The sequence below is a fragment of the Streptomyces sp. NPDC044064 genome (assembly GCF_056434245.1).
On sequence record NZ_JBWKFN010000015.1, the window covers coordinates 195,324 to 239,870 of the forward strand.

53 protein-coding genes, 1 tRNA gene and 1 pseudogene are annotated in these 44,547 nt (G+C 67.0%); 50 read left to right on the forward strand and 5 right to left on the reverse strand.

Annotated elements, in window-relative coordinates; translation table 11 throughout:
- Positions 1–186 precede the first annotated feature (186 nt).
- Positions 187–1,242 carry a UDP-N-acetylmuramate dehydrogenase gene (locus tag AC07DS_RS24820; protein ID WP_479148602.1) on the forward strand — a complete coding sequence of 352 codons (1,056 nt, stop codon included), beginning with the start codon at positions 187–189 and terminating at the stop codon, positions 1,240–1,242.
- Between the two features lie 62 nt (positions 1,243–1,304).
- Here AC07DS_RS24820 and AC07DS_RS24825 read toward each other — a convergent pair whose 3' ends face one another.
- Entirely contained in the window at positions 1,305–1,937 is a 633-nt protein-coding gene (locus AC07DS_RS24825; protein WP_479148604.1) for an NAD(P)-dependent oxidoreductase, read from the reverse strand.
- Between the two features lie 104 nt (positions 1,938–2,041).
- Here AC07DS_RS24825 and AC07DS_RS24830 point away from each other — a divergent pair, with 104 nt between their 5' ends.
- Together AC07DS_RS24830 and AC07DS_RS24835 are read left to right on the forward strand one after the other, a co-directional pair.
- The gene (locus AC07DS_RS24830; RefSeq protein WP_479148606.1) at positions 2,042–2,638 is read left to right on the forward strand and encodes a TetR/AcrR family transcriptional regulator; all 597 of its coding nucleotides are present in this window, start codon (positions 2,042–2,044) and stop codon (positions 2,636–2,638) included.
- A 57-nt stretch (positions 2,639–2,695) separates the two neighbouring features.
- On the forward strand, positions 2,696–3,406 hold the full coding sequence (locus AC07DS_RS24835) for a hypothetical protein (protein WP_479148608.1): 711 nt from the start codon (positions 2,696–2,698) through the stop codon (positions 3,404–3,406).
- Here the strand turns inward: AC07DS_RS24835 and AC07DS_RS24840 are convergent.
- Positions 3,351–4,391 (reverse strand): adenosine deaminase, encoded by a 1,041-nt coding sequence (locus AC07DS_RS24840; RefSeq protein WP_479148610.1) that lies wholly within the window; start codon positions 4,389–4,391, stop codon positions 3,351–3,353. The two genes, AC07DS_RS24835 and AC07DS_RS24840, sit on opposite strands and share 56 nt — an antisense overlap.
- A 123-nt stretch (positions 4,392–4,514) precedes the next feature.
- Positions 4,515–5,741 carry a pyridoxal phosphate-dependent aminotransferase gene (locus tag AC07DS_RS24845; protein ID WP_145886702.1) on the reverse strand — a complete coding sequence of 409 codons (1,227 nt, stop codon included), beginning with the start codon at positions 5,739–5,741 and terminating at the stop codon, positions 4,515–4,517.
- Between the two features lie 261 nt (positions 5,742–6,002).
- Between AC07DS_RS24845 and AC07DS_RS24850 the strand changes: the two genes are divergently transcribed.
- The 11 genes from AC07DS_RS24850 (at position 6,003) to AC07DS_RS24900 (ending at position 20,129) form a co-directional block, all read left to right on the forward strand.
- Positions 6,003–6,075: transfer RNA gene (locus AC07DS_RS24850), tRNA-Trp, on the forward strand.
- Positions 6,076–6,180: 105 nt separating this feature from the next.
- The gene (secE, locus tag AC07DS_RS24855; protein ID WP_479148612.1) at positions 6,181–6,468 is read left to right on the forward strand and encodes a preprotein translocase subunit SecE; all 288 of its coding nucleotides are present in this window, start codon (positions 6,181–6,183) and stop codon (positions 6,466–6,468) included.
- A gap of 80 nt (positions 6,469–6,548) precedes the next feature.
- A complete protein-coding gene (nusG, locus tag AC07DS_RS24860) occupies positions 6,549–7,397 on the forward strand; it encodes a transcription termination/antitermination protein NusG (protein ID WP_479148613.1) in 849 nt (282 codons plus the stop codon).
- 168 nt (positions 7,398–7,565) lie between these two features.
- Positions 7,566–8,000, forward strand: coding sequence for a 50S ribosomal protein L11 (rplK, locus tag AC07DS_RS24865; protein WP_055515278.1), 435 nt, complete (start codon positions 7,566–7,568; stop codon positions 7,998–8,000).
- Positions 8,001–8,081: 81 nt separating this feature from the next.
- On the forward strand, positions 8,082–8,807 hold the full coding sequence (gene rplA, locus AC07DS_RS24870; RefSeq protein WP_145886696.1) for a 50S ribosomal protein L1: 726 nt from the start codon (positions 8,082–8,084) through the stop codon (positions 8,805–8,807).
- A gap of 164 nt (positions 8,808–8,971) precedes the next feature.
- Positions 8,972–9,895, forward strand: a complete 924-nt coding sequence (locus AC07DS_RS24875) for an SCO4651 family lipoprotein (protein WP_479148615.1) — start codon at positions 8,972–8,974, stop codon at positions 9,893–9,895.
- A gap of 314 nt (positions 9,896–10,209) precedes the next feature.
- Complete coding sequence (rplJ, locus tag AC07DS_RS24880; protein WP_386577176.1) at positions 10,210–10,740, forward strand: 50S ribosomal protein L10; 531 nt, start codon at positions 10,210–10,212, stop codon at positions 10,738–10,740.
- 116 nt (positions 10,741–10,856) lie between these two features.
- Positions 10,857–11,240: a 50S ribosomal protein L7/L12 gene (gene rplL / locus AC07DS_RS24885; protein ID WP_053846801.1), complete on the forward strand. Its 384-nt coding sequence runs from the start codon at positions 10,857–10,859 to the stop codon at positions 11,238–11,240.
- Positions 11,241–11,809: 569 nt separating this feature from the next.
- Positions 11,810–15,295, forward strand: coding sequence for a DNA-directed RNA polymerase subunit beta (rpoB, locus tag AC07DS_RS24890; RefSeq protein WP_479148618.1), 3,486 nt, complete (start codon positions 11,810–11,812; stop codon positions 15,293–15,295).
- Positions 15,296–15,392: 97 nt separating this feature from the next.
- Positions 15,393–19,292, forward strand: coding sequence for a DNA-directed RNA polymerase subunit beta' (locus AC07DS_RS24895; protein ID WP_479148619.1), 3,900 nt, complete (start codon positions 15,393–15,395; stop codon positions 19,290–19,292).
- 174 nt (positions 19,293–19,466) lie between these two features.
- A complete protein-coding gene (locus AC07DS_RS24900; RefSeq protein WP_479148621.1) occupies positions 19,467–20,129 on the forward strand; it encodes a hypothetical protein in 663 nt (220 codons plus the stop codon).
- On the opposite strand, the gene AC07DS_RS24905 is transcribed toward AC07DS_RS24900, so the two are convergent.
- On the reverse strand, positions 20,056–21,069 hold the full coding sequence (locus tag AC07DS_RS24905; protein ID WP_479148623.1) for a hypothetical protein: 1,014 nt from the start codon (positions 21,067–21,069) through the stop codon (positions 20,056–20,058). The two genes, AC07DS_RS24900 and AC07DS_RS24905, sit on opposite strands and share 74 nt — an antisense overlap.
- Before the next feature lie 393 nt (positions 21,070–21,462).
- On the opposite strand from AC07DS_RS24905, the gene rpsL reads away from it, so the two are divergent.
- From rpsL to AC07DS_RS24930, 5 genes are all read left to right on the forward strand, one after another.
- Entirely contained in the window at positions 21,463–21,834 is a 372-nt protein-coding gene (gene rpsL / locus AC07DS_RS24910; protein ID WP_003948652.1) for a 30S ribosomal protein S12, read from the forward strand.
- Between the two features lie 2 nt (positions 21,835–21,836).
- The gene (rpsG, locus tag AC07DS_RS24915; protein ID WP_005481264.1) at positions 21,837–22,307 is read left to right on the forward strand and encodes a 30S ribosomal protein S7; all 471 of its coding nucleotides are present in this window, start codon (positions 21,837–21,839) and stop codon (positions 22,305–22,307) included.
- A gap of 39 nt (positions 22,308–22,346) precedes the next feature.
- Positions 22,347–24,473, forward strand: coding sequence for an elongation factor G (fusA, locus tag AC07DS_RS24920; RefSeq protein WP_479148625.1), 2,127 nt, complete (start codon positions 22,347–22,349; stop codon positions 24,471–24,473).
- Positions 24,474–24,627: 154 nt separating this feature from the next.
- On the forward strand, positions 24,628–25,821 hold the full coding sequence (gene tuf, locus AC07DS_RS24925; RefSeq protein WP_479148627.1) for an elongation factor Tu: 1,194 nt from the start codon (positions 24,628–24,630) through the stop codon (positions 25,819–25,821).
- Positions 25,822–25,937: 116 nt separating this feature from the next.
- Positions 25,938–26,372, forward strand: a complete 435-nt coding sequence (locus AC07DS_RS24930) for a hypothetical protein (RefSeq protein WP_479148629.1) — start codon at positions 25,938–25,940, stop codon at positions 26,370–26,372.
- Here the strand turns inward: AC07DS_RS24930 and AC07DS_RS24935 are convergent.
- Positions 26,366–26,515, reverse strand: a complete 150-nt coding sequence (locus tag AC07DS_RS24935) for a hypothetical protein (RefSeq protein WP_479148631.1) — start codon at positions 26,513–26,515, stop codon at positions 26,366–26,368. The two genes, AC07DS_RS24930 and AC07DS_RS24935, sit on opposite strands and share 7 nt — an antisense overlap.
- A 25-nt stretch (positions 26,516–26,540) precedes the next feature.
- Here AC07DS_RS24935 and AC07DS_RS24940 point away from each other — a divergent pair, with 25 nt between their 5' ends.
- From AC07DS_RS24940 to AC07DS_RS25090, 31 genes and pseudogenes are all read left to right on the forward strand, one after another.
- Positions 26,541–28,430, forward strand: coding sequence for a hypothetical protein (locus tag AC07DS_RS24940; RefSeq protein ID WP_479148632.1), 1,890 nt, complete (start codon positions 26,541–26,543; stop codon positions 28,428–28,430).
- Positions 28,427–28,969: a hypothetical protein gene (locus tag AC07DS_RS24945; protein WP_479148633.1), complete on the forward strand. Its 543-nt coding sequence runs from the start codon at positions 28,427–28,429 to the stop codon at positions 28,967–28,969. Before AC07DS_RS24940 ends, AC07DS_RS24945 begins: the two co-directional genes overlap by 4 nt.
- 550 nt (positions 28,970–29,519) lie before the next feature.
- Entirely contained in the window at positions 29,520–29,828 is a 309-nt protein-coding gene (rpsJ, locus tag AC07DS_RS24950; protein ID WP_003948644.1) for a 30S ribosomal protein S10, read from the forward strand.
- A gap of 17 nt (positions 29,829–29,845) precedes the next feature.
- Positions 29,846–30,490, forward strand: coding sequence for a 50S ribosomal protein L3 (gene rplC, locus AC07DS_RS24955; RefSeq protein ID WP_020135811.1), 645 nt, complete (start codon positions 29,846–29,848; stop codon positions 30,488–30,490).
- Between the two features lie 8 nt (positions 30,491–30,498).
- On the forward strand, positions 30,499–31,155 hold the full coding sequence (gene rplD, locus AC07DS_RS24960; protein WP_479148634.1) for a 50S ribosomal protein L4: 657 nt from the start codon (positions 30,499–30,501) through the stop codon (positions 31,153–31,155).
- Positions 31,155–31,574 carry a 50S ribosomal protein L23 gene (rplW, locus tag AC07DS_RS24965; protein ID WP_089099433.1) on the forward strand — a complete coding sequence of 140 codons (420 nt, stop codon included), beginning with the start codon at positions 31,155–31,157 and terminating at the stop codon, positions 31,572–31,574. Before rplD ends, rplW begins: the two co-directional genes overlap by 1 nt.
- A 38-nt stretch (positions 31,575–31,612) precedes the next feature.
- Entirely contained in the window at positions 31,613–32,449 is an 837-nt protein-coding gene (gene rplB / locus AC07DS_RS24970) for a 50S ribosomal protein L2 (protein ID WP_145886669.1), read from the forward strand.
- A 12-nt stretch (positions 32,450–32,461) separates the two neighbouring features.
- Positions 32,462–32,743 carry a 30S ribosomal protein S19 gene (gene rpsS, locus AC07DS_RS24975; protein WP_003992359.1) on the forward strand — a complete coding sequence of 94 codons (282 nt, stop codon included), beginning with the start codon at positions 32,462–32,464 and terminating at the stop codon, positions 32,741–32,743.
- Positions 32,744–32,787: 44 nt separating this feature from the next.
- Positions 32,788–33,135: a 50S ribosomal protein L22 gene (gene rplV, locus AC07DS_RS24980; protein ID WP_019329637.1), complete on the forward strand. Its 348-nt coding sequence runs from the start codon at positions 32,788–32,790 to the stop codon at positions 33,133–33,135.
- Positions 33,135–33,953 carry a 30S ribosomal protein S3 gene (gene rpsC, locus AC07DS_RS24985; RefSeq protein WP_055706471.1) on the forward strand — a complete coding sequence of 273 codons (819 nt, stop codon included), beginning with the start codon at positions 33,135–33,137 and terminating at the stop codon, positions 33,951–33,953. The genes rplV and rpsC overlap by 1 nt, the downstream gene beginning before the upstream one ends.
- A gap of 5 nt (positions 33,954–33,958) precedes the next feature.
- A complete protein-coding gene (gene rplP, locus AC07DS_RS24990) occupies positions 33,959–34,378 on the forward strand; it encodes a 50S ribosomal protein L16 (RefSeq protein WP_007443989.1) in 420 nt (139 codons plus the stop codon).
- Positions 34,378–34,602, forward strand: coding sequence for a 50S ribosomal protein L29 (gene rpmC, locus AC07DS_RS24995; RefSeq protein WP_018564811.1), 225 nt, complete (start codon positions 34,378–34,380; stop codon positions 34,600–34,602). Before rplP ends, rpmC begins: the two co-directional genes overlap by 1 nt.
- Entirely contained in the window at positions 34,602–34,886 is a 285-nt protein-coding gene (rpsQ, locus tag AC07DS_RS25000) for a 30S ribosomal protein S17 (protein ID WP_018543912.1), read from the forward strand. The genes rpmC and rpsQ overlap by 1 nt, the downstream gene beginning before the upstream one ends.
- Before the next feature lie 101 nt (positions 34,887–34,987).
- The gene (rplN, locus tag AC07DS_RS25005; protein ID WP_003998823.1) at positions 34,988–35,356 is read left to right on the forward strand and encodes a 50S ribosomal protein L14; all 369 of its coding nucleotides are present in this window, start codon (positions 34,988–34,990) and stop codon (positions 35,354–35,356) included.
- Between the two features lie 2 nt (positions 35,357–35,358).
- Positions 35,359–35,682: a 50S ribosomal protein L24 gene (rplX, locus tag AC07DS_RS25010; RefSeq protein WP_033272457.1), complete on the forward strand. Its 324-nt coding sequence runs from the start codon at positions 35,359–35,361 to the stop codon at positions 35,680–35,682.
- Complete coding sequence (gene rplE / locus AC07DS_RS25015) at positions 35,682–36,239, forward strand: 50S ribosomal protein L5 (RefSeq protein ID WP_145886667.1); 558 nt, start codon at positions 35,682–35,684, stop codon at positions 36,237–36,239. The genes rplX and rplE overlap by 1 nt, the downstream gene beginning before the upstream one ends.
- A 5-nt stretch (positions 36,240–36,244) precedes the next feature.
- On the forward strand, positions 36,245–36,430 hold the full coding sequence (locus AC07DS_RS25020) for a type Z 30S ribosomal protein S14 (protein WP_003948630.1): 186 nt from the start codon (positions 36,245–36,247) through the stop codon (positions 36,428–36,430).
- A gap of 213 nt (positions 36,431–36,643) precedes the next feature.
- A complete protein-coding gene (gene rpsH / locus AC07DS_RS25025) occupies positions 36,644–37,042 on the forward strand; it encodes a 30S ribosomal protein S8 (protein ID WP_116148541.1) in 399 nt (132 codons plus the stop codon).
- 24 nt (positions 37,043–37,066) lie between these two features.
- Entirely contained in the window at positions 37,067–37,606 is a 540-nt protein-coding gene (gene rplF, locus AC07DS_RS25030) for a 50S ribosomal protein L6 (RefSeq protein ID WP_317444886.1), read from the forward strand.
- A 3-nt stretch (positions 37,607–37,609) separates the two neighbouring features.
- Positions 37,610–37,993, forward strand: coding sequence for a 50S ribosomal protein L18 (rplR, locus tag AC07DS_RS25035; protein ID WP_479148638.1), 384 nt, complete (start codon positions 37,610–37,612; stop codon positions 37,991–37,993).
- A 39-nt stretch (positions 37,994–38,032) separates the two neighbouring features.
- Positions 38,033–38,638, forward strand: a complete 606-nt coding sequence (rpsE, locus tag AC07DS_RS25040) for a 30S ribosomal protein S5 (protein WP_015658456.1) — start codon at positions 38,033–38,035, stop codon at positions 38,636–38,638.
- Entirely contained in the window at positions 38,638–38,817 is a 180-nt protein-coding gene (gene rpmD, locus AC07DS_RS25045; protein WP_107904095.1) for a 50S ribosomal protein L30, read from the forward strand. Before rpsE ends, rpmD begins: the two co-directional genes overlap by 1 nt.
- Before the next feature lie 2 nt (positions 38,818–38,819).
- The gene (rplO, locus tag AC07DS_RS25050) at positions 38,820–39,275 is read left to right on the forward strand and encodes a 50S ribosomal protein L15 (RefSeq protein ID WP_003974249.1); all 456 of its coding nucleotides are present in this window, start codon (positions 38,820–38,822) and stop codon (positions 39,273–39,275) included.
- 188 nt (positions 39,276–39,463) lie between these two features.
- Positions 39,464–40,777 (forward strand): preprotein translocase subunit SecY, encoded by a 1,314-nt coding sequence (gene secY / locus AC07DS_RS25055; RefSeq protein WP_479148639.1) that lies wholly within the window; start codon positions 39,464–39,466, stop codon positions 40,775–40,777.
- Positions 40,777–41,442: an adenylate kinase gene (locus tag AC07DS_RS25060; RefSeq protein ID WP_479148641.1), complete on the forward strand. Its 666-nt coding sequence runs from the start codon at positions 40,777–40,779 to the stop codon at positions 41,440–41,442. Before secY ends, AC07DS_RS25060 begins: the two co-directional genes overlap by 1 nt.
- A gap of 100 nt (positions 41,443–41,542) precedes the next feature.
- Positions 41,543–42,379, forward strand: a complete 837-nt coding sequence (gene map / locus AC07DS_RS25065; protein ID WP_479148652.1) for a type I methionyl aminopeptidase — start codon at positions 41,543–41,545, stop codon at positions 42,377–42,379.
- 341 nt (positions 42,380–42,720) lie between these two features.
- Positions 42,721–42,942 carry a translation initiation factor IF-1 gene (gene infA / locus AC07DS_RS25070; protein ID WP_004927214.1) on the forward strand — a complete coding sequence of 74 codons (222 nt, stop codon included), beginning with the start codon at positions 42,721–42,723 and terminating at the stop codon, positions 42,940–42,942.
- 59 nt (positions 42,943–43,001) lie between these two features.
- The gene (rpmJ, locus tag AC07DS_RS25075; RefSeq protein WP_003998809.1) at positions 43,002–43,115 is read left to right on the forward strand and encodes a 50S ribosomal protein L36; all 114 of its coding nucleotides are present in this window, start codon (positions 43,002–43,004) and stop codon (positions 43,113–43,115) included.
- Between the two features lie 185 nt (positions 43,116–43,300).
- The gene (gene rpsM, locus AC07DS_RS25080; protein ID WP_020135802.1) at positions 43,301–43,681 is read left to right on the forward strand and encodes a 30S ribosomal protein S13; all 381 of its coding nucleotides are present in this window, start codon (positions 43,301–43,303) and stop codon (positions 43,679–43,681) included.
- 65 nt (positions 43,682–43,746) lie between these two features.
- Positions 43,747–44,151 carry a 30S ribosomal protein S11 gene (gene rpsK, locus AC07DS_RS25085; RefSeq protein WP_003956432.1) on the forward strand — a complete coding sequence of 135 codons (405 nt, stop codon included), beginning with the start codon at positions 43,747–43,749 and terminating at the stop codon, positions 44,149–44,151.
- 151 nt (positions 44,152–44,302) lie between these two features.
- A pseudogene (locus AC07DS_RS25090) lies at positions 44,303–44,547 on the forward strand (DNA-directed RNA polymerase subunit alpha); the annotation flags it as partial.

Here is a 44,547-nt window from a genome sequence, read left to right on the forward strand (position 1 = left end):
CAACACCCTGCACTCAGCAACCCGGAGTCGAACCAAGAACCCCCCCCCCCCCCCCCCCCCCCCCCCCCCCCCCCCCCCCTCCCCCCCCCCCCCCCCCCCCGTGACCGGCCGGAGGAACGGCCCCCCGGCCGGGCGTACCCGTGCCACCTCGCGGTGCTGTCCGTGCCGTCTCGTAGTCTTGAGCGCGTGCAGGAACTCCACGACGCCCCCCTCGCCCCGCTGACCACCTTCCGGCTGGGCGGCCCCGCCACCCGGCTGGTCACCGCGACGACCGACGCCGAGGTGATCGCCGCCGTCCGCGAGGCCGACGACACCGGGACGCCACTGCTGCTCATCGGCGGCGGATCCAACCTGGTCATCGGCGACAAGGGCTTCGACGGCACCGCCCTGCGCATCGCCACGACCGGCGTCGAACTGCGTGGCACCACGCTGGAGCTGGCCGCCGGCGAGATCTGGACCGACGCCGTCGCCCGCGCCGTCGAGGCCGGGCTCGCCGGCATCGAGTGCCTGGCCGGGATCCCGGGCTCAGCGGGCGCCACCCCGATCCAGAACGTGGGCGCCTACGGCCAGGAGGTCTCCTCGACGATCACCGAGGTGATCGCGTACGACCGCCGGGCCGGCCGGACCGTCACGCTCACGAACGAGGAGTGCGCCTTCTCGTACCGGCACAGCCGTTTCAAGGCCGACCCCGAGCGCCATGTCGTGCTGCGCGTCCGCTTCGAGCTGGAGGAAGCGGACGGGCTGTCGGCGCCCGTCAGGTACGCCGAGGCGGCCCGGGCACTCGGTGTGGAGCCGGGGGAGCGGGTGCCGCTCGCCGCGGCCCGTGAGACCGTGCTGAAGCTGCGCGCCGGCAAGGGCATGGTCCTCGACCCCGAGGACCACGACACCTGGTCCGCCGGGTCCTTCTTCACCAACCCGATCCTCACCGACGGGCAGTTCGCCGCGTTCCACGCGCGCGTGCGGGAGCGGCTGGGCGAGGGCGCCGAGCCGCCCGCCTACCCGTCGGGTGAGGGCCGTACCAAGACCTCGGCCGCCTGGCTGATCGACAAGGCGGGCTTCACCAAGGGCTACGGCAGCGGACCGGCCCGGATCTCCACCAAGCACACGCTCGCCCTCACCAACCGGGGCGCCGCCACCACCGAGGACCTCCTGGCCCTGGCCCGCGAGGTCGTCGCCGGGGTCCACGAGGCCTTCGGGATCACGCTGGTCAACGAGCCGGTGACCGTCGGCGTGAGCCTGTAGCCGACAAGTCGGGGAAAGCCGCACGCTCAACAGGCCCGCAAGAGCCGTGCTCACATCCAGGTTCAGTACGCGACCCCCACCCCCTGCTTCACCGTTCCCATGTCGTCGATCATCGACAGCATCGCGTGGGCGACGTCCGCGCGCGCGATGAAGCGGCCCTTGGGCGGGAAGCCGCCGACGATCGTGCGGTAGCGGCCGGTGAGTGGCTTGTCCTGCAGGCGCGGTGGCCGTACCGACGTCCAGTCCGTGCCGCTGCGCGCCAGCTCGGCCTCCATCTCGCGCAGGTCGGTGTAGACGTCCTTCAGGATCGCCGAGACCAGTCCGCGCATGCTGCGGTCCAGGAGGCCGTCGTTCTCCGGCTCCGGTCCGACCGGGCCGGCGCTGACCACCAGCAGCCGTCGCACCCCCTCTGCTTCCATGGCCCCGAGCACCGTACGGGTGAGCCGGGCGGCCACCCCCGCGTCCTTGCGGCTGCGTGCGCCGAGGCCCGACAGGACCGCGTCCCGGCCGGCGACGGCGGCGCGCAGCTCCTGCGGGTCGGTGAGGTCCGCGCGGAACACCTCCAGGGTGCTCCCCGCGACGTCCAGCCGGGCCGGATCGCGGACGACGGCGGTCACCCGGTGCCCCGCGCCGAGCGCCTGCCGGACGATCTCCCGGCCGATGCCGCCGGTGGCGCCGAAAACGGTGAGTTTCATGGGGACTCCCGCCCTCCCGTGAGGTGGGTGAGCATTCACTCACCCTGCTTTCTTCTAGAGTGGGTAAGCACTCACTCACTCGTCAAGCCCCGATTGGACGTTTCATGGAGACGAAGCCGGCGCGTGTCCGCATCCTCGACGCCGCTCACGAGCTGATGCTCACCGTCGGACTCGCCCGGGCCACCACCAAGGAGATCGCCAGGGCGGCCGGCTGCTCCGAGGCGGCGCTCTACAAGTACTTCGACAGCAAGGAGGAGCTGTTCGTCCGGGTGCTCGCCGAGCGTCTGCCCCGGCTCACCCCGCTGCTGAGCAGTCTCGAGGCCGAGCCGGGCCGGGGCACCCTGGAGGAGAACCTCACCGAGATCGCCCGCCAGGCGGCCCTCTTCTACGAGCAGAGCTTCCCGATCGCCGCCTCCCTGTACGCCGAGACGCAGCTCAAGCGGCGGCACTACGAGGCGCTGCGGAAGATCGGCTCCGGGCCGCACGCACCGATCGAGAGCCTGGACGCCTATCTGCGTGCCGAGCAGGCCGCAGGCCGCGTCCGCGCCGACGCCGACACCTTCTCGGCCGCCTCGCTCCTGCTCGGCGCCTGCGCCCAGCGCGCGTTCGCCTACGACGCCACGGAGAGCGGCGAACGACCGCCCGTGGACGCGTTCGCCACCGGGCTCGCCCGGACCCTGCTGGGCGGCGTGGCCCCGTGAAACCCCGTTGCGCGGGACGGCGGCCGGTCGCGACGCTGATGCCATGAGGCATCGCACATGCGGCTGAGGCTGCGGGAGTTCCGGTTCAGGACGGGGCCGCACGAGCACCGCGTCGTCCAGCCCTGGCAGCCGCTGCGGCACACGTCACTGCACGAGCCGGCGCCCCACGGCGTCCTGACCGGCGACCACGACGGACTCAGCCGGCTGGCCGGCCTGTTCTCCTTCGCCGCCTACTCGCGCCACACCGTCGTCCACGTCCCGCTGCGCGACACCGTCACCGCGCATCACGGAGGCGGCGGCGAGCGGGTCGACCTGGTCCTGGCCCACCACACCTACGGGCTGCGGCCCGGCAAGTGGCCCGACCTGCGCCGCAGGCTGGCCCGGGGCACCCCGCTGACCGTCCGCACAGACGAGGCGCGCACCGCGCGCGACGCGGCCGCCCGGGAGCGGCGCAGCCACGACAGCGGCTTCCGGGACGAGCTGCGCCACACCACACACGCGCGGACGTTCTTCCTCATCGGCAGCCGTGACGTCTTCGCCGACACGGCCATGGAGTGCGCCTCGGCGGCGGGCCGGGGACCGCGCCAGAAGCGGATCGTGAAGGGCGGCTCAGCCCTCATGGGCTGCATCCGCGGTCTGGAGTCCGAGGCGGACCCGTGGCGCAGCCCCGAGGTGCTGATCTGCTTCCAGGCGTATCCGCCCTACGCCCACTTCAGACGACCGGGCGAGTCAGCCACTCGTCCACGCCGGCCAGCAGCCGGGCCTTGACGTCCTCCGGCGCCGCCGAACCCCGCACCGACTGCCGGGCCAGCTCCGCCAGCTCCGCGTCCGTGAAGCCGTGGTGCCGACGGGCGATCTCGTACTGGGCGGCCAGCCGGGAGCCGAAGAGCAGCGGATCGTCGGCGCCGAGGGCCATCGGGACGCCCGCCTCGAAGAGCGTGCGCAGCGGCACGTCCTCCGGCTTCTCGTAGACACCGAGCGCCACGTTCGACGCCGGGCAGACCTCACAGGTCACGCCCCGGTCGGCGAGCCGCTTCAGCAGCCGCGGGTCCTCCGCGGCGCGCACGCCGTGCCCGATCCGCGAGGCGTGCAGGTCGTCCAGGCAGTCGCGCACCGACGCCGGGCCGGTCAGCTCGCCGCCGTGCGGGGCCGACAGCAGGCCGCCGTCGCGTGCGATGGCGAAGGCGCGGTCGAAGTCGCGCGCCATGCCCCGCCGTTCGTCGTTCGACAGCCCGAAGCCGACCACACCCCGGTCGGCGTACCGCACCGCGAGCCGGGCCAGCGTGCGCGCGTCCAGCGGGTGCTTCATACGGTTCGCCGCCACCAGGACCCGCATCCCGAGCCCGGTCTCGCGCACCGTCGTGTCGACCGCGTCCAGGATGATCTCCAGGGCCGGGATCAGGCCGCCCAGCCGGGGCGCGTACGACGTCGGGTCCACCTGGATCTCCAGCCAGCCCGAACCGTCCTTCAGATCCTCCTCGGCGGCCTCCCTGACCAGCCGCCGGATGTCCTCCGGCTCCCGGAGGCAGGAGCGCGCCGCGTCGTACAGCCGCTGGAAGCGGAACCAGCCGCGTTCGTCCGTCGCGCGCAGCTTCGGGGGCTCGCCGCTGGTCAGTGCCTCGGTCAGCGCCTCGGGCAGGCGCACGCCGTACTTGTCGGCCAGCTCCAGGACGGTCCCCGGCCGCATCGAGCCGGTGAAGTGCAGGTGCAGATGGGCTTTCGGCAGCTCAGAGAGATCACGTACACGCTCCATCCCAGGATCCTGCCGTACGTCCCGGTCGCGCCGGTACCTCTTTCCCCGAACGTGGTCTTGCTCGCACATGCGAACGGGGGCCGCTCCCGGAAAGGGGAGCGGCCCCCGTGTGCGGAGCGGACCTCAGTCCCGCGCCTCCGCGAGCAGCTTCTGCATCCGGCTCACGCCCTCGACGAGGTCCTCGTCACCGAGCGCGTACGACAGCCGCAGGTAACCCGGCGTGCCGAAGGCCTCGCCCGGGACGACCGCGACCTCGGCCTCCTCCAGGATCAGCGCGGCCAGCTCGACGGTGTCCTGCGGGCGCTTGCCGCGGATCTCCTTGCCGAGCAGGCCCTTGACCGACGGGTAGGCGTAGAACGCGCCCTCGGGCTCGGGGCACAGCACACCGTCGATCTCGTTGAGCATCCGCACGACGGTCTTGCGGCGCCGGTCGAAGGCCTCGCGCATCTTCGCCACGGCCTCCAGGTCACCGGAGACGGCGGCCAGGGCGGCCACCTGGGCCACGTTGGAGACGTTCGAGGTGGCGTGCGACTGCAGGTTCGTCGCGGCCTTGACGACGTCCTTGGGGCCGATGACCCAGCCCACGCGCCAGCCGGTCATGGCATACGTCTTCGCCACGCCGTTGACCACGATGCACTTGTCGCGCAGCTCGGGCAGGAGCGCCGGCAGCGAGGTGAACTTCGCGTCGCCGTAGACGAGGTGCTCGTAGATCTCGTCCGTGAGGACCCACAGGCCGTGCTCGACGGCCCAGCGGCCGATCGCCTCGGCCTCCGACTCGCTGTAGACCGCGCCGGTGGGGTTCGACGGGGAGACGAAGAGCACGACCTTCGTCTTCTCCGTGCGGGCCGCCTCCAGCTGCTCCACGCTCACCCGGTAGCCGGTGGTCTCGTCGGCGACGACCTCCACCGGGACACCGCCCGCGAGCCGGATCGACTCGGGGTAGGTCGTCCAGTACGGCGCCGGGACGATGACCTCGTCGCCCGGGTCGAGGATCGCGGCGAACGCCTCGTAGATGGCCTGCTTGCCGCCGTTGGTCACCAGGATCTGGGACGCGTCGACCTCGTAGTTCGAGTCGCGCAGCGTCTTCGCGGCGATCGCGGCCTTCAGCTCGGGCAGGCCGCCGGCCGGCGTGTAGCGGTGGTACTTCGGGTTCTTGCAGGCCTCGACGGCCGCCTCGACGATGTAGTCCGGCGTCGGGAAGTCGGGCTCACCTGCGCCGAAGCCGATCACCGGACGCCCGGCGGCCTTCAGGGCCTTGGCCTTGGCGTCCACGGCGAGGGTGGCGGACTCGGAGATCGCGCCGACTCGGGCGGAGACCCGGCGCTCGGTGGGAGGGATTGCAGCGCTCATGGGGCCCATCGTTCCAGACCGGAAACACCCCCGGCACACGGGTTTCACGGACTGAACAGCAAGGGGTCGAGGCGTGAACAGGCATCCGAATCCGGCCTCCGGCCAGGACGATCTTCGGTGCGGCGACTCCGTACAGGCACTTTCTGTTCGACGCCGGGCCGTGGACCACGTACACTCACACCTCGTTGGCCTTCAGCAGCCGCTCCACAACAGGTGCACACCGAGCACCCGTCCGGATGCGGTACGTTGGGGGACACGCAAAGGGTCGTAGCTCAATTGGTAGAGCACCGGTCTCCAAAACCGGCGGTTGGGGGTTCAAGTCCCTCCGGCCCTGCTACACACACCGCCAGGATGTGTGCACATGTACGTACAGCGATGCACCGCCGTGCGGCTCAGACCGGGCGCGGCACGGCCACGACCCGGAATCAGGTGAGGACGAATGACGGACGCCGTGGGCTCCATCGACACGCCTGATGCCCAGGACGAGGCGCTGGAGACCAAGAAGAAGGCCCGCAAGGGTGGCAAGCGCGCCAAGAAGGGCCCGCTGAAGCGCCTCGGCATCTTCTACCGACAGGTCATCGCGGAACTCCGCAAGGTTGTCTGGCCGACGCGTAATCAGCTGACGTCGTACACCACCGTGGTGATCTTCTTCGTCGTAATCATGATCGCCCTGGTGACCGTGATTGACTATGGGCTCAACCACGCGGCCAAGTACGTCTTCGGCTGAGCCAAGAGCGAAGGGCGCCGTGGTACCGGCGCCCGTTTTCGCATGTTCTACCCCTATGTATCCAGGAAGAAGCAGCCATCGTGTCTGACCCGAACCTGAACGACGCCATCGAGCCGGACGAGACGGTGGACGACGAGCTCGACATCGTCGAGGGCGCGGACGAGCAGGACGAGTTCGAGGCTGCCGAGGCCGAGGCGGGCGAGCCTGCCGAGGAAGCCGCGCTGCACGTCGAGGACGAGGACGAGACCGAGGAAGCGGTCGAGACCGAGGACGAGGTCGAGGAAGAGGTCGAGGCGGAGGCTGCCGCCCCGGTCGACCCGATCGAGGCCCTGCGCACGGAGCTGCGGTCCCTGCCCGGCGAGTGGTACGTCATCCACACGTACGCCGGCTACGAGAACCGCGTGAAGACGAACCTGGAGCAGCGCGCCGTCTCGCTGAACGTCGAGGACTACATCTTCCAGGCCGAGGTGCCGCAGGAAGAGGTCGTCCAGATCAAGAACGGCGACCGCAAGACGATCAAGCAGAACAAGCTGCCGGGTTACGTCCTGGTCCGCATGGACCTGACCAACGAGTCCTGGGGCGTCGTCCGCAACACCCCCGGTGTCACCGGCTTCGTGGGCAACGCCTACGACCCCTACCCGCTGACCCTGGACGAGATCGTCAAGATGCTCGCCCCGGAGGCGGAGGAGAAGGCCGCCCGCGAGGCCGCCGAGGCCGAGGGCAAGCCCGCCCCGCAGCGCAAGGTCGAGGTCCAGGTGCTGGACTTCGAGGTCGGCGACTCGGTCACCGTCACCGACGGCCCGTTCGCCACGCTCCAGGCGACCATCAACGAGATCAACCCCGACTCGAAGAAGGTCAAGGGCCTGGTGGAGATCTTCGGCCGCGAGACGCCGGTCGAGCTCTCCTTCGACCAGATCCAGAAGAACTAGTTCCTTCTGGACCAATCGCTTCCGCGCAGGTCAGGCAGGCTCTCGTAGCCAGTCTGACCTGCACGGTTTTTGGCCGCACATCCATACCCGTTATCGTTGTGCGGTATGCCTGCGTCCGGGTGGCCCCCGGATGCCGGCAGGACCCGAATCGAAAGGACCCGGAGAGCTATGCCTCCCAAGAAGAAGAAGGTCACGGGGCTCATCAAGCTCCAGATCAACGCCGGTGCGGCGAACCCGGCCCCGCCGGTCGGTCCCGCGCTGGGCCAGCACGGCGTCAACATCATGGAGTTCTGCAAGGCCTACAACGCCGCGACCGAGTCGCAGCGTGGCTGGGTGATCCCGGTGGAGATCACGGTCTACGAGGACCGCTCCTTCACCTTCATCACCAAGACCCCGCCGGCCGCGAAGATGATCCTCAAGGCCGCTGGTGTCGAGAAGGGCTCTGGCGAGCCGCACAAGACCAAGGTCGCCAAGATCACCGAGGCGCAGGTCCGCGAGATCGCCCAGACCAAGCTTCCCGACCTGAACGCCAACGACCTGGACGCCGCGTCGAAGATCATCGCCGGCACCGCCCGCTCCATGGGCATCACGGTCGAGGGCTGAAGCCCACCTTCGTAGAACCACCGTGGTAGGGCCTGCTCGGCCCGTACACCACGACTCCTCTCAGAACACACAGGAGCAGTTGTGAGCAAGCGCAGCAAGGCTCTCCGCGCTGCGGACGCCAAGGTCGACCGGGAGAAGCTGTACGCCCCGCTCGAGGCCGTCCGTCTCGCCAAGGAGACCTCCACGACCAAGTTCGACGGCACCGTCGAGGTCGCCTTCCGTCTGGGTGTCGACCCGCGTAAGGCCGACCAGATGGTCCGTGGCACCGTGAACCTCCCGCACGGCACCGGTAAGACCGCCCGGGTCCTGGTCTTCGCGACCGGTGACCGTGCCGAGGCCGCGCGTGCCGCGGGCGCCGACATCGTCGGCGCCGACGAGCTGATCGACGAGGTCTCGAAGGGCCGCCTGGACTTCGACTCCGTCGTCGCCACCCCGGACCTCATGGGCAAGGTCGGCCGCCTCGGCCGCGTGCTCGGTCCGCGTGGTCTGATGCCGAACCCGAAGACCGGCACCGTCACCCCCGACGTGGCCAAGGCTGTCACCGAGATCAAGGGTGGCAAGATCGAGTTCCGCGTCGACAAGCACTCGAACCTGCACTTCATCATCGGCAAGACGTCCTTCGAGGACACCCAGCTGGTGGAGAACTACGCTGCGGCGCTCGAGGAGATCACCCGTCTCAAGCCGTCCGCCGCCAAGGGTCGCTACATCAAGAAGGCCGCCATCAGCACCACGATGGGCCCCGGCATTCCGGTCGACTCGAACCGCACCCGTAACCTCCTCGTCGAGGAGGACCCGGCCGCCGTCTGAGCCCCGCGCTCACTTCGGTAGCCGCGTCAGGTACGCGTAAGCAGAGGGCGGGCCCTGGAACCTGAAAGGTTCGGGGCCCGTCCTTTCTTTGTGCGACTTTTCGTACGACTGTCAGTGGCCTGGGCTACGTTGCAGGCACAGGACTCGCATAGGGGTGGGACTACATGAAGAGCACGACCGTTCGCCGGGTGACCCTTTCCGTCGCGGTGGTGACCGCGCTGACCGGTGTGGCCGCCTGCGGCTCGCAGTCCGGGAAGGACGACAAGACGGTCGGCAAGAGCGTCACGAACGTCAGTCCCCTTGCCGCCCTGCTCTCCGCCGAGAAGTCCACGGACAAGGCCGAGTCGGCCAAGGTCCGCTCCAGCACGACCCTCGGCGACACCATGTCGATGACGGCCGACGGCGCCCTCGCCTGGGGCGACGGCCTCAAGGGCAACCTCACCATCAACTACACCGGCGGCAAGATGGCCGAAGCCATGCGCCAGGCCGGCACCACGTCGATGGAGGCCCGCTATCTGCCGGACGCCTACTACGCCAAGATGAGCGAGAAGTTCGCCGCGCAGTTCGGCGGCAAGCACTGGATCAAGTACGCGTACGACGACCTCGCCAAGCTCGGCGGCAGCTCCGGCGCGTACCTCAAGGACCAGATGCAGAACACCACGCCGAACCAGTCGGTGAAGCTGCTGCTGGCCTCCGGTGACGTGAAGAAGGTCGGCCAGGAGAAGGTCTCCGGCGTCGACGCCACGCACTACTCGGGCAAGGTCGACGTCGCCGACCTCGCCGGCAAGAACAGCCACCTCACCGCCGACCAGCTGGCCGGCCTGAAGAAGCAGCTCAGCCAGGCGGGCGTCACCACCGAGACCATCGACATCTGGGTCGACGGCCAGGACCTGCTGGTCAAGAAGGTCGAGAAGGCCGACATGGCGACCGGCACCATGACCAGCACGGCCTACTACAGCGACTACGGCGTGAAGGTCGCCGCCGAGGCGCCCCCGGCCGCCGACACCAAGGACTTCACGGAGCTGGTGAAGGCCGGCGGGCCCGGGACCGTGTCGGGCAGCAGCAGCGGCACCGCCACCACCTCCTGAGGCCTGCACGCCGAGGGACCGGGGCGGCCCGGAGGGCCCGATTTGCTCGACACCGCCCCGGTCCCGTACTCTTCCGAAGAAGCCAAAGACCGCTGGTCGTTGCCGCACGCTTGAACGAGGGTGCGGTGGCCGAAGGATCCGCTGCAGAGCGGGCGACCCGCGCAGGTGATTGTGGAAGAACTCCCGGAGCATATGCGCTCACGCGTGTGCAGCCGGTCGAGTCCGCCCCGAGCGCCTGCGCCGGGGCGTTTGTTTTACCCAGACCTCCTTCGGGTCCGCGCGGTCCGAATCACCCGGAAGGAGGCCGAGGCTCTATGGCGAGGCCCGACAAGGCTGCCGCGGTTGCCGAGCTGACGGACAAGTTCCGCAGCTCCAACGCCGCCGTGCTGACCGAGTACCGCGGTCTCACCGTGGCGCAGCTCAAGACGCTGCGCCGGTCGCTCGGTGAGAACGCCCAGTACGCCGTGGTGAAGAACACGCTGACCAAGATTGCGGCCAACGAGGCCGGGATCACGCTGGACGACCAGCTCTTCGCTGGTCCGACGGCCGTCGCCTTCGTCACCGGTGACCCGGTGGAGTCGGCGAAGGGTCTCCGTGACTTCGCCAAGGACAACCCGAATCTCATCATCAAGGGCGGTGTCCTTGACGGCAAGGCGCTGTCCGCCGATGAGATCAAGAAGCTTGCGGACCTCGAGTCCCGCGAGGTTCTGCTCTCCAAGCTGGCGGGTGCCTTCAAGGGCAAGCAGTCGCAGACTGCTCAGCTCTTCCAGGCGCTTCCCTCGAAGCTCGTCCGCACCGTGGACGCTCTTCGCGCCAAGCAGGACGAGCAGGGCGGTGCCGAGTAACTCGGCTCGCTTTCTGACCCTGGCCGTATAGGCGGCACGGGTCGCAGCGGGCCGACGTACGCCCGCCTCACCCAGTACATCCGGCACCTGCCGAATCAGTGGAAGGATCGCCCATCATGGCGAAGCTCAGCCAGGAAGACCTGCTCGCCCAGTTCGAGGAGATGACCCTCATCGAGCTCTCCGAGTTCGTGAAGGCCTTCGAGGAGAAGTTCGACGTCACCGCCGCCGCCGCGGTCGCCGTTGCGGGCCCGGCCGGCCCGGCCGCCGCCGCCCCGGCCGAGGAGGAGAAGGACGAGTTCGACGTCATCCTCACCGGCGCCGGCGACAAGAAGATCCAGGTCATCAAGGTCGTGCGTGAGCTGACCTCGCTGGGTCTGAAGGAGGCCAAGGACCTCGTCGACGGTGCCCCGAAGCCCGTCCTCGAGAAGGTCGCCAAGGACGCCGCCGAGAAGGCCGCCGAGTCCCTCAAGGGCGCCGGCGCCTCCGTCGAGGTCAAGTAAGACCTCAGGGAGTCCCCGCGACTCTCTCCGCGCGCTGAGTACGGCCTCCTAGGGCTGTAACGCGAACGCACCGAAGAGCGATCATCCATCCGGGTGGTCGCTCTTCGGCGTATCCGGAGGTCCGGCCTCGGTTGCCTTGTACCCCTGGTGGCGAGGGGTATGGTGATCTTCGTCGTGTCTCCGGACGGTCCCGTTTGGGCTGGGGGGCCTTGACGAACCGCACGCAGCGCGCAATTCTCAGGACGCGTCGTCACAAGGATCCGAATCCGAGGCATGGATCGACGACGAAGAGGGCAGTATCAACGTGCGTTGAGGGCAGCAGGCCGAAGGCGTTGACAAGGGTGTTGAGAACAACGAGGGTCTCGAAAAACCCGCACTGGACATCAGTGTGCCAAGTGGCTACACTGACCCTTTGCGCTGCCTGTTAGCTGTCCCCTGCCCGTCACCAGGGGTCTGCCCTCACTCCAGCATCGATGACCGAAGCTCCTTTGACCTGGGGTTTCTGTCTCTGTGTACGGAGAGGGACCGGCACGCGCGTAGTGAGTCCGAGCCCTCGGAAGGACCCCCTCTTGGCCGCCTCGCGCAACGCCTCGACCGCGAATACGAACAACGGCGCCAGCACCGCCCCGCTGCGCATCTCCTTTGCAAAGATCAAGGAGCCTCTCGAGGTTCCGAACCTGCTCGCGCTGCAGACCGAGAGCTTCGACTGGCTGCTCGGCAACACCGCTTGGCAGAGTCGGGTCGAGGAGGCTCTTGAGAACGGTCAGGACGTCCCCACCAAGTCCGGTCTGGAGGAGATCTTCGAGGAGATCTCCCCGATCGAGGACTTCTCTGGGTCGATGTCCCTGACGTTCCGGGACCACCGCTTCGAGCCGCCGAAGAACTCCATCGACGAGTGCAAGGAGCGCGACTTCACGTACGCGGCCCCGCTCTTCGTCACCGCCGAGTTCACCAACAACGAGACCGGCGAGATCAAGTCCCAGACCGTCTTCATGGGTGACTTCCCGCTCATGACGAACAAGGGCACCTTCGTCATCAACGGCACCGAGCGTGTCGTGGTGTCTCAGCTGGTCCGTTCCCCCGGTGTCTACTTCGACTCCAGCATCGACAAGACGTCCGACAAGGACATCTTCTCCGCCAAGATCATCCCGTCCCGGGGTGCCTGGCTGGAGATGGAGATCGACAAGCGCGACATGGTCGGTGTCCGTATCGACCGCAAGCGCAAGCAGTCGGTCACCGTGCTGCTCAAGGCGCTCGGCTGGACGACCGAGCAGATCCTCGAGGAGTTCGGCGACTACGAGTCGATGCGCGCCACCCTGGAGAAGGACCACACCCAGGGCCAGGACGACGCGCTGCTCGACATCTACCGCAAGCTGCGTCCGGGCGAGCCCCCCACGCGTGAGGCCGCGCAGACGCTGCTCGAGAACCTCTACTTCAACCCGAAGCGCTACGACCTCGCGAAGGTCGGCCGCTACAAGGTCAACAAGAAGCTGGGTGCGGACGCTCCGCTCGACGCGGGCATCCTGACCGTCGAGGACATCATCTCGACGATCAAGTACCTGGTGCAGCTGCACGCCGGCGAGACCGAGACCACCGGCGACAACGGCGACATGATCGTTGTCGAGACGGACGACATCGACCACTTCGGCAACCGTCGCCTGCGCAGCGTCGGCGAGCTGATCCAGAACCAGGTCCGTACGGGTCTCGCCCGTATGGAGCGTGTCGTGCGCGAGCGCATGACCACCCAGGACGTCGAGGCGATCACGCCGCAGACCCTGATCAACATCCGGCCGGTCGTCGCCTCCATCAAGGAGTTCTTCGGCACCAGCCAGCTGTCCCAGTTCATGGACCAGAACAACCCGCTGTCGGGTCTCACCCACAAGCGCCGTCTGTCGGCTCTTGGCCCGGGTGGTCTCTCCCGTGAGCGGGCCGGCTTCGAGGTCCGTGACGTGCACCCGTCGCACTACGGCCGCATGTGCCCGATCGAGACCCCTGAAGGCCCGAACATCGGTCTGATCGGCTCGCTCGCCTCCTACGGCCGGGTCAACGCGTTCGGTTTCGTCGAGACCCCGTACCGCAAGGTGAACGACGGCCAGGTCACCGACGAGGTCGACTACCTGACCGCCGACGAGGAGGACCGCTTCGTCATCGCGCAGGCCAACGCCACGCTGAACGACGAACTCCGGTTCGCCGAGGCGCGTGTCCTGGTCCGCCGCCGTGGCGGTGAGGTCGACTACGTCAGCCCCGAGGACGTCGACTACATGGACGTCTCGCCGCGCCAGATGGTGTCGGTCGCGACCGCCATGATCCCGTTCCTCGAGCACGACGACGCCAACCGTGCCCTCATGGGCGCGAACATGATGCGCCAGGCCGTGCCGCTGATTAAGTCGGAGGCCCCGCTCGTCGGCACCGGCATGGAGTACCGCTCCGCCGTGGACGCCGGTGACGTGGTCAAGGCCGAGAAGGCGGGTGTGGTCCAGGAGGTCTCCGCGGACTACATCACCACGGCCAACGACGACGGCACGTACATCACGTACCGCCTGCACAAGTTCGCCCGGTCCAACCAGGGCACCTCGGTCAACCAGAAGGTCGTCGTCAACGAGGGCGACCGGATCATCGAGGGCCAGGTCCTCGCCGACGGTCCGGCCACCGAGAACGGTGAGATGGCCCTCGGCAAGAACCTGCTCGTGGCGTTCATGCCGTGGGAGGGTCACAACTACGAGGACGCGATCATCCTGTCGCAGCGCCTCGTGCAGGACGACGTCCTCTCCTCGATCCACATCGAGGAGCACGAGGTCGACGCCCGTGACACCAAGCTCGGCCCCGAGGAGATCACCCGGGACATCCCGAACGTCTCCGAGGAGGTCCTCGCCGACCTCGACGAGCGCGGCATCATCCGCATCGGCGCCGAGGTCATCGCCGGCGACATCCTCGTCGGCAAGGTCACCCCGAAGGGTGAGACGGAGCTGACCCCCGAGGAGCGCCTGCTGCGCGCGATCTTCGGTGAGAAGGCCCGTGAGGTCCGTGACACCTCGCTGAAGGTGCCGCACGGTGAGACCGGCAAGGTCATCGGCGTGCGCGTCTTCGACCGCGAGGAGGGCGACGAGCTGCCGCCGGGCGTGAACCAGCTGGTCCGCGTCTACGTCGCGCAGAAGCGCAAGATCACCGATGGTGACAAGCTCGCCGGCCGTCACGGCAACAAGGGTGTCATCTCGAAGATCCTGCCCATCGAGGACATGCCGTTCCTCGAGGACGGAACTCCGGTCGACATCATCCTCAACCCGCTGGGTGTCCCGTCCCGAATGAACCCGGGACAGGTCCTGGAGATCCACCTCGGCTGGCTCGCCAGCCGCGGCTGGGACGTCTCCGGCCTCGCGGACGAGTGGGCGCAGCGCCTGCAGGTCATCGGCGCCGACCAGGTCGCCCCCGGCACCAACGTCGCCACCCCGGTGTTCGACGGTGCCCGTGAGGACGAGCTGGCGGGTCTGCTGCAGCACACCATCCCGAACCGCGACGGCGAGCGCATGGTGCTCCCGACCGGTAAGGCGCGGCTGTTCGACGGCCGTAGCGGTGAGCCGTTCCCGGACCCGATCTCGGTCGGCTACATGTACATCCTGAAGCTGCACCACCTGGTCGACGACAAGCTGCACGCCCGCTCGACCGGTCCGTACTCGATGATCACCCAGCAGCCGCTGGGTGGTAAGGCGCAGTTCGGTGGCCAGCGCTTCGGTGAGATGGAGGTGTGGGCCCTCGAGGCCTACGGCGCCGCGTACGCCCTCCAGGAGCTGCTGACCATCAAGTCCGACGACGTCACGGGCCGCGTGAAGGTCTACGAGGCCATCGTCAAGGGCGAGAACATCCCCGAGCCCGGCATCCCCGAGTCCTTCAAGGTGCTCATCAAGGAGATGCAGTCGCTCTGCCTGAACGTGGAGGTGCTGTCCAGCGACGGTATGTCCATCGAGATGCGTGACACCGACGAGGACGTCTTCCGCGCTGCGGAGGAGCTCGGTATCGACCTGTCCCGGCGCGAGCCGAGCAGCGTCGAAGAGGTCTGACGGGAGTCCGGCGGGGGCCCGACCCACAGGGCCCCGCCGACCCCCAGGCCCCCGTTTCAGACCAAAGACTTACAACCCTGAGAGGGATTGACGCATAGTGCTCGACGTCAACTTCTTCGACGAGCTCCGGATCGGCCTGGCCACCGCGGACGACATCCGTCAGTGGAGCCACGGCGAGGTCAAGAAGCCCGAGACCATCAACTACCGCACCCTGAAGCCCGAAAAGGACGGACTCTTCTGCGAGAAGATCTTCGGTCCGACCCGGGACTGGGAGTGCTACTGCGGCAAGTACAAGCGTGTCCGCTTCAAGGGCATCATCTGTGAGCGCTGTGGCGTCGAGGTCACGCGCGCCAAGGTGCGCCGTGAGCGGATGGGCCACATCGAGCTGGCCGCGCCCGTCACGCACATCTGGTACTTCAAGGGTGTCCCGTCGCGCCTCGGCTACCTGCTGGACCTGGCGCCCAAGGACCTCGAGAAGGTCATCTACTTCGCCGCGTACATGATCACGTACGTCGACGAGGAGCGCCGTACCCGCGACCTGTCCTCCCTGGAGGCGCACGTCTCGGTCGAGCGCCAGCAGATCGAGAACCGTCGCGACGCCGACCTTGAGGCCCGCGCCAAGAAGCTCGAGGCCGACCTGGGCGAGCTCGAGGCCGAGGGTGCCAAGGCCGACGTGCGCCGCAAGGTGCGCGAGGGTGCCGAGCGCGAGATGAAGCAGCTGCGTGACCGTGCGCAGCGCGAGATCGACCGCCTCGACGAGGTGTGGAACCGGTTCAAGAACCTCAAGGTCCAGGACCTCGAGGGCGACGAGCTGCTCTACCGCGAGCTGCGTGACCGCTTCGGCACGTACTTCGACGGCTCGATGGGTGCCGCGGCGCTGCAGAAGCGCCTGGAGTCCTTCGACCTCGACGAGGAGGCCGAGCGCCTCCGCGAGATCATCCGTACCGGCAAGGGCCAGAAGAAGACCCGTGCGCTCAAGCGCCTCAAGGTCGTCTCCGCGTTCCTGCAGACCAGCAACAGCCCCAAGGGCATGGTGCTCGACTGCGTGCCGGTCATCCCGCCGGACCTGCGTCCGATGGTGCAGCTGGACGGTGGCCGCTTCGCGACCTCCGACCTGAACGACCTGTACCGCCGTGTGATCAACCGCAACAACCGCCTGAAGCGCCTTCTCGACCTCGGTGCGCCCGAGATCATCGTGAACAACGAGAAGCGCATGCTCCAGGAGGCCGTCGACGCGCTCTTCGACAACGGCCGTCGTGGCCGTCCGGTCACCGGCCCCGGTAACCGCCCGCTGAAGTCCCTCAGCGACATGCTGAAGGGCAAGCAGGGTCGATTCCGTCAGAACCTGCTCGGTAAGCGAGTCGACTACTCGGCGCGTTCCGTCATCGTCGTCGGCCCGCAGCTGAAGCTGCACCAGTGCGGTCTGCCCAAGGCCATGGCGCTGGAGCTCTTCAAGCCGTTCGTGATGAAGCGCCTGGTCGACCTGAACCACGCGCAGAACATCAAGAGCGCCAAGCGCATGGTGGAGCGCGGCCGCACCGTCGTGTACGACGTCCTCGAAGAGGTCATCGCCGAGCACCCGGTGCTGCTGAACCGTGCTCCCACCCTGCACCGCCTCGGCATCCAGGCCTTCGAGCCGCAGCTGGTCGAGGGCAAGGCCATCCAGATCCACCCGCTCGTCTGCACCGCGTTCAACGCGGACTTCGACGGTGACCAGATGGCCGTGCACCTGCCGCTGTCCGCGGAGGCGCAGGCCGAGGCCCGCATCCTGATGCTGTCCTCGAACAACATCCTCAAGCCGGCCGACGGCCGTCCGGTGACGATGCCGACCCAGGACATGGTCCTCGGTCTGTTCTTCCTCACCACCGACGGCGAGCTGCGTGACACCAAGGGCGAGGGCCGTGCGTTCGGCTCCACGGCCGAGGCGATCATGGCGTTCGACGCCGGCGAGCTGGCGCTGCAGTCGCCGATCGACATCCGCTTCCCGGTGGGCACCATCCCGCCGCGCGGCTGGACCCCGCCGGCTGTCGAGGAGGGCGAGCCGGAGTACCAGACCGGTGACACCTTCCGTCTGCGCACCACCCTGGGCCGCGCGCTCTTCAACGAGCTGCTGCCCGAGGACTACCCGTTCGTCGACTACTCGGTGGGCAAGAAGCAGCTCTCCGAGATCGTCAACGACCTCGCCGAGCGCTACCCCAAGGTCATCGTGGCGGCGACGCTCGACAACCTGAAGGCGGCCGGCTTCTACTGGGCGACCCGTTCCGGTGTCACCGTCGCCATCTCCGACGTCGTCGTTCCCGAGGCGAAGAAGGAGATCGTCCGCGGCTACGAGGCGCAGGACGAGAAGGTCCAGAAGCAGTACGAGCGCGGTCTGATCACCAAGGAAGAGCGCACTCAGGAGCTCATCGCGATCTGGACCAAGGCGACCAACGAGGTCGCCGAGGCGATGAACGAGAACTTCCCCAAGACGAACCCCATCTTCATGATGGTTGACTCGGGTGCCCGAGGAAACATGATGCAGATGCGGCAGATCGCCGGTATGCGTGGTCTGGTGTCGAACGCGAAGAACGAGACCATCCCGCGTCCGATCAAGGCCTCGTTCCGTGAGGGTCTGTCGGTGCTGGAGTACTTCATCTCCACGCACGGTGCCCGTAAGGGTCTCGCCGACACCGCCCTGCGTACCGCCGACTCGGGTTACCTGACCCGTCGTCTGGTGGACGTCTCGCAGGACGTCATCATCCGCGAGGAGGACTGCGGCACCGAGCGCGGTCTGAAGCTGCGGATCGCCTCGCGCGGCGCCGACGGCGTGCTGCGCAAGGCCGACGACGTCGAGACCAGCGTCTACGCCCGCATGCTCGCCGAGGACGTCGTCATCGACGGCAAGGTGATCGCGCCGGCCAACGTGGACCTGGGCGACGTGCTCATCGACCAGCTGGTGCACCACGGCATCGAGGAGGTCAAGACCCGCTCGATCCTGACCTGCGAGTCGCACGTCGGCACCTGCGCGATGTGCTACGGCCGTTCGCTCGCCACCGGCAAGCTGGTCGACATCGGTGAGGCGGTCGGCATCATCGCCGCCCAGTCCATCGGTGAGCCCGGTACCCAGCTGACGATGCGTACCTTCCACACCGGTGGTGTGGCCGGTGACGACATCACCCAGGGTCTGCCCCGTGTCGTCGAGCTCTTCGAGGCCCGTACCCCGAAGGGTGTCGCCCCGATCTCCGAGGCCAACGGCCGCATCCGGATCGAGGAGACCGAGAAGACCAAGAAGATCGTCGTCACCCCGGACGACGGCAGCGACGAGACGGCGTTCCCGATCTCGAAGCGTGCCAAGGTCCTGGTCCGCGAGGGCGACCACGTCGAGGTGGGCCAGCAGCTCACCGTGGGTGCCACCAACCCGCACGACGTGCTGCGCATCCTGGGTCAGCGTGCCGTCCAGGTCCACCTGGTCGGCGAGGTCCAGAAGGTGTACAACTCGCAGGGTGTGTCGATCCACGACAAGCACATCGAGATCATCATCCGGCAGATGCTCCGCCGCGTGACGATCATCGAGTCCGGCGACGCCGAGCTGCTGCCCGGTGAGCTGGTCGAGCGCTCGAAGTTCGAGACCGAGAACCGTCGTGTGGTCCAGGAGGGCGGTCACCCGGCCTCCGGTCGTCCGCAGCTGATGGGTATCACCAAGGCCTCGCTGGCGACGGAGTCCTGGCTGTCGGCCGCCTCCTTCCAGGAGACGACCCGAGTTCTGACGGACGCGGCGATCAACGCCAAGTCCGACAGCCTCATCGGCCTCAAGGAGAACGTCATCATCGGTAAGCTCATCCCGGCCGGTACGGGTCTGTCCCGCTACCGCAACATCCGGGTCGAGCCGACCGAGGAGGCCAAGGCCGCGATGTACTCGGCCGTCGGCTACGACGACATCGACTACTCGCCGTTCGGCACCGGCTCCGGCCAGGCCGTTCCGCTGGAGGACTACGACTACGGTCCGTACAACCAGTAAGCGAGCAGCTTGAACTGAAGGGCGGTCACCCCGTGGGGTGGCCGCCCTTCGGCGTTGTTCGGGTCTGTCGTTCGAGTGATCGCTCCGTGTCAGCCACGTCCGTCCACGCCTCCCGGGCAGCCGGTGTGCGAGGTTGTGCCGGACCGGCCGAGCGGAGGCGGAGGTGCCCACGTCATGACTGCAGCGACTGCCCGGCGTCTTGTCGTGGCGGCGGCGCTGACCGTGCTGGTGACGACGGCGGCCTGCGGGGCCGGCGGAGACGGCACTCCGACGCCTCCGGACCCCACCGGGACCGAGACCGCCGGGACGCAGGAGAACGGAACCGGGACACCGGGCCCGGACGAGACCGGGACGACCTCGGACCCGGGCGGTTCGGACGCCGAGGTCTTCCTGGACGCCGACAACGAGGAGTCCACTGCGTCGGACATCGAGCTGACGAGGACACAGGTGGGCGAGCCGGTCCAGGAGGATGTGGAGATCAAGGCGTCGAAGGAGCGGCCGCCCCCGCCCCTGCAGGACGTCAGAGGCGAGATCAAGGGCGACGAGGTCGAGATCGTCGAGGGGTGTCTGGGCGAAGTGCCGTCGGACGGCTGCACGGTGACCTTCCGGTACACGCCGACGGAACCGGGACCGTACGACGGGGAGTTGACCCTCACGATGGCCGGCGGTTCCACCGTCACCGTCCCCGTCCACGGTGAGGCGGACGAGGCCACGACCTCGGACCCGGGCTCGACCAGCCCGGGTCCCACGACCCCCGAGCCCGTCACCACCGATCCGGAGACTCCGTCCGGGGACGGGACACCGTCCGCGGACGAGACGGGGGAGCTGCAGACGTGACGCCGGGCGCTCTCGCGGGCGCGCGGATCTCCAGCCAGGCGGTGCCGTCGTCGGGCAGCACCACCACGCCGTCCCTGTAGTGCGCGGTGCGGGAGATCAGATAGAAGCGGGTCGGCGCCTTCGCGAGCAGGCGGAAGCCCCGGTACTCGTACCGGTACGGCCCGTTCGGGCTGCCGTGGTCCCTGAACTCGATGTCCCGCGCGTTGTGGGTGAGGGGCACCCGGGAGTGGATCACCACGGCCGGCAGCCGCTTGTACCCCTGCTCCGCGTCCAGCCTGGCGTTGCTGTGGCCGACGACCGCCGCGTACTGAGCCATGTCGAAGAACAGACTCACCGTCAGCAGCCCGATGAGCAGTGCGCCGATCGCCAGCCACACCCGGTCGCCGTCAGGGGTCCGCCGCCGGGCCCGCATTCCGGTGCTCTGGTTGAGCCGCAGATGGACCGCGCAGACGGCCAGCGTGGACCCCAGGGCCACCATCACGGCCGGCATGAACACGCGGGGCCAGCCCGCCGGGAAAGGGATCACCGGCGCCGCCACGAGAGCCGGGAGGCCCAGGAACACCATGCCGATGCCGACGGCGAGCAGCAGGATGATCGCCGCACGGCGCCGTACGGCACGCTCCGGCCCTGCCAGCGCCTGTTCCAGCCAGCCGAACACCAGGAACACGATCAGCCCGCCGGCCAGCAGGACGCACAGCGGAAGGAAGATCGCGCTCGTGCTGTTGGCCATGACGTTCTGGACGGACATCCCGAGGTCCTCGGGCACCACGCCGAGGGTGGAGTAGTACTCCCTGATGTAGAGGCTGCCGAAGTAGTACAGCAGGGCGAGTGCGATGGTCCCCGGGGCCGCGACGAGCGCCGCCTTCTGCGCGAACGAGGACATGGGGGAGTGCCCCGGCGGGGGCCGGGGGCCGGCCGGCGGCTCCTGCGGCGCGGTCATGGGTCTCAGTCTGTTCGCGTGCCGTCGGGCCCGCACGCGGGGACCCTCCGCCCGGCTGACCGCTCCCGGCGCAGCGCTCGTCCTGACGTGTGTCGATCGCCGATTCGAAGATCACGTAGGGTACAGCGGCTTGACATCGCCCGCAGCTCGGGGCCGCCGGACTCCATTTGTTTTGACCACAGCGAATGAGGTAGGTACGCTCAGACCTTGTGCCTGGGGTGTGCCCTGGCTCTCGTGCGTGCCTTCAACCGCACGGCGAGCCGACACCGGCCACCGTAATCTGCGCCCCTTTCGCCTTGAGGCAAAGGTCCGCGAGATTCGACACACCCGACCGCGTGGGTCGGCGACGTTCCAGGTTAGCTTCACCATCGGCACACAGAAACCGGAGAAGTAGTGCCTACGATCCAGCAGCTGGTCCGGAAGGGCCGGCAGGACAAGGTCGAGAAGAACAAGACCCCCGCACTCGAGGGCTCCCCTCAGCGCCGGGGCGTCTGCACGCGTGTGTTCACGACCACCCCGAAGAAGCCGAACTCGGCCCTGCGTAAGGTCGCGCGTGTGCGTCTGACCAGCGGGATCGAGGTCACCGCTTACATTCCGGGTGAGGGACACAACCTGCAGGAGCACTCCATCGTGCTCGTGCGCGGCGGCCGTGTGAAGGACCTGCCGGGTGTTCGCTACAAGATCATCCGCGGTTCCCTTGACACCCAGGGTGTCAAGAACCGCAAGCAGGCCCGCAGCCGCTACGGCGCCAAGAAGGAGAAGTAAGAATGCCTCGTAAGGGCCCCGCCCCGAAGCGCCCGGTCATCATCGACCCGGTCTACGGTTCTCCTCTGGTGACCTCCCTGATCAACAAGGTGCTGCTGAACGGCAAGCGCTCCACCGCCGAGCGCATCGTGTACGGCGCCATGGAGGGCCTGCGCGAGAAGACCAGCAACGACCCGGTCATCACGCTGAAGCGCGCGCTGGAGAACATCAAGCCGACCCTCGAGGTCAAGTCCCGCCGTGTCGGTGGTGCGACGTACCAGGTTCCGATCGAGGTCAAGCCCGGTCGCGCCAACACCCTCGCGCTGCGCTGGCTCGTCGGCTACTCCCGCGCCCGTCGCGAGAAGACCATGACCGAGCGTCTGCTCAACGAGCTCCTCGACGCCTCCAACGGCCTTGGTGCCGCTGTGAAGAAGCGCGAGGACACGCACAAGATGGCCGAGTCCAACAAGGCCTTCGCGCACTACCGCTGGTAGTCGCTACCCACATCGAGACCGAGAGAAGACTGAAGCCTTATGGCTACCACTTCACTTGACCTGGCCAAGGTCCGCAACATCGGGATCATGGCCCACATCGACGCGGGCAAGACGACCACCACCGAGCGGATCCTGTTCTACACCGGTGTGTCTTACAAGATCGGTGAGGTCCACGACGGCGCTGCCACCATGGACTGGATGGAGCAGGAGCAGGAGCGTGGCATCACGATCACCTCTGCTGCCACCACCTGCCACTGGCCGCTGGAAGACGTCGACCACACCATCAACATCATCGACACGCCGGGCCACGTCGACTTCACCGTCGAGGTGGAGCGTTCCCTGCGCGTGCTCGACGGTGCCGTGACGGTGTTCGACGGCGTCGCCGGTGTTGAGCCGCAGTCCGAGACCGTGTGGCGTCAGGCGGACCGTTACGGCGTTCCGCGTATCTGCTTCGTCAACAAGCTCGACCGGACCGGTGCCGAGTTCCACCGCTGCGTCGACATGATCAGCGACCGCCTGGGCGCCCAGCCGATCGTCATGCAGCTCCCGATCGGTGCCGAGGCCGACTTCAAGGGCGTCGTCGACCTGGTCACGATGAAGGCGTTCGTGTGGTCCGCCGAGGCCACCAAGGGCGAGATGTACGACATCGTCGACATCCCGGCCACGCACACCGAGGCTGCCGAGGAGTACCGCGGCAAGCTGATCGAGGCCGTCGCCGAGAACGACGAAGAGATCATGGAGCTGTACCTGGAGGGCGAAGAGCCTTCCGTGGAGCAGCTGTACGCCGCGATCCGTCGTATCACCATCGCGTCCGGCAAGTCCAAGGACACCACGGTCACCCCGGTGTTCTGCGGCACCGCGTTCAAGAACAAGGGCGTCCAGCCCCTGCTCGACGCGGTCGTGCGCTACCTGCCCTCTCCCGTTGACATCGAGGCCATCGAGGGCCACGACGTCAAGGACGCGGAGACGGTCGTCAAGCGCAAGCCGTCCGACGACGAGCCGCTGTCGGCGCTGGCGTTCAAGATCATGAGCGACCCGCACCTCGGCAAGCTCACCTTCGTCCGGGTCTACTCGGGCCGCCTGGAGTCCGGCACGGCCGTGCTGAACTCCGTCAAGGGCCGCAAGGAGCGCATCGGCAAGATCTACCGTATGCACGCGAACAAGCGTGAGGAGATCGAGTCGGTGGGCGCCGGCGACATCGTCGCCGTGATGGGTCTGAAGCAGACCACGACCGGTGAGACGCTGTGCGACGACAAGGCCCCGGTGATCCTGGAGTCCATGGACTTCCCGGCGCCGGTCATCCAGGTCGCCATCGAGCCCAAGTCGAAGGGCGACCAGGAGAAGCTGGGCATCGCGATCCAGCGCCTGGCCGAGGAGGACCCGTCGTTCCAGGTCCACTCGGACGAGGAGACCGGCCAGACCATCATCGGCGGTATGGGCGAGCTGCACCTCGAGGTGCTGGTCGACCGTATGCGCCGTGAGTTCAAGGTCGAGGCCAACGTCGGCAAGCCGCAGGTCGCGTACCGCGAGACGATCCGCAAGGCCGTCGAGCGCGTCGACTACACGCACAAGAAGCAGACTGGTGGTACCGGCCAGTTCGCCAAGGTGCAGATCGCGATCGAGCCCATCGAGGGCGGCGACGCCTCGTACGAGTTCGTGAACAAGGTGACCGGTGGCCGTATCCCGAAGGAGTACATCCCTTCGGTGGACGCCGGTGCTCAGGAGGCCATGCAGTTCGGCATCCTCGCGGGCTACGAGATGACCGGCGTGCGCGTCACGCTGCTCGACGGTGGCTACCACGAGGTCGACTCCTCCGAGCTCGCCTTCAAGATCGCCGGTTCGCAGGCCTTCAAGGAGGCCGCACGCAAGGCCAGCCCCGTGCTGCTCGAGCCGATGATGGCCGTCGAGGTCACCACGCCCGAGGACTACATGGGTGAGGTCATCGGCGACATCAACTCCCGCCGTGGCCAGATCCAGGCCATGGAGGAGCGGGCCGGTGCCCGCGTCGTGAAGGGCCTCGTGCCCCTCTCGGAGATGTTCGGTTACGTCGGCGACCTGCGCAGCAAGACGTCCGGCCGTGCGAGCTACTCCATGCAGTTCGACTCCTACGCCGAGGTTCCGCGGAACGTCGCCGAGGAGATCATCGCGAAGGCCAAGGGCGAGTAACGCACCGCGTTCACACGCTTTAGGCTTGACTCCGGAGCCTCAAGGGGCAAACACCCGCATTCTCGGATGTTTGCCCCGGGTTCCGGGCTTTCCAGCAAAGATCACCTGGCGCCGATGAGTAAGGCGTACAGAACCACTCCGTAGGAGGACCCCAGTGGCGAAGGCGAAGTTCGAGCGGACTAAGCCGCACGTCAACATCGGCACCATCGGTCACATCGACCACGGTAAGACGACCCTCACGGCCGCCATTACCAAGGTGCTGCACGACGCGTTTCCGGACCTGAACGAGGCCTCGGCCTTCGACCAGATCGACAAGGCTCCTGAGGAGCGCCAGCGCGGTATCACGATCTCGATCGCGCACGTCGAGTACCAGACGGAGACCCGTCACTACGCCCACGTCGACTGCCCCGGTCACGCGGACTACATCAAGAACATGATCACGGGTGCTGCCCAGATGGACGGCGCCATCCTCGTGGTCGCCGCCACCGACGGCCCGATGCCGCAGACCAAGGAGCACGTGCTCCTGGCCCGCCAGGTCGGCGTTCCGTACATCGTCGTCGCCCTGAACAAGGCCGACATGGTGGACGACGAGGAGATCCTGGAGCTCGTCGAGCTCGAGGTCCGTGAGCTCCTCTCCGAGTACGAGTTCCCGGGCGACGACCTGCCGGTCGTCCGTGTCTCCGCGCTCAAGGCCCTCGAGGGCGACAAGGAGTGGGGCCAGTCCGTCCTCAACCTGATGCAGGCTGTGGACGAGAACATCCCCCAGCCCGAGCGTGACGTCGACAAGCCGTTCCTGATGCCGATCGAGGACGTCTTCACGATCACCGGTCGTGGCACCGTCGTCACCGGTCGTATCGAGCGTGGTGTCCTCAAGGTCAACGAGACCGTCGACATCATCGGCATCAAGACCGAGAAGACCACCACCACGGTCACCGGCATCGAGATGTTCCGCAAGCTGCTCGACGAGGGCCAGGCCGGTGAGAACGTCGGTCTGCTGCTCCGTGGCATCAAGCGCGAGGACGTCGAGCGCGGCCAGGTCATCATCAAGCCGGGCTCGGTCACCCCGCACACCGAGTTCGAGGCGCAGGCCTACATCCTCTCCAAGGACGAGGGTGGCCGCCACACGCCGTTCTTCAACAACTACCGTCCGCAGTTCTACTTCCGCACGACGGACGTGACCGGCGTCGTGACCCTCCCCGAGGGCACCGAGATGGTCATGCCGGGTGACAACACCGAGATGAAGGTGGACCTCATCCAGCCCGTCGCCATGGAAGAGGGCCTGAAGTTCGCCATCCGTGAGGGTGGCCGGACCGTGGGCGCCGGCCAGGTCACCAAGATCAACAAGTGATCTTGAGCTGATCCGGCCCGGGTCTTCGACCTGGTAGCTGTCGGAAGGGCCCGTACGACTTCGGTCGTACGGGCCCTTCTGCTGTTCACGCCCCGGACCACGTCAACCTGGCGGCCATGAGACACACCGTGACGAAGATCGGCGTGCACCGGTTGAAGCTGTCGACGGTGTGGCACGGCGAGGGGTGCACGGTGGGCGGGCTGGTCGTGGGGTACGGAGCGCAGGGGCTGGCGTCCTCGCCCGCCGGGAAGCGGGCGGCGGTCAGGGCGATCCAGGACCACATCGAGCCTGAGACCCGTATGGCCGGGAACCGGGCGGACGAGGAGACCGCGGCGGCGGTCAAGGCGTTCGGCGCGCGGGACGGGGACGGCTGGCTGACCTCGACGGCGTTGCGGAAGGCCCATGAGACATGGGATGACCAGGTGCGGAACCTGATGGACCGGCTGGGCTCGGAACGGGACGCTCTGGGCAGCGTGAACACGGTCCTGACGGCCGCGGACCTGGCGGCCGGGGCACGCGTCCGGCAGCTGTCCCCGCTGGACCGCTACTGACGGGCCCGGCCGGGGATGCCGACGTACCACGAGATCATGAGCGCCGAACTCTCCGCGCTCACCTCCGCCGCGGAGTCCTGGGAGGGCATGGCGGGGGAGTTCGCGAAGCAGGAGCGGGCGTACTGGCGGGATGTGTACGGCATCACGACGGGCCCCGCCTGGACCGGGATGAGCGCGGAGGCGGCGCACGGGCGCTTCGACGTGACCCTCAGGGAGTTCCAGTACGCGCAGACGGAGGCGAAGGCGATCGCCTCCCTGCTGCGGGACGCGCATGCGCAGTTCGTGGAGCTGCGGGGGCGGCTGGTGGCGGTGCGGGGGGAGGCGGTGGCGGCGGGGCTGCGGGTGTCGGAGCGAGGCCTGGTCAGCGCGGACTCCGACCGTGAGGCGGGGGAGGGCGAGGGGGACGAGCCGGCCGTACGTTCCTGGCAGGACCGGCTCGACAAGGCGGTGCGGGACGTGACGGACGCGGACACCGGCGTCCAGCTCGCGCTCACGGCGGCGGTCGTCGACTCGGACCCGCTGGCCGGGGGCCGGGGCTTCAACGGCCGGGCGATGGGGGACGTCGAGAAGTACGAGGCCCTGGAGGCCGAGGACACGCTGGAGAAGCTGAGCGCCGGCCGGCTTCTCTCGGGGCGCGAACTGTCGGAACTGCGACGGCTGTTCCACGACAACTCCGACGACGAGGCGTTCTCCCGCACGCTGCTGGACGATCTGGGTGCGGCGGGCACGATCCGGCTGACCAACGAGCTGAACGACCTGGTCCATGTGCGGGGCGGGTCGGCCGTGGGCGCGTACGCCCCGATCGAAACGGGCCTGGCGGACTCGCTGGCGGCGGCCACGCGGGACACGGGCTCGGCCTGGTACAGGCACTGGCGCGCGGCGATGCGGCACGCCGGCGTCCAGCACTACGCCACGGACGCGCAGGGGGAGCGGCTGGACAAGGCGGTGGGGTACCAGTCGCTGGTGACGCTCATGGAGCGGGGGCACGGGTATGCGCCGCAGATGCTCGAGGACCTGGGCGACGACATGATCGCGGCGGAGAAGCGGGAGCCCGGGATCTGGCGGCTGAAGGGCGGCTACGCCGGCGAGCGGGGCGGCTGGTTCGCCAACGATCCGGTGGACGGGGTGCTCGGCATCATGAGCCACGACCCGAAGACGGCGGCGCACTATCTGGGCTCGGACGCGCGCATGAAGTACCTGGTGCAGGAGCGCGACTGGCAGGTCACCCTGCGCGATCCGAAGAACTCCGACGTGGGCACGTACGAGGCGCGTGTCGACGGGGACGACCGAGCGGGGTTCGGGGCGGCGCTCCAGGCGGCGGCGACGGGCATCGATCCCACCGACAAGCACGCGCATTATGTGGCCCACACCCGTGCGAACGATGCGGCCTTCAAATCGGCTCTGGGTTGCCTGGCCGACCGGGGTGACGACTTCCCACCGTCGTTGCGCCGTCCGATGGCCAACATTCTGGTCAACCATGGCGCCACGGTTCACGCGTCCATGAGCGAGATCGACATCCAGCACTCGCCTCTTCCCCAGGACCAGCTCTTCGAGGTGGCAAAACAGGTGTCGAAGGACAAGGGCGCCTACGGCATCTTGAACGGGGGGATGAATCAGGCGATGGTTGCGAACATTCATAGCGATCACAGCGGGTCGGCGGAATCACTGACCCGGGCAGGCCGGACGGTTGGTTTCCTGGAGGAGGCCCGGATTCAGGCAGCGGGATCCCCGAAGGGTGCGGAGTTCGAAACCAAGCCGTTCTTCGACAAGGCAATCAGTTACATTCCGATGGTCGGTGGCGACGTACAGGCCGGATTCGACTATGTCACCGACCAATGGCTCGCGGACGAGCAGAAGAGACTCGATGACCAGCAGGCGGAGGACAACGTCAAGGCCTACACCCAGAGGAACGGTCAGTTGATGGCGCTTGCAGAGGAGTGGACGAAGGCTCGCCAAACGGGCGGTGACCCGTACTACAACCCTAAAGAGGAGATCACTCAATCTGCTGAAGCTGGAATTTCGCATGCAGCTGGAATGTCGGGAGAGCAGCCCAAGTGAATGCTGTCCTTCGTGCCGGTATGTTCGGACTGGCTGCCTTGTCCCTCACTCTATGCGAACTCTCCTGCGCCCATCCCGCTGAGATGCCCGGCGCTATCTGCGGTACTCGTGTCGATAAGGGTCTTGCGCATCTGCTCGTGAAGTCGGCTGATGACTTGCACGAGTTCACTCGCGTGGATAGGCGCGAGGAAATTACAGCTCCTTGTATTCTTTTGTCGCGCCATGATCCGGTACTCGAGTTTCGTTTCTCGTGGGACGACTATGCGACGGACCTCATGTACTTGGCAACTGGCACGGGCTCAGTCTCGGGAGTCACCGCCCCGCGCTACGTGAAGGGTATTCCCAACAAGACAATCGTCGGCACCGACGGAGCCATCTCGCAGGCCCCCTGCAAAACCAAGGGTGGCAACTACTTCACGCTCACCCTTCAACTCCCCCAAATCAAACCAACGGACCAGACCCGCCGCAAGGACATCGAAAAGTTCATGCGTGCCTACTTTCCTGCCACTGTCGAGACTCTCGGCTGCAAGCAGGAGTAGGTCAGGGGGCGGAGGTAGTCCTCCGTATGTGGTCCGCCTTGCGGTGGCCGGCGGTGCTGCCCCGGGCCGTCGTGATCGGTGGGCGGTCGGTTACGGGCCGTGCGGGGTGGTCGGGGCGATGGGGCGTGGGCATCGGGTCTGTGTTTGACCTGCGTCACTCCGGGGGTATTCTCTCCGGCCCGATTGGCCAGCCCCCCGCCCCATATGGCAGACTGTCGGAGTTGCTCGGTCGAGTGTTGATGCTGCGCGCCTCCCGCCGGGAGGACCGGAAGCGAGTCCCACAGTACTCGTCGCCCTAACTGCCTGCGGGCAGCACTGGGGCGGACGTACGGGAATCTTCCGGGAAGTGTGGTGCGGCACCGGCCAGGCGCCCGGTGGGCCTTCCGCCCTCGGCTTGCGGTTCCGGAAGGGCCGTGTGCATTCCCCGCAGGGATGTTCGGACAAGGGACATCTGTGTCAGCGGGAGCGCGACACGCCCGACCGCGTGGGTCGGAGAAGGAAGACAGGAACACCGGGTTCCAGAGCGAAGAGACAGGACTACTGAGTAGCCATGGCGGGACAGAAGATCCGCATCCGGCTCAAGGCCTACGACCACGAGGTCATCGACTCCTCGGCGAAGAAGATCGTCGAGACGGTGACCCGCACTGGTGCGTCGGTCGCGGGCCCGGTGCCGCTGCCCACTGAGAAGAACGTGTACTGCGTCATCAAGTCGCCGCACAAGTACAAGGACTCGCGCGAGCACTTCGAGATGCGCACGCACAAGCGCCTGATCGACATTCTCGACCCCACCCCCAAGACCGTTGACTCTCTGATGCGACTCGACCTCCCGGCCGGTGTCGACATCGAGATCAAGCTCTGAGGGTCGGTGAGCTGAGAATGGCTAAGCAGATCAAGGGCATCCTGGGCGAGAAGCTCGGCATGACGCAGGTGTGGGACGAGAACAACCGCGTTGTTCCGGTCACCGTCGTCAAGGCCGGCCCCAACGTCGTCACCCAGGTCCGTACGAACGATGTCGACGGCTACGAGTCCGTCCAGATCGCTTTCGGCGAGATCGACCCGCGCAAGGTGAACAAGCCCCTCAAGGGCCACTTCGCCAAGGCCGACGTCACTCCCCGCCGCCACCTCGTCGAGATCCGTACCGCTGACGCCAGCGAGTACACCCTCGGCCAGGAGATCACCGCCGAGGTGTTCGAGGCCGGCATCAAGGTCGACGTGACCGGCAAGAGCAAGGGCAAGGGCTTCGCCGGTGTCATGAAGCGTCACAACTTCAAGGGCCTCGGCGCCGGACACGGCACCCAGCGCAAGCACCGCTCGCCCGGTTCCATCGGTGGCTGCGCCACCCCGGGCCGCGTGTTCAAGGGCCTCCGCATGGCGGGTCGCATGGGCAACGAGCGGGTCACCACCCAGAACCTGACCGTCCACGCCGTTGACGCGGAGAAGGGTCTGCTGCTCATCAAGGGCGCGGTTCCCGGTCCGAACGGCGGCCTCGTCCTGGTCCGCACCGCGGCCAAGGGGGCCTGAGGTAACCGATGAGCACTGTTGACATCCTTTCGCCGGCGGGCGACAAGGCCGGTTCCGTCGAGCTCCCCGCGGAGATCTTCGGTGTAGAGAAGATCAGCGTTCCGCTGCTTCACCAGGTCGTCGTCGCGCAGCTGGCCGCTGCCCGTCAGGGCACGCACAAGACGAAGACCCGTGGCGAGGTCCGTGGTGGCGGCAAGAAGCCGTACCGCCAGAAGGGCACCGGTCGCGCCCGTCAGGGTTCGACCCGCGCGCCGCAGTTCGCCGGCGGTGGCGTCGTCCACGGCCCGCAGCCGCGTGACTACTCGCAGCGGACCCCGAAGAAGATGAAGGCCGCGGCCCTGCGCCACGCCCTCACCGACCGGGCCCGCCACAACCGCATCCACGTCGTTTCCGGCGTGGTCGAGGGTGCGAACCCGTCCACCAAGGCCGCGAAGAGCCTGTTCGGCAAGATCTCGGAGCGCAAGAACCTGCTCCTGATCGTCGAGCGCGCCGACGAGGCCGCGTGGCTGTCCGCCCGCAACCTGCCCCAGATCCACATCCTGGAGCCGGGCCAGCTGAACACGTACGACGTTCTCGTCTCGGACGACGTGGTCTTCACCCAGGCCGCTTTCGAGTCCTTCGTGTCTGGCCCCAAGGCCGCTGACACCGAAGGGAGCGAGGCCTGATGGCTACGCGTCACCCGAGCATTGCCTCGAAGGCCGCCAAGGCCGCCAAGGCCGCGCGCGTCGCCAAGGCGCGTCGCCACGCCACCGAGGGCAAGAACACCGTCGAGACCCCGCTGAGCAAGTCGTACACGGACCCCCGTGACGTGCTGCTCAAGCCGGTCGTCTCCGAGAAGAGCTACGCGCTCCTCGACGAGAACAAGTACACGTTCATCGTCGCCCCGGACGCCAACAAGACCCAGATCAAGCAGGCCGTCCAGGCGGTCTTCTCGGTCAAGGTCACCGGGGTCAACACCCTCAACCGCCAGGGCAAGCGCAAGCGCACCAAGACCGGTTTCGGTCAGCGCGCGGGCTCCAAGCGCGCGATCGTGACCCTCGCTGAGGGCGACCGTATCGACATCTTCGGCGGTCCGACCGCGTAAGCGGGTCGGATCGTCCGATATCGGACGAGGACTGAGAAATGGGAATCCGCAAGTACAAGCCGACTACGCCGGGCCGTCGTGGCGCCAGCGTCGCCGACTTCGTCGAGGTCACGCGGTCCACGCCGGAGAAGTCGCTGGTCCGCCCCCTGCACAGCAAGGGCGGCCGTAACAACGCCGGTCGTGTGACCGTTCGCCACCAGGGTGGCGGACACAAGCGCGCCTACCGCGTGATCGACTTCCGTCGTCACGACAAGGACGGCGTGCCGGCGAAGGTCGCGCACATCGAGTACGACCCCAACCGCACCGCGCGCATCGCGCTGCTGCACTACGCCGACGGCGAGAAGCGCTACATCCTCGCCCCGCGCAACCTGCAGCAGGGTGACCGCGTCGAGAACGGTCCCGGGGCCGACATCAAGCCGGGCAACAACCTGGCCATCCGCAACATCCCGGTCGGTACCACGATCCACGCGATCGAGCTCCGTCCCGGTGGCGGTGCCAAGTTCGCCCGTTCCGCCGGTGCCTCCGTGCAGCTGCTCGCGAAGGAGGGCCAGATGGCCCACCTGCGCATGCCGTCCGGTGAGATCCGCCTGGTCGACATCCGCTGCCGCGCCACCATCGGTGAGGTCGGCAACGCCGAGCAGAGCAACATCAACTGGGGTAAGGCCGGCCGTAAGCGGTGGCTGGGCGTTCGCCCGACCGTCCGTGGTGTCGTCATGAACCCGGTCGACCACCCGCACGGTGGTGGTGAGGGCCGGACCTCCGGTGGCCGCCACCCTGTGTCCCCGTGGGGCAAGAAGGAAGGCCGTACTCGTTCGCCCAAGAAGGCGTCGAACAAGTACATCGTCCGCCGCCGCAAGACGAACAAGAAGCGCTAAGGACGGGTTGAGATGCCTCGTAGCCTGAAGAAGGGGCCCTTCGTCGACGACCACCTGATCAAGAAGGTGGACGCCCAGAACGAAGCTGGCACCAAGAACGTCATCAAGACCTGGTCCCGCCGCTCGATGATCGTCCCGGCCATGCTGGGCCACACGCTCGCGGTGCACAACGGCAAGACCCACATCCCGGTGTTCGTCACCGAGTCGATGGTCGGCCACAAGCTCGGCGAGTTCTCGCCGACCCGCACCTTCCGGGGCCACGTCAAGGACGACCGGAAGTCGAAGCGCCGCTAGTAGCGGATCGCATTCAGACACGTAAGTAACTGAGAGGGACAACCATGGAAGCCAGGGCCCAGGCGCGGTACATCCGCGTTACGCCCATGAAGGCCCGCCGCGTGGTGGACCTTATCCGTGGCATGGACGCCACGGAGGCTCAGGCTGTTCTGCGATTCGCTCCGCAGGCAGCCTCCGTGCCGGTCGGCAAGGTGCTCGACAGCGCCATCGCCAACGCCGCGCACAACTACGACCACACCGACGCCGACAGCCTCTACATCTCCGAGGCGTACGTCGACGAGGGTCCGACCCTGAAGCGGTTCCGGCCGCGTGCCCAGGGCCGTGCCTACCGGATCCGCAAGCGGACCAGCCACATCACCGTGGTCGTCAGCAGCAAGGAAGGAACCCGGTAATGGGCCAGAAGGTTAACCCGCATGGGTTCCGGCTCGGTGTCACCACGGACTTCAAGTCCCGGTGGTACGCCGACAAGCTGTACAAGGACTACGTCAAGGAAGACGTCGCCATCCGTCGGATGATGACGTCCGGCATGGAGCGCGCCGGTATCTCGAAGGTTGAGATCGAGCGCACCCGTGACCGCGTGCGGGTGGACATCCACACCGCTCGTCCGGGCATCGTCATCGGCCGCCGTGGCGCCGAGGCCGACCGCATCCGCGGCGACCTCGAGAAGCTCACGGGCAAGCAGGTCCAGCTGAACATCCTCGAGGTCAAGAACCCCGAGACCGACGCTCAGCTCGTGGCCCAGGCCGTTGCCGAGCAGCTCTCCTCCCGTGTCTCCTTCCGCCGTGCCATGCGCAAGAGCATGCAGTCGGCGATGAAGGCGGGCGCCAAGGGCATCAAGATCCAGTGCGGTGGCCGTCTCGGCGGCGCCGAGATGTCCCGCTCGGAGTTCTACCGCGAGGGCCGTGTGCCCCTGCACACGCTCCGTGCGAACGTGGACTACGGCTTCTTCGAGGCCAAGACGACCTTCGGCCGCATCGGTGTGAAGGTCTGGATCTACAAGGGCGACGTCAAGAACATCGCCGAGGTCCGCGCCGAGAACGCTGCCGCCCGTGCGGGTAACCGCCCGGCCCGCGGTGGCGCCGACCGCCCGGCCCGTGGTGGCCGTGGTGGCGAGCGGCGTGGTCGTAAGCCGCAGCAGGCTGCCGGCGCCGAGGCCCCCAAGGCCGAGGCCCCCGCCGCTCCGGCTGAGAGCACCGGAACGGAGGCCTGACCGACATGCTGATCCCCCGTAGGGTCAAGCACCGCAAGCAGCACCACCCCAAGCGCCGCGGTATGGCCAAGGGTGGTACGACGGTTGCGTTCGGCGAGTACGGCATCCAGGCCCTCACGCCGGCGTACGTGACCAACCGCCAGATCGAGGCGGCTCGTATCGCGATGACCCGCCACATCAAGCGTGGCGGCAAGGTCTGGATCAACATCTACCCGGACCGTCCGCTGACCAAGAAGCCTGCCGAGACCCGCATGGGTTCCGGTAAGGGTTCGCCGGAGTGGTGGATCGCGAACGTTCACCCGGGTCGGGTGATGTTCGAGCTGTCCTACCCGAACGAGAAGATCGCCCGTGAGGCGCTGACTCGCGCAGCCCACAAGCTGCCGATGAAGTGCCGGATCGTCAAGCGCGAGGCAGGTGAAGCGTGATGTCGGCCGGTACCAAGGCGTCCGAGCTGCGCGAGCTGGGCAACGAGGAGCTTCTGGGCAAGCTCCGCGAGGCCAAGGAAGAGCTGTTCAACCTCCGCTTCCAGGCGGCGACGGGGCAGCTCGAGAACCATGGCCGTCTGAAGGCGGTCCGCAAGGACATCGCGCGGATCTACACCCTGATGCGCGAGCGTGAGCTGGGCATCGAAACGGTGGAGAACGCCTGATGAGCGAGAAGAACGTGACTGAGAACGCAGAGGCGCGCGGTTTCCGCAAGACCCGTGAGGGTCTCGTCGTCAGCGACAAGATGGACAAGACCGTCGTCGTCGCTGTCGAGGACCGCGTGAAGCACGCGCTGTACGGCAAGGTCATCCGCCGTACGAACAAGCTCAAGGCGCACGACGAGCAGAACGCTGCGGGTGTCGGCGACCGTGTCCTCCTCATGGAGACCCGGCCGCTGTCCGCGACGAAGCGCTGGCGCGTCGTCGAGATCCTCGAGAAGGCCAAGTAATTCTCCTGCGGGGCATCCCTCGCAGGACAGTTCCGCCAGGCTCGGCAGGGGTTCCGTAACAGGGCCCCTGCCGGGAACCGGCAGACAAACAGGAGATAGACGTGATCCAGCAGGAGTCGCGACTGCGCGTCGCCGACAACACTGGTGCGAAGGAAATCCTTTGCATCCGTGTGCTCGGTGGCTCCGGTCGCCGCTACGCGGGCATCGGTGACGTCATCGTCGCCACCGTCAAGGACGCGATCCCCGGTGGCAACGTGAAGAAGGGTGACGTCGTCAAGGCGGTCATCGTTCGCACCGTCAAGGAGCGCCGTCGTCCGGACGGCTCGTACATCCGCTTCGACGAGAACGCCGCCGTCATTCTGAAGAACGACGGCGACCCTCGCGGCACCCGCATCTTCGGCCCGGTCGGCCGTGAGCTGCGCGAGAAGAAGTTCATGAAGATCATCTCGCTCGCGCCGGAGGTGCTGTAAGCATGAAGATCAAGAAGGGCGACCTGGTCCAGGTCATCACCGGTAAGGACAAGGGCAAGCAGGGCAAGGTCATCGCGGCCTTCCCCCGCGAGGACCGTGTCCTGGTCGAGGGTGTCAACCGGGTCAAGAAGCACACCAAGGCCGGCCCGACCGCCAGCGGTTCGCAGGCCGGCGGCATCGTCACGACCGAGGCGCCGATCCACGTCTCCAACGTCCAGCTGGTCGTTGAGAAGGACGGCAACAAGGTCGTCACGCGTGTCGGTTACCGCTTCGACGACGAAGGCAACAAGATCCGCGTTGCCAAGCGGACGGGTGAGGACATCTGATGGCTACCACCACCACTCCGCGTCTGAAGGCGAAGTACCGCGAGGAGATCGCGGGCAAGCTGCGTGACGAGTTCAAGTACGAGAACGTCATGCAGATCCCCGGCCTCGTCAAGATCGTGGTCAACATGGGTGTGGGCGACGCCGCCCGCGACTCCAAGCTGATCGATGGCGCCATCCGCGACCTCACCACGATCACCGGTCAGAAGCCGCAGGTCACCAAGGCCCGCAAGTCCATCGCGCAGTTCAAGCTGCGTGAGGGTCAGCCGATCGGTGCCCACGTCACGCTCCGTGGCGACCGCATGTGGGAGTTCCTGGACCGCACCCTGTCGCTCGCGCTCCCGCGCATCCGCGACTTCCGCGGCCTGTCCCCGAAGCAGTTCGACGGCCGTGGCAACTACACCTTCGGTCTCACGGAGCAGGTCATGTTCCACGAGATCGACCAGGACAAGATCGACCGCGTCCGGGGTATGGACATCACCGTGGTCACCACGGCGACCAACGACGCTGAGGGCCGTGCCCTTCTTCGTCACCTCGGCTTCCCGTTCAAGGAGGCGTAAGCGAGATGGCGAAGAAGGCTCTGATTGCCAAGGCTGCTCGTAAGCCCAAGTTCGGTGTGCGTGGCTACACCCGCTGCCAGCGCTGCGGCCGCCCGCACTCCGTGTACCGCAAGTTCGGCCTGTGCCGCGTGTGCCTTCGTGAGATGGCTCACCGTGGCGAGCTGCCGGGCGTGACCAAGAGCTCCTGGTAATCCCCGCTTTTTAGGGATTCCTGAAGCTCTCGGTAAGCATCTGGGTCGGTAGGGGCCCTTCTCCGCATGCCGTAGGCTTGTGGGGTTGGGCGTCTGCCGCGCCCGTACGACTTACTACGCCGTAGGTCCACCGCGCCGCACCCGCCCCGTCTCGGATCGGGGAGAGGGATGGCGCACCAGGAAACCCCGGCGAGAGAGGCCGAAGGCCAATTCATGACCATGACTGATCCGATCGCAGACATGCTTACGCGTCTGCGGAACGCGAACTCGGCATACCACGACTCCGTGACGATGCCGGCGTCCAAGATCAAGTCTCACATCGCGGAGATCCTCCAGCAGGAGGGCTTCATCACGGGCTGGCGCGTCGAGGACGCCGAGGTGGGCAAGAACCTCACCCTCGAGCTGAAGTTCGGCCCGAACCGTGAGCGCTCCATCGCGGGCATCAAGCGGATCTCCAAGCCCGGTCTCCGGGTGTACGCGAAGTCCACCAACCTGCCCAAGGTGCTGGGCGGCCTCGGCGTGGCGATCATCTCCACGTCGCACGGGCTCCTCACCGACAAGCAGGCCGGCAAGAAGGGCGTGGGTGGGGAAGTCCTCGCCTACGTCTGGTAGCGGAAGGGAACGGAGGAAACAGCTATGTCGCGTATTGGCAAGCTCCCCATCACGGTTCCCGCCGGCGTGGACGTCACCATCGACGGCCGTACGGTCTCGGTCAAGGGCCCCAAGGGCTCGCTGACCCACACCGTCGTTGCGCCGATCGACATCGTCAAGGGTGAGGACGGCGTGCTGAACGTCACCCGTCCGAACGACGAGCGTCAGAACAAGGCCCTGCACGGCCTGTCCCGCACGCTGGTGGCGAACATGATCACCGGCGTGACCCAGGGTTACGTGAAGAAGCTCGAGATCAGCGGTGTCGGTTACCGCGTCACGGCCAAGGGCTCGAACCTCGAGTTCGCGCTCGGCTACAGCCACCCGATCACCGTCGAGGCGCCCGAGGGCATCACCTTCAAGGTGGAGACCCCGACCCGCTTCCAGGTCGAGGGCATCGACAAGCAGAAGGTCGGCGAGGTTGCGGCCAACATCCGCAAGCTGCGCAAGCCTGACCCGTACAAGGCCAAGGGCGTCAAGTACGAGGGCGAAGTCATCCGCCGCAAGGTCGGAAAGGCGGGTAAGTAAGCCATGGCATACGGGCAGAAGATCCTCAAGGGCGACGCCTACAAGCGCGCCGCGATCAAGCGCCGTCACATCCGGATTCGCAAGAATCTTTCCGGTACGGCGGAGCGTCCCCGTCTGGTCGTTACTCGCTCGAACCGCCACATCGTGGCCCAGGTGATCGACGACATCAAGGGTCACACCCTTGCGTCGGCGTCCACCCTGGACTCGTCGATCCGCGGTGGCGAGGGCGACAAGTCCTCGCACGCCAAGCAGGTCGGCGCCCTGGTCGCCGAGCGTGCCAAGGCCGCCGGTGTCGAGGCTGTCGTGTTCGACCGTGGTGGCAACCAGTACGCCGGGCGCATCGCCGCCCTGGCGGACGCCGCCCGCGAAGCCGGGCTCAAGTTCTGAGCCTGCCGTAGCTAGCGGAAACAGAGAGAGGTAATTCCAATGGCTGGACCCCAGCGCCGCGGTGGCGGTGCCGGTGGCGGCGAGCGGCGGGACCGGAAGGGCCGTGACGGCGGCGCTGCTGCCGCCGAGAAGACCGCGTACGTTGAGCGCGTTGTCGCGATCAACCGCGTCGCCAAGGTTGTGAAGGGTGGTCGTCGCTTCAGCTTCACCGCGCTGGTCGTGGTGGGCGACGGTGACGGCACCGTGGGTGTCGGTTACGGCAAGGCCAAGGAGGTGCCGGCCGCCATCGCCAAGGGCGTTGAGGAGGCCAAGAAGCACTTCTTCAAGGTCCCCCGTATCCAGGGCACCATCCCGCACCCGATCCAGGGTGAGAAGGCTGCCGGCGTCGTGCTGCTCAAGCCCGCGTCCCCCGGTACCGGTGTTATCGCCGGTGGTCCGGTGCGTGCCGTGCTCGAGTGCGCCGGTATCCACGACATCCTGTCGAAGTCGCTCGGCTCCGACAACGCGATCAACATCGTGCACGCGACCGTGGAGGCCCTGAAGGGCCTGCAGCGTCCCGAGGAGGTCGCGGCCCGCCGTGGCCTGCCCCTCGAGGACGTCGCTCCCGCGGCCCTGCTGCGTGCGCGTGCCGGGGCTGGTGCGTAATGGCGCAGCTCAAGATCACGCAGGTCAAGTCGTACATCGGCACCAAGCAGAACCACCGTGACACCCTGCGCTCCCTTGGTCTCAAGGGCATCAACACGCAGGTCGTCAAGGAGGACCGCCCCGAGTTCCGCGGCATGGTGCACACCGTCCGCCACCTCGTGACGGTTGAGGAGGTCTGATCATGGCGGAGAACAACCCGCTCAAGATCCACAACCTCCGTCCCGCCCCGGGCGCCAAGACCGCCAAGACCCGTGTCGGTCGTGGTGAGGCGTCGAAGGGTAAGACGGCCGGTCGTGGTACCAAGGGTACGAAGGCCCGTTACCAGGTTCCGGAGCGCTTCGAGGGTGGCCAGATGCCGCTCCACATGCGCCTCCCGAAGCTGAAGGGCTTCAAGAACCCGTTCAAGACCGAGTTCCAGGTCGTGAACCTCGACAAGCTGGCCGCGCTCTACCCCGAGGGTGGCGAGGTCACGGTCGAGGGTCTGGTGGCCAAGGGTGCCGTTCGCAAGAACAGCCTCGTCAAGGTCCTCGGCCAGGGCGAGATCTCCGTGGCGCTGCAGGTGACGGTCGACGCCGTCTCCGGCTCCGCCAAGGAGAAGATCACCGCCGCCGGCGGTACGGTCACCGAGCTCGTCTGAATCTTTCAGGCTCCTCGATGACGTAGACGATCCCGACCGGGGATACCTCACAATGGGGTATCCCCGGTTGGTCGTTTCGGGGGAGGCAGTGTCGCCGGTAAGGTGGCCTGCACTGTTCTTTTTCTGTATCCGTCGAACCTCAAGACCATCACCCTTGACGCAGTTGCGCGGGGGTCGCAGGAGGCACCGTGCTCACCGCGTTCGCCCGGGCGTTCAGGACGCCCGACCTGCGCAAGAAGCTGCTGTTCACGCTGGCCATCATCGTGGTCTACCGGGTCGGTACCCACGTTCCGATTCCGGGCGTCAACTACAAGGCCGTCCAGCAGTGCATGGACGAGGCGTCCGCCAACCAGGGCCTCTTCGGTCTGGTCAACATGTTCAGCGGTGGCGCACTGCTGCAGATCACGATCTTCGCGCTCGGGATCATGCCGTACATCACGGCGAGCATCATTCTGCAGCTGCTGACCGTGGTCATCCCGCGCCTGGAAGCCCTGAAGAAGGAGGGCCAGGCGGGTACGGCGAAGATCACCCAGTACACCCGGTACCTGACGGTGGCGCTGGCCATCCTGCAGGGCACGGGTCTGGTGGCCACCGCCCGCAGCGGCGCGCTGTTCAACGGCTGTCAGGTGGCCAGCTCGATCGTCCCGGACCAGGCGATCTTCACCACCATCACCATGGTCATCTGCATGACCGCCGGTACGGCCGTCGTCATGTGGCTCGGTGAGCTGATCACCGACCGCGGCATCGGCAACGGCATGTCGATCCTGATGTTCATCTCGATCGCCGCGACCTTCCCGTCCGCGCTGTGGGCCATCAAGAAGCAGGGCTCCCTGGCCGGCGGCTGGATCGAGTTCGGCACCGTCATCCTGGTCGGCCTGGTCATGGTCGCGCTCGTCGTCTTCGTGGAGCAGGCCCAGCGCCGTATCCCGGTGCAGTACGCGAAGCGCATGATCGGGCGTCGTTCCTACGGTGGTACGTCCACTTACATCCCGCTCAAGGTGAACCAGGCGGGTGTGATTCCCGTCATCTTCGCCTCGTCGCTGCTCTACATTCCGGCGCTGGTGGCCCAGTTCTCCGGGGGCAACTCGGGCTGGAAGCAGTGGGTCCAGAACAACCTGACCAAGGGCGACCACCCGATTTACATCACTCTGTACTTCTTCCTCATCGTTTTCTTCGCGTTCTTCTACGTGGCGATCTCCTTCAACCCCGAGGAAGTCGCCGACAACATGAAGAAGTATGGTGGCTTCATCCCGGGCATCCGGGCTGGCCGACCGACCGCTGAGTACCTGAGCTTCGTGCTCAACCGGATCACCTGGCCGGGTTCGCTGTATCTGGGAGTTATCGCTCTCGTGCCGACAATGGCGTTGGTGGGCTTCAACGCGAGCGGGAACTTCCCGTTCGGCGGGACCAGCATCCTGATCATCGTGGGTGTGGGTCTTGAGACGGTGAAGCAGATCGAGAGCCAGCTCCAGCAGCGCAATTACGAAGGGTTCCTCCGCTGATGCGTATCGTCCTCGTCGGGCCGCCCGGTGCCGGTAAGGGAACGCAAGCCGTCCGGCTCGCAGAGAAGCTGGCCATCCCGCACATCTCCACCGGTGACCTGTTCCGGGCCAACATCAGCCGGCAGACCGAGCTGGGCAAGCTCGCGAAGTCCTACATGGACGCCGGCAACCTCGTACCCGACGAGGTCACCATCGCGATGGCCAAGGACCGCATGGAGCAGGCGGACGCGGAGAACGGCTTCCTGCTGGACGGCTTCCCGCGCAACGTCTCGCAGGCCGAGGCGCTGGACCGTCTGCTGGACGACGAGGACATCAAGCTGGACGCCGTCCTGGACCTGGAGGTCCCGGAGGAAGAGGTCGTCAAGCGGATCGCCGGCCGGCGCATCTGCCGCAACGACTCGTCCCACGTCTTCCACGTGACGTACAGCGCGCCGAAGCAGGAGGGCGTGTGCGACGTCTGCGGCGGTGAGCTGTACCAGCGCGACGACGACTCCGAGGAGACCGTCCGCACGCGGCTGGAGGTCTACCACACGCAGACCGAGCCGATCATCGACTACTACAAGGCGCAGGGTCTGGTCGTGACCATCTCCTCCCTGGGCCCGGTCGACGAGATCACGCAGCGGGCGCTGGAGGCGCTCAAGCGCGAGAAGGCCGAGAACAAGTAGATCGCGGTCCTTCCGGCCGCGGTGCCCCGCCCGGGCGCCGCGGCCGTAGTGTTGTGCAGGTAACCCAGTCGACGTGAGTGACGGAGAGCGCAGGCCCCCCATGGTGCAGATCAAGACCCCCGAGCAGATCGCCAAGATGCGTGCGGCGGGCCTGGTCGTAGCCGCCATCCACGCGGCCACTCGCGAAGTCGCCGTCCCCGGCGCCAGCACCAAGGACCTGGACGAGGTCGCCCGCAAGGTGCTCGCCGAGCACGGTGCCAAGTCGAACTTCCTCGGCTACGGCGGCTTCCCCGCGACGATCTGCACCTCGGTCAACGACGTCGTGGTCCACGGCATCCCCTCCGACGACGTCGTCCTGAAGGACGGCGACGTCATCTCCATCGACTGCGGCGCGATCGTCGACGGCTGGCACGGCGACGCCGCGTACACCGCCTTCGTGGGCTCCGGTCACGCTCCGGAGCTGATCGAGCTCTCGCGGGTGACCGAGGAGTCGATGTGGGCCGGTATCGCGGCCATGAAGCAGGGCAACCGCCTGGTCGACGTCTCCCGGGCCATCGAGACGTACATCCGCCGCCAGCCGAAGCCGGGCGGCGGACGCTACGGCATCATCGAGGACTACGGCGGCCACGGCATCGGCACCGAGATGCACATGGACCCGCACCTGCTGAACTACGTCGACCGCCGCCGCGGCAAGGGTGCGAAGCTGGTCCCCGGCTTCTGCCTCGCGATCGAGCCGATGGTCTCCCTCGGCACCCCGCGGACCGAGGTCCTCGAGGACGACTGGACGGTCATCACGACCGACGGCAGCTGGTCCTCCCACTGGGAACACTCGGTCGCGCTGACCGAGCAGGGCCCGCTGGTGCTGACGGCCCCCGACGGCGGCAAGGCGAAGCTGGCCGAGTACGGGGTGACGGCGGCACCGGATCCGCTGGGCTGATGAAGGTCGCCGCCGGGCGTCGAAGGCCGGTCGACCGGACGGTCATCACGACCGACGGCAGCTGGTCCCCCACTGGGAACACTCGGCCGCGCCGACCGGGCAGGGCCCGCTGGTGCTGAGGGCCCCCGACCGCGGTAGGGCCAAGCTCACCGAGCACGGGATCGTGGTCGCTCCCGATCCCCTTGCATGACGATCTTCCATGCTGGGCAGGTTCTCTCGATTCGTGTTTCCGGGTGCGCTGGCGTAGACTGACTCGTCGGCTCTCGTGCACCCGCATGTCCGCATGCGCCCGTAAGGGAAGCAGGAGAGTCGATCAAGGTAGTCGATTCGAAGGGCGAAGCGTGGCCAAGAAGCAAGGTGCCATCGAGATCGAGGGCACTGTCGTCGAGTCTCTGCCGAACGCCATGTTCAGGGTCGAGCTCCAGAACGGCCACCAGGTCCTGGCACACATCAGCGGCAAGATGCGTATGCACTACATCCGCATCCTCCCTGACGACCGGGTCGTGGTGGAGCTTTCTCCGTACGACCTGACGCGTGGCCGGATCGTCTACCGGTACAAGTAGATCTTGCCCGCATCCCGTTCCGGCGGGGTGGTGGCACTGACCCGGAGAACCTCAATCCCATGAAGGTCAAGCCGAGCGTCAAGAAGATCTGCGACAAGTGCAGGGTGATCCGCCGTCACGGTCGGGTCATGGTCATCTGCGAGAACCCGCGCCACAAGCAGCGCCAGGGCTGACGCAGGACCGAACCCTCTGCACCCGCAGAGATTCGCGCGACGCAAGCTGAATTTGTTCATACGCAGAGCCCGAGCCATCCAGCTCGACACCCTCGGTTCGGAGGCCGAGGACCCGGTTCGTACCTCGTACGGCGGCCGGGAGCCGGCTCTGCGGAAGACCTCCGAAGATCACCAGGAGCCATTGAATGGCACGCGTTTCCGGTGTTGACATCCCGCGCGAAAAGCGTGTGGAAGTCGCCCTCACCTATGTGTTCGGCATCGGCCGGACGCTCTCCCAGCAGACGCTGGCCGAGACCGGTATCGACCCGAACACCCGCGTTCGTGACCTGAGCGAAGAGCAGCTGGTCGCGATCCGCGAGTACGTCGACAACAACATCAAGACCGAGGGTGACCTCCGTCGCGAGATCCAGGCCGACATCCGCCGCAAGGTCGAGATCGGCTGCTACCAGGGTCTGCGGCACCGCCGCGGTCTGCCCGTCCGCGGTCAGCGCACCAGCACCAACGCCCGCACCCGCAAGGGCCCGCGTCGCGCCATCGCCGGCAAGAAGAAGCCGGGCAAGAAGTAGTCCGCAGCGGACCTCTGTCCACGGTCTTCGCTGTAGGACCGACCACCTCCCGTAGGAGTTAGTAGATGCCCCCCAAGGGTCGTCAGGGCGCTGCCAAGAAGGTGCGCCGCAAGGAAAAGAAGAACGTCGCTCACGGCCACGCGCACATCAAGAGCACGTTCAACAACACGATCGTCTCCATCACGGACCCGTCCGGCAACGTGATCTCCTGGGCCTCCGCCGGCCACGTCGGCTTCAAGGGCTCCCGGAAGTCCACGCCGTTCGCCGCGCAGATGGCTGCCGAGTCGGCTGCCCGCCGCGCTCAGGAGCACGGCATGCGCAAGGTCGACGTGTTCGTCAAGGGCCCGGGCTCCGGTCGTGAGACCGCGATCCGCTCCCTGCAGGCCACGGGCCTCGAGGTCGGCTCCATCCAGGACGTCACCCCGACCCCGCACAACGGCTGCCGTCCGCCGAAGCGTCGTCGCGTCTGACGCGTCGCCTTCGCGGCCTGCGGTTTTCGGGCGGTACCACCCCATCGGGGTCGTACCGCCCGTACCCTTGCAGTACCCCGTGCTGCGCGAGCGGCGCGGTCCGTCGGGCGTCAAATAGCGGGCGTCCACGAAAGAAGGATCTGATCCACACATGCTGATCGCTCAGCGTCCCTCGTTGACCGAAGAGGTCGTGGACGAATTCCGCTCCCGGTTCGTGATCGAGCCGCTGGAGCCGGGCTTCGGCTACACCCTCGGCAACTCCCTGCGCCGGACCCTCCTGTCGTCGATCCCGGGTGCGGCGGTCACCAGCATCCGGGTCGACGGTGTCCTGCACGAGTTCACCACCGTGCCGGGCGTCAAGGAGGACGTCACCGACCTGATCCTCAACATCAAGCA

Bases quoted from the DNA above. Each gene is read 5' to 3' on its own strand.
- AC07DS_RS24825 (WP_479148604.1), bottom strand. From the start codon at position 1,937: ATGAAACTCACCGTTTTCGGCGCCACCGGCGGCATCGGCCGGGAGATC.
- AC07DS_RS24830 (WP_479148606.1), top strand. From the start codon at position 2,042: ATGGAGACGAAGCCGGCGCGTGTCCGCATCCTCGACGCCGCTCACGAG.
- AC07DS_RS24835 (WP_479148608.1), top strand. From the start codon at position 2,696: ATGCGGCTGAGGCTGCGGGAGTTCCGGTTCAGGACGGGGCCGCACGAG.
- AC07DS_RS24840 (WP_479148610.1), bottom strand. From the start codon at position 4,391: ATGGAGCGTGTACGTGATCTCTCTGAGCTGCCGAAAGCCCATCTGCAC.
- AC07DS_RS24845 (WP_145886702.1), bottom strand. From the start codon at position 5,741: ATGAGCGCTGCAATCCCTCCCACCGAGCGCCGGGTCTCCGCCCGAGTC.
- secE (WP_479148612.1), top strand. From the start codon at position 6,181: ATGACGGACGCCGTGGGCTCCATCGACACGCCTGATGCCCAGGACGAG.
- rplK (WP_055515278.1), top strand. From the start codon at position 7,566: ATGCCTCCCAAGAAGAAGAAGGTCACGGGGCTCATCAAGCTCCAGATC.
- AC07DS_RS24875 (WP_479148615.1), top strand. From the start codon at position 8,972: ATGAAGAGCACGACCGTTCGCCGGGTGACCCTTTCCGTCGCGGTGGTG.
- rplJ (WP_386577176.1), top strand. From the start codon at position 10,210: ATGGCGAGGCCCGACAAGGCTGCCGCGGTTGCCGAGCTGACGGACAAG.
- rplL (WP_053846801.1), top strand. From the start codon at position 10,857: ATGGCGAAGCTCAGCCAGGAAGACCTGCTCGCCCAGTTCGAGGAGATG.
- AC07DS_RS24900 (WP_479148621.1), top strand. From the start codon at position 19,467: ATGACTGCAGCGACTGCCCGGCGTCTTGTCGTGGCGGCGGCGCTGACC.
- AC07DS_RS24905 (WP_479148623.1), bottom strand. From the start codon at position 21,069: ATGACCGCGCCGCAGGAGCCGCCGGCCGGCCCCCGGCCCCCGCCGGGG.
- rpsG (WP_005481264.1), top strand. From the start codon at position 21,837: ATGCCTCGTAAGGGCCCCGCCCCGAAGCGCCCGGTCATCATCGACCCG.
- fusA (WP_479148625.1), top strand. From the start codon at position 22,347: ATGGCTACCACTTCACTTGACCTGGCCAAGGTCCGCAACATCGGGATC.
- AC07DS_RS24930 (WP_479148629.1), top strand. From the start codon at position 25,938: ATGAGACACACCGTGACGAAGATCGGCGTGCACCGGTTGAAGCTGTCG.
- AC07DS_RS24935 (WP_479148631.1), bottom strand. From the start codon at position 26,515: ATGCCGTACACATCCCGCCAGTACGCCCGCTCCTGCTTCGCGAACTCC.
- AC07DS_RS24940 (WP_479148632.1), top strand. From the start codon at position 26,541: ATGAGCGCGGAGGCGGCGCACGGGCGCTTCGACGTGACCCTCAGGGAG.
- rpsJ (WP_003948644.1), top strand. From the start codon at position 29,520: ATGGCGGGACAGAAGATCCGCATCCGGCTCAAGGCCTACGACCACGAG.
- rplC (WP_020135811.1), top strand. From the start codon at position 29,846: ATGGCTAAGCAGATCAAGGGCATCCTGGGCGAGAAGCTCGGCATGACG.
- rplD (WP_479148634.1), top strand. From the start codon at position 30,499: ATGAGCACTGTTGACATCCTTTCGCCGGCGGGCGACAAGGCCGGTTCC.
- rplW (WP_089099433.1), top strand. From the start codon at position 31,155: ATGGCTACGCGTCACCCGAGCATTGCCTCGAAGGCCGCCAAGGCCGCC.
- rplB (WP_145886669.1), top strand. From the start codon at position 31,613: ATGGGAATCCGCAAGTACAAGCCGACTACGCCGGGCCGTCGTGGCGCC.
- rpsS (WP_003992359.1), top strand. From the start codon at position 32,462: ATGCCTCGTAGCCTGAAGAAGGGGCCCTTCGTCGACGACCACCTGATC.
- rplV (WP_019329637.1), top strand. From the start codon at position 32,788: ATGGAAGCCAGGGCCCAGGCGCGGTACATCCGCGTTACGCCCATGAAG.
- rpsC (WP_055706471.1), top strand. From the start codon at position 33,135: ATGGGCCAGAAGGTTAACCCGCATGGGTTCCGGCTCGGTGTCACCACG.
- rplP (WP_007443989.1), top strand. From the start codon at position 33,959: ATGCTGATCCCCCGTAGGGTCAAGCACCGCAAGCAGCACCACCCCAAG.
- rpmC (WP_018564811.1), top strand. From the start codon at position 34,378: ATGTCGGCCGGTACCAAGGCGTCCGAGCTGCGCGAGCTGGGCAACGAG.
- rpsQ (WP_018543912.1), top strand. From the start codon at position 34,602: ATGAGCGAGAAGAACGTGACTGAGAACGCAGAGGCGCGCGGTTTCCGC.
- rplX (WP_033272457.1), top strand. From the start codon at position 35,359: ATGAAGATCAAGAAGGGCGACCTGGTCCAGGTCATCACCGGTAAGGAC.
- rplE (WP_145886667.1), top strand. From the start codon at position 35,682: ATGGCTACCACCACCACTCCGCGTCTGAAGGCGAAGTACCGCGAGGAG.
- AC07DS_RS25020 (WP_003948630.1), top strand. From the start codon at position 36,245: ATGGCGAAGAAGGCTCTGATTGCCAAGGCTGCTCGTAAGCCCAAGTTC.
- rpsH (WP_116148541.1), top strand. From the start codon at position 36,644: ATGACCATGACTGATCCGATCGCAGACATGCTTACGCGTCTGCGGAAC.
- rplF (WP_317444886.1), top strand. From the start codon at position 37,067: ATGTCGCGTATTGGCAAGCTCCCCATCACGGTTCCCGCCGGCGTGGAC.
- rplR (WP_479148638.1), top strand. From the start codon at position 37,610: ATGGCATACGGGCAGAAGATCCTCAAGGGCGACGCCTACAAGCGCGCC.
- rpsE (WP_015658456.1), top strand. From the start codon at position 38,033: ATGGCTGGACCCCAGCGCCGCGGTGGCGGTGCCGGTGGCGGCGAGCGG.
- rpmD (WP_107904095.1), top strand. From the start codon at position 38,638: ATGGCGCAGCTCAAGATCACGCAGGTCAAGTCGTACATCGGCACCAAG.
- rplO (WP_003974249.1), top strand. From the start codon at position 38,820: ATGGCGGAGAACAACCCGCTCAAGATCCACAACCTCCGTCCCGCCCCG.
- AC07DS_RS25060 (WP_479148641.1), top strand. From the start codon at position 40,777: ATGCGTATCGTCCTCGTCGGGCCGCCCGGTGCCGGTAAGGGAACGCAA.
- map (WP_479148652.1), top strand. From the start codon at position 41,543: ATGGTGCAGATCAAGACCCCCGAGCAGATCGCCAAGATGCGTGCGGCG.
- rpmJ (WP_003998809.1), top strand. From the start codon at position 43,002: ATGAAGGTCAAGCCGAGCGTCAAGAAGATCTGCGACAAGTGCAGGGTG.
- rpsM (WP_020135802.1), top strand. From the start codon at position 43,301: ATGGCACGCGTTTCCGGTGTTGACATCCCGCGCGAAAAGCGTGTGGAA.
- rpsK (WP_003956432.1), top strand. From the start codon at position 43,747: ATGCCCCCCAAGGGTCGTCAGGGCGCTGCCAAGAAGGTGCGCCGCAAG.